Source organism: Streptococcus sp. 1643, assembly GCF_006228325.1.
Lineage (GTDB): Bacteria > Bacillota > Bacilli > Lactobacillales > Streptococcaceae > Streptococcus.
Genome location: NZ_CP040231.1, coordinates 1,805,635 through 1,863,305, shown reverse-complemented (window position 1 = coordinate 1,863,305; position 57,671 = coordinate 1,805,635). Strand labels below are relative to the sequence as shown.

At 41.1% G+C, this 57,671-nt stretch carries 57 protein-coding genes and 1 riboswitch (2 of these 58 only partly in view); of the genes, 49 read left to right on the top strand and 8 right to left on the bottom strand.

What is annotated here, in order from left to right; all coding sequences use genetic code 11:
* The 12 genes from FD735_RS09615 to FD735_RS09560 all read left to right on the top strand — a co-directional run.
* Window positions 1-1,962 carry the 3' portion of a DHH family phosphoesterase gene (locus FD735_RS09615; RefSeq protein ID WP_139659067.1) on the top strand. Its footprint begins 12 nt before the window's first position, so 1,962 of the gene's 1,974 nt are visible here — the last part of the coding sequence; its start codon lies off the left edge, out of view; it ends in the stop codon at window positions 1,960-1,962.
* Window positions 1,959-2,411, top strand: coding sequence for a 50S ribosomal protein L9 (gene rplI / locus FD735_RS09610; protein WP_000864208.1), 453 nt, complete (start codon window positions 1,959-1,961; stop codon window positions 2,409-2,411). Before FD735_RS09615 ends, rplI begins: the two co-directional genes overlap by 4 nt.
* 43 nt (window positions 2,412-2,454) lie before the next feature.
* Window positions 2,455-3,807, top strand: a complete 1,353-nt coding sequence (dnaB, locus tag FD735_RS09605) for a replicative DNA helicase (RefSeq protein ID WP_000852476.1) — start codon at window positions 2,455-2,457, stop codon at window positions 3,805-3,807.
* Window position 3,808: 1 nt separating this feature from the next.
* Complete coding sequence (locus FD735_RS09600) at window positions 3,809-4,075, top strand: Veg family protein (protein ID WP_001278165.1); 267 nt, start codon at window positions 3,809-3,811, stop codon at window positions 4,073-4,075.
* Window positions 4,076-4,174: 99 nt separating this feature from the next.
* Entirely contained in the window at window positions 4,175-5,296 is a 1,122-nt protein-coding gene (locus tag FD735_RS09595) for a CHAP domain-containing protein (RefSeq protein WP_139659066.1), read from the top strand.
* A 115-nt stretch (window positions 5,297-5,411) separates the two neighbouring features.
* Complete coding sequence (locus FD735_RS09590; RefSeq protein ID WP_139659065.1) at window positions 5,412-8,441, top strand: SIALI-17 repeat-containing surface protein; 3,030 nt, start codon at window positions 5,412-5,414, stop codon at window positions 8,439-8,441.
* Window positions 8,442-8,571: 130 nt separating this feature from the next.
* On the top strand, window positions 8,572-11,205 hold the full coding sequence (gene polA, locus FD735_RS09585) for a DNA polymerase I (RefSeq protein ID WP_139659064.1): 2,634 nt from the start codon (window positions 8,572-8,574) through the stop codon (window positions 11,203-11,205).
* 103 nt (window positions 11,206-11,308) lie between these two features.
* A riboswitch (TPP riboswitch) is annotated at window positions 11,309-11,411 on the top strand.
* Window positions 11,412-11,483: 72 nt separating this feature from the next.
* Complete coding sequence (locus FD735_RS09580) at window positions 11,484-11,774, top strand: thiamine-binding protein (RefSeq protein ID WP_139659063.1); 291 nt, start codon at window positions 11,484-11,486, stop codon at window positions 11,772-11,774.
* The gene (locus tag FD735_RS09575) at window positions 11,737-12,495 is read left to right on the top strand and encodes an ABC transporter permease (RefSeq protein ID WP_139659062.1); all 759 of its coding nucleotides are present in this window, start codon (window positions 11,737-11,739) and stop codon (window positions 12,493-12,495) included. The genes FD735_RS09580 and FD735_RS09575 overlap by 38 nt, the downstream gene beginning before the upstream one ends.
* 37 nt (window positions 12,496-12,532) lie before the next feature.
* Window positions 12,533-13,540 carry an ABC transporter substrate-binding protein gene (locus FD735_RS09570; RefSeq protein WP_139659061.1) on the top strand — a complete coding sequence of 336 codons (1,008 nt, stop codon included), beginning with the start codon at window positions 12,533-12,535 and terminating at the stop codon, window positions 13,538-13,540.
* On the top strand, window positions 13,540-14,268 hold the full coding sequence (locus tag FD735_RS09565) for an ABC transporter ATP-binding protein (protein WP_139659060.1): 729 nt from the start codon (window positions 13,540-13,542) through the stop codon (window positions 14,266-14,268). Before FD735_RS09570 ends, FD735_RS09565 begins: the two co-directional genes overlap by 1 nt.
* A gap of 205 nt (window positions 14,269-14,473) precedes the next feature.
* Complete coding sequence (locus FD735_RS09560; protein WP_139659059.1) at window positions 14,474-17,341, top strand: Spy0128 family protein; 2,868 nt, start codon at window positions 14,474-14,476, stop codon at window positions 17,339-17,341.
* A gap of 319 nt (window positions 17,342-17,660) precedes the next feature.
* Here the strand turns inward: FD735_RS09560 and FD735_RS09555 are convergent, their stop codons facing one another.
* The 5 genes from FD735_RS09555 to FD735_RS09530 form a co-directional block, all read right to left on the bottom strand.
* On the bottom strand, window positions 17,661-18,827 hold the full coding sequence (locus tag FD735_RS09555) for a site-specific integrase (protein WP_139659058.1): 1,167 nt from the start codon (window positions 18,825-18,827) through the stop codon (window positions 17,661-17,663).
* A 405-nt stretch (window positions 18,828-19,232) separates the two neighbouring features.
* A complete protein-coding gene (locus tag FD735_RS09545) occupies window positions 19,233-20,021 on the bottom strand; it encodes a DUF1828 domain-containing protein (RefSeq protein WP_049510244.1) in 789 nt (262 codons plus the stop codon).
* Complete coding sequence (locus FD735_RS09540; protein WP_049510243.1) at window positions 20,014-20,478, bottom strand: hypothetical protein; 465 nt, start codon at window positions 20,476-20,478, stop codon at window positions 20,014-20,016. Before FD735_RS09540 ends, FD735_RS09545 begins: the two co-directional genes overlap by 8 nt.
* A 260-nt stretch (window positions 20,479-20,738) precedes the next feature.
* Entirely contained in the window at window positions 20,739-21,008 is a 270-nt protein-coding gene (locus FD735_RS09535; protein WP_004261908.1) for a DUF4177 domain-containing protein, read from the bottom strand.
* A gap of 34 nt (window positions 21,009-21,042) precedes the next feature.
* On the bottom strand, window positions 21,043-21,627 hold the full coding sequence (locus tag FD735_RS09530) for a helix-turn-helix transcriptional regulator (protein WP_139659057.1): 585 nt from the start codon (window positions 21,625-21,627) through the stop codon (window positions 21,043-21,045).
* A gap of 155 nt (window positions 21,628-21,782) precedes the next feature.
* Between FD735_RS09530 and FD735_RS09525 the strand changes: the two genes are divergently transcribed.
* The 21 genes from FD735_RS09525 (at window position 21,783) to FD735_RS09430 (ending at window position 35,803) form a co-directional block, all read left to right on the top strand.
* Window positions 21,783-21,968: a hypothetical protein gene (locus FD735_RS09525; RefSeq protein WP_000909283.1), complete on the top strand. Its 186-nt coding sequence runs from the start codon at window positions 21,783-21,785 to the stop codon at window positions 21,966-21,968.
* A gap of 254 nt (window positions 21,969-22,222) precedes the next feature.
* Entirely contained in the window at window positions 22,223-22,477 is a 255-nt protein-coding gene (locus tag FD735_RS09520) for a hypothetical protein (protein ID WP_125391504.1), read from the top strand.
* 119 nt (window positions 22,478-22,596) lie between these two features.
* Complete coding sequence (locus tag FD735_RS09515; RefSeq protein ID WP_139659056.1) at window positions 22,597-23,025, top strand: hypothetical protein; 429 nt, start codon at window positions 22,597-22,599, stop codon at window positions 23,023-23,025.
* Between the two features lie 2 nt (window positions 23,026-23,027).
* Window positions 23,028-23,177, top strand: a complete 150-nt coding sequence (locus tag FD735_RS09835; protein ID WP_162837410.1) for a hypothetical protein — start codon at window positions 23,028-23,030, stop codon at window positions 23,175-23,177.
* A gap of 208 nt (window positions 23,178-23,385) precedes the next feature.
* Complete coding sequence (locus FD735_RS09985) at window positions 23,386-23,589, top strand: hypothetical protein (RefSeq protein WP_084930585.1); 204 nt, start codon at window positions 23,386-23,388, stop codon at window positions 23,587-23,589.
* Window position 23,590: 1 nt separating this feature from the next.
* On the top strand, window positions 23,591-23,800 hold the full coding sequence (locus FD735_RS09980) for a hypothetical protein (RefSeq protein ID WP_125391506.1): 210 nt from the start codon (window positions 23,591-23,593) through the stop codon (window positions 23,798-23,800).
* Window position 23,801: 1 nt separating this feature from the next.
* Complete coding sequence (locus tag FD735_RS09500; protein WP_125391507.1) at window positions 23,802-24,065, top strand: hypothetical protein; 264 nt, start codon at window positions 23,802-23,804, stop codon at window positions 24,063-24,065.
* A complete protein-coding gene (locus FD735_RS09495) occupies window positions 24,062-24,577 on the top strand; it encodes a hypothetical protein (RefSeq protein ID WP_125391508.1) in 516 nt (171 codons plus the stop codon). The genes FD735_RS09500 and FD735_RS09495 overlap by 4 nt, the downstream gene beginning before the upstream one ends.
* Entirely contained in the window at window positions 24,570-26,024 is a 1,455-nt protein-coding gene (locus tag FD735_RS09490) for a virulence-associated E family protein (protein WP_125391509.1), read from the top strand. Before FD735_RS09495 ends, FD735_RS09490 begins: the two co-directional genes overlap by 8 nt.
* A 519-nt stretch (window positions 26,025-26,543) precedes the next feature.
* Window positions 26,544-27,191: a hypothetical protein gene (locus tag FD735_RS09485; protein ID WP_139659055.1), complete on the top strand. Its 648-nt coding sequence runs from the start codon at window positions 26,544-26,546 to the stop codon at window positions 27,189-27,191.
* A 181-nt stretch (window positions 27,192-27,372) separates the two neighbouring features.
* Window positions 27,373-27,714, top strand: coding sequence for an HNH endonuclease (locus tag FD735_RS09480; protein WP_139659119.1), 342 nt, complete (start codon window positions 27,373-27,375; stop codon window positions 27,712-27,714).
* A gap of 268 nt (window positions 27,715-27,982) precedes the next feature.
* Window positions 27,983-28,195 carry a hypothetical protein gene (locus FD735_RS09475; protein WP_033630508.1) on the top strand — a complete coding sequence of 71 codons (213 nt, stop codon included), beginning with the start codon at window positions 27,983-27,985 and terminating at the stop codon, window positions 28,193-28,195.
* A 49-nt stretch (window positions 28,196-28,244) separates the two neighbouring features.
* On the top strand, window positions 28,245-28,535 hold the full coding sequence (locus FD735_RS09470; protein ID WP_139659054.1) for a hypothetical protein: 291 nt from the start codon (window positions 28,245-28,247) through the stop codon (window positions 28,533-28,535).
* 15 nt (window positions 28,536-28,550) lie between these two features.
* Window positions 28,551-28,901 (top strand): hypothetical protein, encoded by a 351-nt coding sequence (locus tag FD735_RS09975; RefSeq protein WP_255296286.1) that lies wholly within the window; start codon window positions 28,551-28,553, stop codon window positions 28,899-28,901.
* A 141-nt stretch (window positions 28,902-29,042) separates the two neighbouring features.
* Window positions 29,043-29,504 (top strand): Panacea domain-containing protein, encoded by a 462-nt coding sequence (locus tag FD735_RS09460; protein WP_125391512.1) that lies wholly within the window; start codon window positions 29,043-29,045, stop codon window positions 29,502-29,504.
* The gene (locus FD735_RS09455) at window positions 29,494-29,814 is read left to right on the top strand and encodes a hypothetical protein (RefSeq protein ID WP_125391513.1); all 321 of its coding nucleotides are present in this window, start codon (window positions 29,494-29,496) and stop codon (window positions 29,812-29,814) included. The genes FD735_RS09460 and FD735_RS09455 overlap by 11 nt, the downstream gene beginning before the upstream one ends.
* A 328-nt stretch (window positions 29,815-30,142) precedes the next feature.
* Window positions 30,143-30,601, top strand: a complete 459-nt coding sequence (locus tag FD735_RS09450; protein ID WP_001211258.1) for a CtsR family transcriptional regulator — start codon at window positions 30,143-30,145, stop codon at window positions 30,599-30,601.
* Between the two features lies 1 nt (window position 30,602).
* Window positions 30,603-33,035, top strand: a complete 2,433-nt coding sequence (locus FD735_RS09445) for an ATP-dependent Clp protease ATP-binding subunit (RefSeq protein ID WP_139659053.1) — start codon at window positions 30,603-30,605, stop codon at window positions 33,033-33,035.
* A 145-nt stretch (window positions 33,036-33,180) separates the two neighbouring features.
* Window positions 33,181-34,239, top strand: a complete 1,059-nt coding sequence (locus FD735_RS09440; protein ID WP_139659052.1) for an AAA family ATPase — start codon at window positions 33,181-33,183, stop codon at window positions 34,237-34,239.
* Window positions 34,240-34,248: 9 nt separating this feature from the next.
* The gene (gene pnuC, locus FD735_RS09435; protein ID WP_139659051.1) at window positions 34,249-35,028 is read left to right on the top strand and encodes a nicotinamide riboside transporter PnuC; all 780 of its coding nucleotides are present in this window, start codon (window positions 34,249-34,251) and stop codon (window positions 35,026-35,028) included.
* Window position 35,029: 1 nt separating this feature from the next.
* The gene (locus tag FD735_RS09430; RefSeq protein ID WP_139659050.1) at window positions 35,030-35,803 is read left to right on the top strand and encodes an NUDIX hydrolase; all 774 of its coding nucleotides are present in this window, start codon (window positions 35,030-35,032) and stop codon (window positions 35,801-35,803) included.
* A 49-nt stretch (window positions 35,804-35,852) separates the two neighbouring features.
* On the opposite strand, the gene FD735_RS09425 is transcribed toward FD735_RS09430, so the two are convergent.
* Entirely contained in the window at window positions 35,853-36,083 is a 231-nt protein-coding gene (locus FD735_RS09425) for a hypothetical protein (protein ID WP_049490535.1), read from the bottom strand.
* A gap of 265 nt (window positions 36,084-36,348) precedes the next feature.
* Here FD735_RS09425 and FD735_RS09420 point away from each other — a divergent pair, with 265 nt between their 5' ends.
* Window positions 36,349-37,032 (top strand): hypothetical protein, encoded by a 684-nt coding sequence (locus tag FD735_RS09420; protein ID WP_139659049.1) that lies wholly within the window; start codon window positions 36,349-36,351, stop codon window positions 37,030-37,032.
* 64 nt (window positions 37,033-37,096) lie between these two features.
* Here FD735_RS09420 and dusB read toward each other — a convergent pair whose 3' ends face one another.
* Window positions 37,097-38,077, bottom strand: a complete 981-nt coding sequence (dusB, locus tag FD735_RS09415) for a tRNA dihydrouridine synthase DusB (protein WP_000183317.1) — start codon at window positions 38,075-38,077, stop codon at window positions 37,097-37,099.
* Window positions 38,064-38,936 carry an Hsp33 family molecular chaperone HslO gene (gene hslO / locus FD735_RS09410; protein WP_139659048.1) on the bottom strand — a complete coding sequence of 291 codons (873 nt, stop codon included), beginning with the start codon at window positions 38,934-38,936 and terminating at the stop codon, window positions 38,064-38,066. Before hslO ends, dusB begins: the two co-directional genes overlap by 14 nt.
* A gap of 164 nt (window positions 38,937-39,100) precedes the next feature.
* Between hslO and FD735_RS09405 the strand changes: the two genes are divergently transcribed.
* The 15 genes from FD735_RS09405 to FD735_RS09335 all read left to right on the top strand — a co-directional run.
* The gene (locus tag FD735_RS09405) at window positions 39,101-40,528 is read left to right on the top strand and encodes a helix-turn-helix domain-containing protein (protein ID WP_139659047.1); all 1,428 of its coding nucleotides are present in this window, start codon (window positions 39,101-39,103) and stop codon (window positions 40,526-40,528) included.
* A gap of 156 nt (window positions 40,529-40,684) precedes the next feature.
* Window positions 40,685-42,193, top strand: coding sequence for a glycerol kinase GlpK (glpK, locus tag FD735_RS09400; RefSeq protein WP_061418654.1), 1,509 nt, complete (start codon window positions 40,685-40,687; stop codon window positions 42,191-42,193).
* 41 nt (window positions 42,194-42,234) lie between these two features.
* Window positions 42,235-44,061: a type 1 glycerol-3-phosphate oxidase gene (gene glpO, locus FD735_RS09395; RefSeq protein WP_139659046.1), complete on the top strand. Its 1,827-nt coding sequence runs from the start codon at window positions 42,235-42,237 to the stop codon at window positions 44,059-44,061.
* A 69-nt stretch (window positions 44,062-44,130) separates the two neighbouring features.
* A complete protein-coding gene (locus tag FD735_RS09390) occupies window positions 44,131-44,835 on the top strand; it encodes an MIP/aquaporin family protein (RefSeq protein WP_084945051.1) in 705 nt (234 codons plus the stop codon).
* Between the two features lie 226 nt (window positions 44,836-45,061).
* On the top strand, window positions 45,062-45,193 hold the full coding sequence (locus FD735_RS09385) for a teichoic acid D-Ala incorporation-associated protein DltX (protein WP_000730286.1): 132 nt from the start codon (window positions 45,062-45,064) through the stop codon (window positions 45,191-45,193).
* Window positions 45,194-45,213: 20 nt separating this feature from the next.
* Window positions 45,214-46,764, top strand: a complete 1,551-nt coding sequence (dltA, locus tag FD735_RS09380) for a D-alanine--poly(phosphoribitol) ligase subunit DltA (protein ID WP_139659045.1) — start codon at window positions 45,214-45,216, stop codon at window positions 46,762-46,764.
* Window positions 46,761-48,005, top strand: coding sequence for a D-alanyl-lipoteichoic acid biosynthesis protein DltB (gene dltB, locus FD735_RS09375; protein WP_139659044.1), 1,245 nt, complete (start codon window positions 46,761-46,763; stop codon window positions 48,003-48,005). Before dltA ends, dltB begins: the two co-directional genes overlap by 4 nt.
* A gap of 13 nt (window positions 48,006-48,018) precedes the next feature.
* Window positions 48,019-48,258 (top strand): D-alanine--poly(phosphoribitol) ligase subunit DltC, encoded by a 240-nt coding sequence (gene dltC / locus FD735_RS09370; protein ID WP_000351968.1) that lies wholly within the window; start codon window positions 48,019-48,021, stop codon window positions 48,256-48,258.
* Window positions 48,251-49,519, top strand: coding sequence for a D-alanyl-lipoteichoic acid biosynthesis protein DltD (gene dltD / locus FD735_RS09365; protein ID WP_139659043.1), 1,269 nt, complete (start codon window positions 48,251-48,253; stop codon window positions 49,517-49,519). The genes dltC and dltD overlap by 8 nt, the downstream gene beginning before the upstream one ends.
* A gap of 137 nt (window positions 49,520-49,656) precedes the next feature.
* Window positions 49,657-51,870, top strand: a complete 2,214-nt coding sequence (nt5e, locus tag FD735_RS09360) for a cell surface ecto-5'-nucleotidase Nt5e (RefSeq protein WP_139659042.1) — start codon at window positions 49,657-49,659, stop codon at window positions 51,868-51,870.
* A gap of 148 nt (window positions 51,871-52,018) precedes the next feature.
* Window positions 52,019-52,459, top strand: coding sequence for a zinc-dependent transcriptional regulator AdcR (gene adcR, locus FD735_RS09355; RefSeq protein WP_001249328.1), 441 nt, complete (start codon window positions 52,019-52,021; stop codon window positions 52,457-52,459).
* Window positions 52,459-53,163, top strand: a complete 705-nt coding sequence (locus tag FD735_RS09350) for a metal ABC transporter ATP-binding protein (protein ID WP_001269482.1) — start codon at window positions 52,459-52,461, stop codon at window positions 53,161-53,163. The genes adcR and FD735_RS09350 overlap by 1 nt, the downstream gene beginning before the upstream one ends.
* A complete protein-coding gene (locus FD735_RS09345; RefSeq protein ID WP_139659041.1) occupies window positions 53,156-53,962 on the top strand; it encodes a metal ABC transporter permease in 807 nt (268 codons plus the stop codon). The genes FD735_RS09350 and FD735_RS09345 overlap by 8 nt, the downstream gene beginning before the upstream one ends.
* Window positions 53,963-53,971: 9 nt before the next feature.
* A complete protein-coding gene (locus tag FD735_RS09340) occupies window positions 53,972-55,477 on the top strand; it encodes a zinc ABC transporter substrate-binding protein AdcA (protein ID WP_139659040.1) in 1,506 nt (501 codons plus the stop codon).
* A 524-nt stretch (window positions 55,478-56,001) separates the two neighbouring features.
* A protein-coding gene (locus FD735_RS09335) for an alpha-L-fucosidase (RefSeq protein WP_176553077.1) crosses the window boundary here: on the top strand, window positions 56,002-57,671 show its 5' portion. 10 nt of this gene lie beyond the right edge of the window; 1,670 of the gene's 1,680 nt are visible here — the first part of the coding sequence; it begins with the start codon at window positions 56,002-56,004; its stop codon lies off the right edge, out of view.

Genomic DNA, 57,671 nt, shown 5'->3' with positions numbered 1-57,671 from the left:
AATTTAATCCCGTTTTCTGCAGTCTTGCTAGGACTTGCAACTTTCGGAATCTTAACTTTGCTGATTATTTTTTCACATAATCTTGCTGTAACAATCACTGTTTTGTTTTTATTTGTACTGCTTTATTTGCTTTTATTCGTTTGGCAAAAAAAACAGTATGAAAAGAGCGAAATTGAACAAATCCAATATGTAAATCACCAAGCCGAAAATAGCTTGAGTACTTTGCTTGATCAAATGCCGGTGGGAGTCCTGAAATTAGACTTATCAAGCGGAGAAGTGGAATGGTTTAATCCCTATGCTGAGCTGATTTTAACTACTGAAGAAGGGGAAATTGATGTTGAGTTAATTCGAACCATCATCAAGGCTTCTGTTGGGAATCCAGGTTCGTATGCTACCTTGGGCGAAACACGATATGCTGTCCATATGGACAAGGCTTCAGGTGTTTTGTATTTCTTTGATGTTTCTGGAGAGTACGAAGCAACTGTCGAATTGGTAACTAGTCGTCCAGTCATTGGAGTCATCTCAGTAGATAACTATGATGATTTGGAGGATGCGACATCGGACTCCGATATCAGCCATATCAATAGCTTTGTAGCTAATTTTGTTTCAGAATTTGCTAGTAAGTATGCTATGTTTTCTCGCCGTGTGGGGATGGATCGTTTTTATGTATTCACAGATTACACGGTACTAGAGGAATTGATGAATGATAAATTCTCTGTTATTGATACTTTCCGAGAAGAATCAAAACAAAGGCAGCTACCCCTAACTTTAAGTATGGGATTTTCTTATGGTGATGGAAACCATGAAGAAATAGGGAAAATTGCCTTGCTCAACTTGAACTTAGCAGAAGTTCGCGGTGGTGACCAGGTGGTGGTCAAGGAAAATAACGAAACCAAGAATCCAGTCTACTTTGGTGGAGGAACTGCTGCATCTATCAAACGTACTCGTACACGTACCAGAGCCATGATGACAGCCATTTCTGATAAGATTCGAAGTGTTGACCAGGTTTTTGTAGTCGGTCATAAAAATCTAGATATGGATGCTTTGGGCTCTGCTGTCGGTATGCAGTTGTTTGCAAGTAATATTATCGAGAACAGTTATGCTGTCTACGATGCAGACCATATGCCAGCAGATATCGAACGTGCTATTCAGTTCTTGAAGAAAGAAGATATCACGAAACTTTTATCTCTTACAGATGCGATGAAGCTAGTTACAAACCGTTCATTATTGATTCTGGTGGATCATTCCAAGACGGCTTTGACTTTGTCAAAAGATTTTTATGATTTGTTCACTCAAACTATTGTTATTGACCATCATAGACGTGATCAGGATTTCCCTGAGAATGCAGTCATCACCTATATTGAAAGTGGGGCAAGTAGTGCCAGTGAGTTGGTCACAGAATTGATTCAGTTCCAAAATTCTAAGAAAAATCGTTTGAGTCGTATGCAGGCCAGTGTTTTGATGGCTGGTATGATGCTGGATACCAAGAATTTCACATCTCGCGTGACGAGCCGAACCTTTGATGTGGCTAGCTATCTGAGAACACGGGGAAGTGACAGTATTGCTATCCAGGAGATTGCTGCGACAGATTTTGAAGAGTACCGTGAGGTAAATGAACTCATTTTACAAGGTCGTAAGTTAGGTTCAGATATCTTGATTGCCCGAGCTAAGGACTCAATGTCTTATGACACAGTTGTTATCAGTAAGGCTGCCGATGCTATGCTGGCTATGTCAGGTATTGAAGCCAGCTTCGTTCTAGCAAAAAATACACAAGGATTTATCTCTATCTCGGCTCGAAGTCGTAGTAAAATCAATGTGCAACGCATTATGGAAGAGTTGGGTGGCGGTGGTCACTTTAATCTAGCTGCCGCGCAAATCGAGAATATGAGTCTAACAGAAGCAGGAGAAAAATTGACTCAACTAATCTTGGAAGAAGTAAAGGAAAAGGAGAAAGAAGAATGAAAGTAATCTTTTTAGCAGATGTCAAAGGAAAAGGGAAAAAAGGCGAAATCAAGGAAGTGCCAACTGGCTACGCTCAAAACTTCCTGATTAAAAAGAATTTGGCTAAGGAAGCGACTGCTCAAGCAGTGGGTGAGTTGCGTGGAAAACAAAAATCTGAAGAAAAAGCTCATGCAGAGATGATTGCTGAAGCAAAGGCTATCAAGGCCAAGCTAGAAGCAGAAGAAACGGTTGTAGAGTTTGTTGAAAAGGTTGGACCAGATGGTCGTACATTTGGATCCATCACCAACAAGAAGATTGCAGAAGAATTGCTTAAGCAATTTGGTATTAAGATTGACAAACGCAATATTCAAGTGCAAGCACCAATTCGAGCAGTAGGTTTGATTGATGTACCAGTGAAGATCTACCAAGATGTTACAAGTATCATCAATCTTCGTGTAAAAGAAGGTTAAGTTTACAACTTCTTGACAAGATTGTAAAAGGAAGGAAAGTCAGATGGCAGAAGTAGAGGAACTGCGAGTTCAACCTCAGGATATTTTAGCAGAACAATCTGTTCTGGGGGCTATTTTTATAGATGAGAGTAAGCTCGTTTTTGTCCGAGAATACATTGATTCTCGTGACTTCTTTAAGTATGCTCATCGGTTGATTTTCCAAGCGATGGTAGATTTGTCGGATCGTGGGGAAGCGATTGATGCGACGACGGTTCGGACGATTTTGGATAGTCAAGGGGATCTCCAAAATATTGGTGGCTTGTCTTACCTTGTTGAAATTGTCAACTCTGTACCAACTTCAGCTAATGCAGAATATTATGCTAAAATCGTAGCTGAAAAGGCTATGCTACGTCGCTTGATTTCCAAGTTGACAGAGTCTGTCAACCAAGCTTATGAGGCTTCTAAGCCTGCAGATGAAATCATTGCTCAGGCTGAAAAGGGGCTCATTGATGTTAGCGAAAATGCCAATCGTAGTGGGTTCAAGAACATCCGTGATATTCTAAATATCAACTTTGGGAACCTAGAAGTTCGGTCACAACAAACAACGGATATCACAGGTATTGCAACGGGCTACCGTGATTTGGACCATATGACGACAGGTCTTCATGAGGAGGAGTTAATTATCCTAGCGGCGCGACCAGCGGTTGGTAAGACGGCCTTTGCCTTGAACATTGCTCAGAACATCGGGACTAAGTTGGACAAGACGGTTGCTATCTTTTCGCTAGAAATGGGTGCAGAAAGCCTAGTAGACCGTATGCTGGCAGCAGAAGGTTTGGTGGAGTCTCATTCTATCCGTACTGGTCAATTGACTGATGAGGAGTGGCAAAAATATACCATTGCTCAAGGGAATCTAGCCAACGCGAGTATCTATATTGATGATACGCCAGGGATTCGGATCACGGAAATTCGCTCTCGCTCACGTAAACTGGCTCAAGAAACAGGCAATCTAGGCTTGATTTTGATCGACTACCTACAGCTTATCACAGGTACTGGTCGTGAGAACCGCCAACAAGAAGTCTCTGAAATTTCTCGTCAGTTGAAAATTCTAGCCAAGGAATTAAAGGTTCCAGTCATTGCTCTTAGTCAGCTATCTCGTGGAGTGGAACAGCGTCAAGATAAGAGACCAGTCTTGTCTGATATTCGTGAATCGGGTTCTATCGAGCAGGATGCGGATATTGTAGCCTTTCTATACCGTGACGACTACTACGATCGTGCGGGTGAAGAAGAGGAAGGAATTCCAAATAACAAGGTTGAGGTTATTATTGAGAAAAATCGTAGTGGAGCTCGTGGAACGGTGGAATTGATTTTCCAAAAAGAATACAATAAATTTTCAAGTATCTCAAAGAGGGAGGCATAAAATGTCAGATGCATTTACAGATGTAGCCAAGATGAAAAAAATCAAAGAAGAGATCAAGGCACATGAGGGACAAGTCGTTGAAATGACTTTGGAGAATGGCCGTAAGCGCCAAAAAAATAGATTGGGTAAGCTAATTGAGGTTTATCCATCTCTATTTATCGTTGAATTTGGGGATGTTGAAGGAGACAAACAAGCCAATGTCTATGTTGAATCCTTCACCTACTCAGATATCTTGACAGAAAAGAACTTGATTCGCTATCTAGACTAAGAATCCTAAAATGAAGTGAGCTTTGCTCACTTTTTTCTTTTTCTCCCGAATAGTATAAACGAGGGTAACCTCGGAAATTTATATTATTAAGGAGAATGAATGACGTTTTTTAAATCAGGAGTTAAGAAGAGTAGATATACTCAGTTGGGTTTAGGGCTGGCTACTTTGTTTGTTACAAGTACCTTTTTGTTTGGTGGAGAATCGGTTCAGGCCGATAGTGTAGCGCGTGGAGATGACTATCCGCTTCACTACAAAAATGGTAGTGTTGAAATCGATCAGTGGCGGATGTATTCTCGCCAGTGTACCTCTTTTGCGGCCTTTCGTTTGAGTAGTGTAAATGGCTTTGAGATTCCTCCTGCCTACGGAAATGCGAATGAATGGGGACATCGTGCAAGGCGAGAAGGCTACCGTGTGGATACTAAGCCAGAAGTTGGGGCTATTGCTTGGTCGACAGAAGGATATTATGGGCACGTGGCCTGGGTATCAAATGTATCAGGGGATACGATTGAAATCGAAGAGTATAACTATGGGGTTCGAGAAAAGTATAACCGTCGAAAAGTCAAGGCTAGTTCGATGACAGGTTTTATTCATTTCAAGGATTTATCTACTAGCCATAGTGCGGGTGAGAATACTCGTAACTCAGAGCTTCCGTCCAGTGGGACAATAGTATTCGCGGGGGAATCGCCGATTATGGACCAACCGTCGAGTACAGGACAGGTTATTGACTACTATTATGCTGGTGAGAGTGTGAGTTATGATCAAGTTCTTGAAAAGGACGGTTATAAGTGGCTCGGTTATTTGTCTTATAGCGGTTCTAGAAGATATGTGCAGTATGCAGAGTTAAGCAATACAGAGAATGGATGGAAAAAAGAAGGAGGGAGTTGGTATTACAGAGAGAATGGTAAGCTAGCGACAGGATGGAAAAAAGTTAACGGCAATTGGTATCATTTAAAAGAAAATGGGGCCATGTCAACTGGATGGATTAAGGATGGCTCTCATTGGTATTATCTAAAGGCTTCGGGTGAGATGCAGACGGGATGGCTTAAAGACAAGGGAACTTGGTATTACTTAGAGGAATCTGGCCAGATGAAAGCTAGTCAATGGTTCCAAGTCTCGGGCAAACATTACTATGTCAATGCTTCGGGAGCCTTAGCTGTTAATACGATTATTGATGGCTACAGACTAGACAGTGATGGGGTAAGGATAGGAAGTGTCTCTTAAACATCATACAGGCTTTCTTCTTGTTGATAAAATTTTAAAATGGATATCGAATTAGTTGACGTTCTTTGAATAGTATAATATAATAATATTAAAAACTATAAAGGGGCATTGTCTAATGGACAAGAGGAAAGTTATTTTAACAAGTTTAGCAAGTGCAGCTGTATTGGGTGCTAGTGTACTCGTTTCACAGCCTTCAGTAGTTAAGGCAGATGAAGGGAAAGCAGAAGAGCAGGCGGTTGCTCCTGCACAACCACAAGCTGGAACAGAAGTGGAGAGCGATGCTCAAACTGAAAAGGGATCAGAAAACGCTAGTCCAGCTAATCCTGGTGCGACAAATCCAGCTAAGATGACCAAAGAAGAGTTGATGAAGGCTTTGGATGAACTTGAGGAACAGGCTATTAGTGATATTAAGGATAAGGAAGCAATTGAGGACAAAGAGGATGCAGCTGAAGCTGTGAAGGAATATATCGGTAAGATGTATATTTCAGATACTCTTGAGTCTGGAGAGCTCAGCTTAGATAATATCATCGCTGAATTGCCAGAAGGTGCAGAAGATAAGGCTGTGGTAACAGGTCCTGAAGTTCAAACTAATAAAAAATTATCTACTGAGGAGAAAACCCTACTAGACCAAGCTGAAAAAGATGCCAAAGAACAAGTTTCTCAAGCGACGGATGCTCTGGTTCAAGCCCTAGAATCTCTTGAAAATGCTGTAATTGAAGATATTAAAAAAGACGCTTCAATCATCGATAAAGAAGCGGCTATCAAAGAAGCCAAAGAAGAGATTGGTAAAGAAAATCTTTTGAAGGCTATCGCAGATGAGGATTTGGAGATTGGTGATGTTATTGTAGACTGGCCAGCAGATACGAGCGAGCACAAAACAGTAGCTGAACCTGTATCAGAATTCACAGATGAAGACCAAGCTAAGTTAGATGAAGCTGATAAAGAGGCTCAGGTTGATGCAGCTAAAGTTCGCTCAGATTTAATCGCTACCCTAGAAAAAATTGAAAGAGAGACAATCGACGACATCAACAAAGATGCCACTATCACTGATAAGGAAGCAGCGATCAAGGCAGCTAAAGAAGTGATTGGCAAGGATGCTATCTTGAAAGCTATCGAAGATGGCGATATCGAAGCGTCCGACTTACTGGCAGATTTCTTGGCAGAAGACAGCGATCAGGTGACACCGGCCGAAGCGATGAGCCAAGACGATTTCTCAAGTCAAGACCAAGCTAAACTTGCTGCGGCCGACAAGGAAGCAGCGGAAGAAGCAGCAAAAGTTCGAACAGAATTGCTTTCAACGCTTGAAGGTATTGAAAAATCAACAATCGACGACATCAACAAAGATGCTACTATCACTGATAAGGAAGCAGCGATTAAGGCAGCTAAAGAAGTGATTGGCAAGGATGCTATCTTGAAAGCTATCGAAGAAGGTGACATTGAAGCGTCTGACTTGTTGGCAGATTTCTTAGCAGAAGACAGTGATCAGGTAACACCAGCCGAATCAAAAACTCAATCTCAACTTTCAAGCCAAGACCAAGCTAAACTCACTGCAGCAGATAAGGAAGCAGCCGAGGAGGCTAAGAAAGAGGAAGAAGCTAAGCAAGCTGCAGAAGCTAAGGCTCACAGCGAATTGTTGACTGCTCTTGAAGGTATCGAAAAATCAACCATTGATGACATCAACAAGGATGCCACTATCACTGATAAGGAAGCAGCCATCAAGGCAGCTAAAGAAGTGATTGGCAAGGATGCTATCTTGAAAGCTATCGAAGATGGCGATATCGAAGCGTCCGACTTGCTGGCAGATTTCTTGACAGAAGACAGTGATCAAGTAACACCAGCTGAAGCAAAAACTCAATCTCAACTTTCAAGCCAAGACCAAGCCAAACTTGCTGCAGCAGATAAGGAAGCAGCGGAAGCAACAGCAAAAGTTCGCTCAGATTTAATCACTACCCTAGAAAAAATTGAAAAAGAGACAATCGACGACATCAACAAAGATGTCACTATCACTGATAAGGAAGCAGCGATTAAGGCAGCTAAAGAAGTGATTGGCAAGGATGCTATCTTGAAAGCTATCGAAGATGGCGATATCGAAGCGTCCGACTTACTGGCAGATTTCTTGGCAGAAGACAGCGATCAGGTGACACCGGCCGAAGCGATGAGCCAAGAAGATTTCTCAATCCAAGACCAAGCTAAACTTGCTGCAGCGGACAAGGAAGCTGCGGAAGAAAATAGTAATGTGAAAAAACTTGAGCTAAGTAAATTAGAAGAGCAAGTTGCTAAGATTAAAGCACAATTATCAAGTTTACAAGTTTCTGGTGACAAGAATAGTCAAGTAAAAGACTTGCAACAAGCTTTAGTCGACTATGAGGATGCTATTAAGGCTCTAAGTAGTGTTATGTCAGCTGTTCTTGAAATTGAAGACTTTAAAGGTGGGGTGAACGCAGTAGAAGCTGCAACTGCAGAGTTGCCAGAATACAACAAAGGTGTAAATGCGGTAGAAGCTGCTGTAAATGAACTCCCAGCCTATGGCGAAAGTGGCACTCCAGCCGTAGCGAATGTCCCAGTCTATGCAGAAAGTGGTACCCCAATAGTAAACAATGCTCTGCCTTATGCAGAAAGTGGCACCCCAGCTGTAGCGAATATCCCAGCCTATGGAGAAAATGGCACTCCAGCCGTAGTGAATGTTCCAGCTTATGCAGAAAGCGGAACCCCATCCGTAGCGAATGTCCCAGCTTATGCAGAAAGCGGAGCTCCAGCCGTAAATGAAGTTCCAGTTTATGGCGAAAGTGGCGTCCCAGCCCTAGCAAATGTTCCAGTTTATGCAGAAAGTGGCGTCCCAGCCCTAGCAAATGTTCCAGTTTATGCAGAAAGTGGTGCTCCGGCAGTGGCTACTATTCCAGCCTATGCTGAAAAGATTGAACCTGCAGTAAATGAAGTTCCAGAATACACTGGCAGTGTAGCTCCTTTGGCTACAAACCCTACTCTTGGAACTGAACAAGATCGTACCTACAAAGCGCCTGCAGCAACAGATGAGCAACTCCTTCCAAATACAGGAAGCCAAGATGCTTCAGCAGTTGCATCGCTAGGATTTATTGGTCTCCTTCTTGGTTTGCTACCATTTGCAAAGAGAAAATTGAACAAATAAATCGCATGAAATCAATAAAAGAAAAGGATTTGAATGGTCCTTTTCTTTTTTTATGGTGAAATAGGGATAAGTCCAAGTTTTTCAGCTCTTTCCGATGGTATTTTTCCTTGCTTTCCTTTATAATGGGTGTATGGACAAGAAAAAATTATTATTAATTGATGGATCTTCTGTTGCTTTTCGAGCTTTTTTTGCGCTTTATCAGCAGTTGGATCGGTTTAAAAATGCTAATGGCCTTCATACCAATGCAATCTACGGTTTTCAACTCATGTTGAATCATGTCTTAGAGCGGGTTGAGCCTAGTCATGTTTTGGTAGCCTTTGATGCAGGTAAGACGACTTTCCGAACAGAGATGTATGCAGACTACAAGGGGGGCCGTGCTAAAACTCCAGATGAGTTTCGTGAGCAATTTCCCTTCATTCGTGAGTTGTTAGACCATCTTGGGATTCGCCATTATGAGTTGGCCCAGTATGAAGCTGATGATATCATCGGGACCCTAGGTCGTTTGGCTGAGAAGGATTCTTTTGATGTGACAATCGTTAGCGGAGACAAGGACTTGATCCAGTTGACGGATGAGCATACGGTTGTCGAGATTTCTAAGAAAGGTGTGGCTGAGTTTGAGGCCTTTACGCCAGACTATCTTATGGAAAAAATGGGCCTCACACCAGCTCAGTTTATAGATCTCAAGGCTCTTATGGGGGATAAGTCTGATAATATCCCTGGCGTCACTAAGATCGGTGAAAAGACGGGTATCAAGCTCTTGCTAGAACACGGTTCGTTAGAGGGTATTTATGAAAATATCGATGGGATGAAGGCTTCTAAGATGAAGGAAAATCTCATCAATGACAAGGAACAAGCCTTTTTGTCTAAAACCTTGGCGACCATTGAGACAAATGCACCGATTGAGATTGGCCTTGATGATTTGCTTTATAGTGGACCAGATGTGGAAAATCTCGGGAAATTCTACGATGAGATGGGCTTCAAACAGCTCAAGCAAGCTTTAAATGTGTCATCAACGGATGCGCCTGAAAGTTTGGATTTCACTATCGTTGACCAAGTCAGTCAAGACATGCTGAGCGCCAACTCTATCTTCCACTTTGAGCTTTTTGGTGAGAATTACCATACAGATGACTTGGTTGGTTTTGCCTGGTCCTGTGGGGATAAACTTTACGCTACAGACAAACTTGAGCTCTTGCAGGAGCCGATTCTCAAGGATTTTCTAGAAAAAACACCTCTGAAAGTGTATGATTTTAAGAAAGCGAAGGTTCTTTTAAATCGTTTGGGCTTGAGTTTGCAGGCCCCTGCTTTTGACAGCCGTTTGGCCAAATACCTCCTCTCTACTGTCGAGAACAATGAAATTTCAACCATTGCGAATCTCTATGGCCAAACTTATTTGGCTGATGATGAGATTTTCTACGGTAAGGGGGTCAAGAAAGCTATCCCTGAGAGAGAGAAATTCTTGGAACACCTAGCTCGCAAGGTTGCTGTATTAGTTGAAACCGAGCCTGTTTTACTTGAAAAACTCGGTGAACATGGGCAGTTAGACCTTCTCTATGACATGGAGCAACCTCTGGCTTTTGTCCTTGCCAAGATGGAAATTGCTGGGATTACAGTCAAGAAAGAGACCTTGCTTGAGATGCAGGCTGAAAATGAGCTTGTCATTGAAAAGCTAACTCAGGAGATTTATGAACTGGCTGGTGAGGAGTTTAATATCAACTCGCCTAAACAGTTGGGCGTACTTCTCTTTGAAAAACTGGGCCTTCCTCTAGAATACACCAAGAAAACCAAGACAGGTTACTCGACAGCCGTGGATGTGCTAGAGCGTCTGGCTCCTATTGCGCCAATTGTTAAGAAAATTCTAGACTACCGTCAGATTGCTAAGATTCAATCGACTTACGTGGTTGGCTTGCAGGATTGGATTTTAGATGATGGCAAGATTCACACGCGCTATGTGCAGGATTTGACTCAGACAGGGCGTTTGTCTAGTGTGGATCCAAACTTGCAAAATATTCCTGTTCGTTTGGAACAAGGTCGCCTCATTCGTAAGGCTTTTGTGCCAGAGTGGGAGGATAGTGTACTACTCAGTTCGGACTATTCACAGATTGAGTTGCGAGTTTTGGCGCATATCTCTAAGGATGAGCACTTAATCAAAGCCTTCCAAGAGGGAGCAGATATCCATACTTCGACAGCTATGCGTGTCTTTGAAATTGAACATCCTGAGGATGTGACGCCAAACGACCGTCGCAATGCCAAGGCTGTCAACTTTGGAGTGGTTTACGGGATTTCAGATTTTGGTTTGGCGAACAATCTTGGTATTAGTCGTAAGAAGGCCAAAGCCTACATTGATACCTACTTTGAGCGTTTTCCTGGGATTAAAAACTATATGGAAGAAGTGGTGCGTGAAGCGCGTGATAAGGGATATGTAGAGACCCTCTTCAAACGTCGTCGAGAGCTACCAGATATCAATTCGCGCAACTTTAACATTCGTGGTTTTGCAGAGCGAACTGCCATTAACTCCCCTATTCAGGGTTCGGCAGCAGATATCCTCAAGATTGCTATGATTCAGCTAGACAAAGCTCTAGTTGAGGGTGGTTATCAGACCAAGATGCTCTTGCAAGTGCATGATGAAATCGTCCTTGAAGTTCCGAAATCAGAACTAGCAGCTGTCAAAGTACTAGTGAAACAAACCATGGAAGAAGCCATCCAACTCAGTGTTCCCCTTATCGCAGATGAAAATGAAGGGGCAACCTGGTACGAGGCTAAATAAGAAAGCTATGATAGAGTTTGAAGCGCGTGCCTTCAAGCTCTTTTTCATGGTTTTCTGTAAGCAGTTTCCTTGACTTTTCCTTGTATTTGCGTTACTATATGTCCATATAAGATATGGGAGTCTGTGTACAGTCTGAGAGGAAGTGTTAAACTTCGACCGCACCTGATCTGGGTAATGCCAGCGTAGGGAACGATACTTAGCCGAATTCTGCACCTTTTCCATATATGGCAAAGGTTTTTCTTTTTGTCAAAAAGAAAAACTGAGAAGAGGAGGTTTTTATGAAAGCAAGCATTGCCTTGCAAGTCTTGCCCCTATCACAGGGGATTGATCGAATTGCTATTATCGATCAAGTGATTGCTTATCTGCAAGCTCAGTCCGTGACCATGGTGGTGACACCCTTTGAAACGGTCTTGGAAGGGGAGTTGGATGAGCTCATGCGTATTCTTAAAGAAGCGCTAGAAGTGGCAGGGCAGGAGGCAGATAATGTCTTTGCCAATGTCAAAATAAATGTAGGAGAGATTTTAAGCATCGATGAGAAACTTGAAAAGTATGATGAGACGACACACTAGTCTATTGGGTTTTCTAGGAGTCTTGTCAATCTGGCAGTTAGCAGGAATATTCAAACTTTTACCCAAGTTTATCCTGCCAACTCCTTTTGAAATTCTCCAGGCCTTTGCTCGTGACAGAGAATTTCTCTGGCACCATAGCTGGGCGACCTTGAGAGTGGCTTTGCTAGGTCTAGTCTTGGGAGTCTTGATTGCCTGTATGATGGCGGTGCTTATGGACAGTCTGACTTGGCTCAATGATCTTATCTACCCTATGATGGTGGTTGTTCAGACCATTCCGACCATTGCTATAGCCCCTATCCTGGTCTTGTGGCTAGGCTATGGAATTTTGCCCAAGATTGTCTTGATTATCCTGACGACAACCTTCCCTATCATCGTCAGCATTTTGGATGGTTTTAGGCATTGTGACAAGGATATGCTGACCTTGTTTAGTCTGATGCGGGCCAAACCTTGGCAAATCCTGTGGCATTTTAAAATCCCGGTTAGCCTGCCTTACTTTTATGCAGGTCTGAGAGTCAGTGTCTCCTACGCCTTTATCACAACAGTGGTATCTGAGTGGTTGGGAGGCTTTGAAGGACTAGGTGTCTACATGATTCAGTCCAAGAAACTGTTTCAGTATGATACCATGTTTGCCATTATTATTCTGGTGTCGATTATCAGCCTTTTGGGTATGAAATTGGTCGATGTTAGTGAAAAATATGTGATTAAATGGAAACGTTCATAGAATAAGAATGTTTCAAAAAAGAAAAGAGGAAATGAAAATGAAGAAAACATGGAAAGTGTTTTTAACGCTTGTAACAGCTCTTGTAGCTGTCGTGATGGTAGCTTGTGGTCAAGGAAATGCTTCTAAGGACAACAAAGAAGCAGAACTCAAGAAGATTGACTTTATCCTAGACTGGACGCCAAATACTAACCACACAGGGCTTTATGTTGCCAAGGAAAAAGGTTATTTCAAAGAAGCTGGAGTGGATGTTGATTTGAAATTGCCACCTGAAGAAAGTTCTTCTGACCTGGTTATCAATGGCAAGGCGCCGTTTGCTATCTATTTCCAAGACTACATGGCTAAGAAATTGGAAAAAGGGGCAGGAATCACTGCCGTTGCCGCTATCGTTGAGCACAATACATCTGGAATCATCTCACGTAAATCTGACAATGTCAGCAGTCCAAAGGACTTAGTTGGGAAGAAATACGGAACCTGGAATGACCCAACGGAGCTTGCTATGTTGAAAACCTTGGTAGAATCACAAGGCGGAGACTTTGAGAAGGTTGAAAAAGTACCAAACAACGACTCAAACTCTATCACACCAATTGCCAATGGCGTTTTTGACACTGCTTGGATTTACTACGGTTGGGATGGTATCCTTGCCAAATCGCAAGGTGTAGACGCCAACTTCATGTACTTGAAAGACTATGTCAAGGAGTTTGACTACTACTCACCAGTTATCATCGCAAACAACGACTATCTAAAAGACAACAAAGAAGAAGCTCGCAAAGTCATCCAAGCTATTAAAAAAGGCTACCAATATGCTATGGAACACCCAGAAGAAGCTGCAGATATTCTCATCAAGAATGCACCTGAACTCAAGGAAAAACGTGACTTTGTCATCGAATCTCAAAAATACTTGTCAAAAGAATATGCAAGCGACAAGGAAAAATGGGGACAATTTGATGCTGCTCGCTGGAATGCCTTCTACAAATGGGACAAAGAAAATGGTATCCTTAAAGAAGACTTGACAGACAAAGGCTTCACTAATGAATTTGTAAAATAATGACAGAAATTAGACTTGAACATGTAAGTTATGCCTATGGCGATGAAAAGATTTTAGAGGACATCAACCTGCAGGTGACGTCAGGTGAAGTAGTTTCTATCCTGGGACCTAGTGGTGTTGGAAAAACCACTCTCTTTAACCTAATCGCTGGGATTTTAGAAGTTCAGTCAGGGAGAATTGTCCTTGATGGCGAGGAGAATCCCAAGGGGCGCGTGAGTTATATGTTGCAAAAGGATCTACTCTTGGAGCACAAGACAGTGCTTGGCAATATCATCTTACCCCTCTTGATTCAAAAGGTGGATAAAGCAGAGGCTATTGCCCGAGCGGACGACATTCTTGCGACCTTCCAGCTGACTGCTATACGGGATAAGTATCCTCATGAACTTAGTGGTGGAATGCGCCAACGTGTAGCCTTGCTCCGGACCTACCTTTTCGGGCACAAGCTCTTTCTTCTTGACGAAGCCTTTAGTGCCTTGGATGAGATGACCAAGATGGAACTCCACGCTTGGTATCTGGAGATTCACAAACAGCTGCAGCTGACGACCTTGATCATCACGCATAGCATCGAAGAGGCCCTCAATCTCAGCGACCGCATCTATATCTTGAAAAATCGTCCTGGGCAAATTGTTTCAGAAATTAAACTAGATTGGTCTGGAGACGAGGACAAGGAAGTCCAAAAGATTGCCTACAAACGGCAAATATTAGCAGAATTGGGATTAAATACGTAGCTTTTTTGGGAAATTTGTATATATTAAATACAAGCGAAATCCTTGCTTGGATTTAATTGTTTCAAAGCTGATGAACATGCATGATTAGGCTTAATATTTAAATAAATAGTAAGTTAATATAAAAATAAATAAATTTTAGTTGACATTCTGTCATGAATCTGTATAATATAATTGAACCATTATAGACAATAAGGAGGATAATGTGGTGAAAAAGAGAACTAGTAAACTCTTTCATGGCTTGATGGCCTTGCTACTGGTTGTGTCAGTCTTTTTGCCTGCGCTAAGACTTAATGGCGTTGTTAGTGCTGCCGAAAAAACTGAGTCAGAGTACACTTTGACTACAGAACCGACGATTAATACGAACCGATTAGTCGATCATGCCAAATATGGTGAAGGTAAGTTCTATCTTAAAACAACTTACGCATTCCCAGATAATGTAACTCTGAAAAACGGTGATTTCATGGTTTATCACGTTCCAAATGAGTTTAAAATCGAAGTAGATTCTACTACAGATTTAAAAGCTCCGAACGGTGAAACGATTGCAACACTGACAACAGAGAAGGCAACGAATACTGCTAAGATTACAGTAACAAACGAAGAGTACTTTAAGAAGTTTAATGAGAACAAACAAATTGTTGCATCATTTACTGTGGTATGGGCAGACCATGTTGAAAAGAATAAGGAATATGAAATCAACATTCCTGGTGCAGGAGTTTATCATCTGACTCGTATCGTTCCAGACGTTGACCCAACTGGATTTACTAAATGGGGAGTTCAAGACTCAGACGATCCTAACTATGTAAACTGGCGTATCCGTGTTAACCGCTATGCAAAATCTTACACTGGTGTAAATATCCAAGATACTATTCCTGATGGACAAGTTCTTGCAAGTGAAATCACTGGTTACTACTTCCCAGACTGGGAAAATGGTTACGGAAGAACAAAATTGGATAGTGCTCATGTCCAAGTAACAGATAAGAACCATTTCTCAATTACACCTAATGGTGATGGAACCTTAGATCATAAAGGGCTTTATATCATGTATCGTACTCGTTTGACTAAACCAGTCAATCCAGTTACTAAACGTGTATTGAACAATGTAACTGTCACTACAAACGAGGAAGCCCAACCAATAGAATTTGAAGGTTTTGCACCAATTACAACTACTGACGGTATTGGTGTAGGTGCCAAATCGGATGAGGTTGCTCTAGAAGTGACTAAGAAACTTAATGGTAAAACTCTTGAAAAAGATGCATTTAGTTTCCAACTTCTAGATGACAAAGGTAATATTTTACAAACTGTCAAAAATGATGAGAATGGTAAAGTGAAGTTCGAGGCAATCAAATACAAAGAAGCAGGAACTTTTAAATATACCATTAAAGAAGTTAATGATAACAAACCTGGATACACTTATGATGCGAACGTCCTTAAAGCGACTGTAACAGTAGAAGATGTTTTGGGTGAAAAATTAGCGAGCGTCAAATTTGAAGATTCTAAGAAAGAATTTACAAACTCATACGCGGCTAAAGAAGCAAAACTTCAACTTGAAGCTAAGAAAGTCTTGAACGGTAAAGCCCTTGAAGCTGGAAAATTTGAATTTGAGTTGAAAGAAAAAGAAAGTGACAAAGTCGTTGCGACAGCTAAAAACGCTGCAGACGGTAAGATTCAATTCCCAGAACTTACACTCACAGAAGAAAAAACTTATACATACACTATCTCTGAAAAAGCAGGTGATGTAGCCGGAGTTGAATACGATCCGAATGCTTATGAAGTAAATGTAGTCGTTAAAGATAACGGCCAAGGTCAACTTGTTGCAACACCAGATGCAGAGAACATTACTTTCACCAACACTTATAAAGCAGCTGAAACAAGCGCTACTATCAAAGCTAAGAAAGTCTTGAATGGTAAAGAACTTGTAGCTGATGCTTATACTTTCGAATTGAAAGAAAAAGATACAGATAAAGTTGTAGCTACTGCTAAGAACGCTGCTTCAGGCGAAGTTGTCTTCAACGTCAACTACACAGAAGCAGGCGAGCACACTTACACTATCACTGAAAAAGCAGGAACAGAGTCAGGTGTGACTTACTCAACTGAATCTTACACAGTTAAAGTGAATGTAGTAGATAACGGTCAAGGTCAATTGGTTGCGACTGTAGAAAATCCGGATGCAGAACGTGTCTTCACTAACACTTATAAAGCACCAGTTCCACCGGCTCCAACAGCTACATCAGCAACACTTGAGTTTACGAAAGAATTGACTGGTCGTGCTTTGGTTGATGGTGAATTCCAATTTGAATTGTATGAAGATACAAACAAACTGGATACAAAAACAAACCAAGCTGGAAAAGTAACGTTTAATGTAATCAACTATGATGCAGAAGGTGTTCATACTTATACTGTAAAAGAAGTGAATGCTGGAGCAACTGGTATTACTTACGATACAGAAAAGACTGTAAAAGTAACAGTAACCAAAGATGCAGCAACAAACGCCTTGAAGGCGGCTGTTGAATACCCAGCAGGTAGTGTCTTTAAGAACACCTACACGCCAGACCCAGCACCAACGCCAGATCCACAACCAACACCGGATCCAACACCAACACCGGATCCAACACCAACGCCAGATCCACAACCAACACCGGATCCAACACCAACACCGGATCCAACACCAACTCCAGATCCAACACCAACTCCAGATCCAGCACCAACTCCAGATCCAGCACCAACTCCAGATCCAGCACCAACTCCAGATCCAGCACCAACTCCAGATCCAGCACCAACGCCAGATCCAACACCAACGCCAGATCCAACACCAACACCGGATCCAACACCAACGCCAGATCCAACACCAACACCGGATCCAACACCAACGCCAGATCCAACACCAACACCGGATCCAGCACCAACGCCAGATCCAGCACCAACGCCAGATCCACAACCAACACCTCCAGTAACTGAGGAAAAAGGTCAAGCTGAACTTCCAAACACAGGTGAAGCAACCTCTATCCTTTCTGCAATTGGATTTGTAGTATTGGCATTGAGCGGATTGGTATTCTTCGTAAAACGTAAAGCTTAGGCTTTCGTAGGAGAAACATGAAACTTGGTAAGTGAGAATATTTCTTCTCTCTTAAACTTGATAGAGAAAGTCTCTAGAAAATTCGTTTTCTAGGGGCTTTTTTTGTTTTGAGACTATTAGTTTATATCACTCCACAAGACGTAAACTGTCTAATGAAGGTGGTTAAAGTTGAAGATCTCACAATATTTTATTTTACCCGTTCCCTTTTCCTTTAAAAAAATTAAAAATTTCGGTATAATAGTCAATTATACCGAAATCATTCTATAATCGTTGATACATAAGGGTTTTATGTATCACTTTTTTAATTTTGTGGACTTTTTTAAGAACTTTTTATTTTTTCGAGGGCAGTTTCAAAGAATGAGACTGCTCTTTTTTGGTTTTCTTTTGATAAATGGCTGTAAGTATCCATAGTTACAGATATTTTTGCATGGCCAAGCCGTGTCTGTATTTCCTTGTATGGCAGGCCAGCATTAAGCAAGATACTAGCGTGAGTATGGCGGAAAGCATGAAAGCCTAAATCAGTACAGTTAGCGTTTTTTAAGTGCTTATGTAGGCGATAATCAACCTTTCGAGTATTGACATAGTTGTCAAAGCTATCAGAGAATACTTTCTCATAGGTTAAGCCAATGTTTCTACCGTTTTCTGCTTGTCTTGCTCGGTAGAGACGAAGCATGAGTACTGTTTTATGATCGATATCTAAAACTCTATAGCTTGATTTTGTCTTAGGACTGTTTACCTGATTTAAAATATTGAGTGTTTTGTTAATATCAATCGTTCCGTTCTGCAGGTCAATATCAGACCATTCCAGGGCCAGACATTCACGGATGCGCAGTCCAGTAGCTAGGAGCGTTTTATAAAGCACAGTATCATAGAAATTGACAAAGGTATTCTCCAGGTTATCGAGATAGGAGAGGAAGTTTTTAAGTTCCTGATCTTGAAAGTATTTAATTTCTTGTTTATCTCTAGTTATCTTTCTAGGAATGACAACATCACGAGCAGGGTTATTATCCAATGTCTGGATAGAAACTCCATACTGTAGAATACGTTTATTTAAGGCGTGAAGGTGATTGTATTCTTTATATCCCGTTCCGTCCTGATTGTACTCATCTGCCCACTTATTTACCTGAGTTTGGATAATAACAGGGGTAAGTTTATCTAGTTTGTAAGTACCAAATGAGGGTAAGAGGTAGTTATTTAAGCAGCCTTTTATCTTTATCTGCGTATTAGTCTTTATGGTATGCTGGTAGGTTTGCCAAAACAAGTCCACAAGTTCGCTATAGGTTGTTATATGTGAGCGTTGTTTTCGTGTAGAGCCGTTTTTCTCAAATTCTACCTTAGCCTGGGTGGCTTTGTTTTTGAGTTCTTTTTTTGTTCGTGCTGATATGGTAGTCTTGACCTTTTTTCCAGTCACAGAATCAATGCCAAGATAGATACTAGAGCGGTAGACTGCTGATCCGTCTTTTTTCGTGTGTTGTGTAATTTTCATGGTTTTAACTCCTTTTCCATCAGCAGGCAAGCAATTAGAAAAGATTTTGAGTTTATACCATGCGAGGAGCTATGAGAATGCCCCTATTTTCGATTTTAAGCAGTCAGAAGATATTAATATACCAGAGTAGGAAACAAGGCTATATAGAGCTTGTAGAGGCGTTAAACTTAATTAGTGAAAATTCCTAATCAAAGTATTTATCAATTTTTAATATTTGTAAAAAGGCTCATTGATTACATCTCGAGACAAAGCACAAAAGGAGCTTCGTTAGAGGCTCCTTTTGGTAGGTCGCTACTGCAACCATTCATAAGATTAAATTAAGCTTAATCCATTTGAAGCCATTTGTCAACTTTAAATTGATATTTAAAGTAAGAAGACTGGAGTAACTTTAGAATTTAAAACTATTTAAGCGAAGTTTGTCAATATGTCTTCTTCTTCTAAAAATTTAGTATGAGGCAACAGTAAAATTTTTGCTTTGGTATTTTCTTCAAAGATTGCCTTTGTTTCTACCATTTTTTCAAACTTATGACTTGTGTCATCAATAAGTGCAACATATTCTGCATTATGTTTATGATTTTGGAGAATTCTAGTATCCATTGCAAGTAATTTTGCTCTGTTAAGATCATTACCATTTGAAATAGTTCTAATCAATTTTTCATTTTTTCGTGTAGGGATTGTAAAATCAAATTGAACTGTAATTCCTTCTTTACCAGAAAACGAAGTTCTGCTTGTAAAAAATACTTCTCTTTTTCTTAAAATTTCCTCGACTTCATCATGGAAAATATTCTTTACATTTTTATCTTTTAATACAATCATATCATTTACTTGCATGATTGTTTGAAGAAGACGTTGTTTAGCTAGAGGAAATTTTTCCAAGCTAGTAGTTATACAAAGTTCATTATTATTTAACTCAGTGCCTAGACTACTCACAATTGTGTTTAGAATATTGTTTTTATGTAAGGTTCGGCCGTTTAAATTTACGCCGTGACTTTTTAGGTTGTTGATAGTCCAGCCGTCATCTGTTAAGGTAACTCGACCATTGTTCAAGAATTCAGCATATAGAATAATATGGTCAAAATCGTTATCTAAAAAAGGAGTACTGATTTCAACAGTATGATTGTCAAGGTCAGCGAAGCGATACTCTTTCATAAGCCAGTCGAAGTATACTTTTTTCAATGTGTTGGACTTATTCATTATCTTTCTCCTTTCTTATATTTGTGTATGATATAAATTCCGTAAATACATCTATTATCTGATTTACATTAGGGAAGTTAGAATCTTTCAAAGGTATTGCAATGGAATCTCTCTTGTCGTGTTTATTGGAATAGATATGTATATGACTACCAATAATAACTTTTCCATCAGGATTAATGTGTCTGTTCGATGGATGAATGTCAACTCTAACTATGTGGTCGTGAAAATCTTTTAGTCGAAGATGTATGCTGAAACGTTCATTGTTTAATCTACCTCGAAAGATATGAAGAATATATTGGATATCATCATCGTCAATTATAGTCTCGTCCACTTCTATTTTACCAAACATTGCGGAAATGGTGTTGTAAATCTGATCAAAAGTTAGCTGATTTTTAGGATGTTTTAATCTATTTATAATTTCTTGCACTTGTGCATCATCTAAGTTTGAATAATTCATTTTATCTTTCTTTATAAATACTTATGTTTTTCTTGTTGTACAAAATAAATTCTGGAATTACTATTTTAGCTAGTAAAGTATATTTTTAATTTTTATCTTTGTTCCGACTTGTCACTTTGAGGGTATAGTCATTGTATTCTTCTTGTAATTCACTAAAGTAATTTGGCTATATTTCAGCAAATGAAGAGAACTCATTATTAAATGTTAGGTGACTATTCTAATTATCTAAACAGAGAAAAGCTTAGAAATCAGGAAAGGTTTTAGATAATCTTCTCAAAAACCATTGTGGCTTGAATACGGTCACCACCGCCTAGTCCTTTGCTTCCACCATTGGCGGTTGTGATGGTATGCAGGCGATAACCTTTTGAAGCTTGTTTATTGATAACATCTTCTAATTCTGTAAGGTTTCCTGATCCAGTACCGAAAAACTTTTCTTTCAAAGTTACCTGGAGGACAACGTAGTGTAGTCCATTTACTCCAGATGCAGTAGAAAAACTACCTTCTTGTTTTACAGTGTCAAAAAATCCCATGGGGCTTACTCCTTGTTATACATATTTTTATTTGTTATTTATCTGACAACGATTTTAATAGGTTTAACACAATCTGTTTATCTTCTTCAGATAGAAAGATGAAGTTTACCAATAATTGAACCTCTTGAGGGTTTAATGTTCCAAGAGTAAATAGAAAATCATTAAGTTTTTGCTCGGCTTCATTAATAATCTTATCATCTGATAAGTATTCTTCTATGTCATGCTTGTTTAACTCATTAAAATTTGGAATGAGGCTTTTTAAAATTTCTTCACGATACCTATTTAGAAAATCTTCCCCTTTTAAAGTTAATAGATTTTCAGTACCATCAGCCATTTTTAATTCATAGTATGCTCTAAAAGCTTTTAAAAAGGCTTCATCTGAACCATCTTTTTGACTAAGCTCTTTTACTGATTCAACAAAATTATCTTCATAGCCTAATAAATAAGAAACACTTACTCCAAATATATCTGCTAATTGTTGAGCTTTATCTTGCTTCAGAGAAACATTTTCAGCATTTTCCCATCTAGATATTGTTAATTTTTTTACTCCGATTTCGTTAGCTAATTGTTCTTGTGTTTTTCCGTGCTCTTGTCTAAGAGTCTTAATGCGATTTTTCATAAATGCTACTACCTCAGTGTAATTATAGCATAAAATAAAAAAATATCAAAAAAGATAACAAATAAAATTATTTTCTGTTGACAAGTATCATTTATGATGCTATACTCTAACTATAAGTTATCAAAAATGATAACAAAAAGAAGGGAGAAATATCATTGCTTATTACCTCAACACAAGCAAAAGCGATTCGCCGAAAGCAGGCAGACAAGAAATTGACTGCAAAGCAAGCAGGCGAGGAAATCGGAGTTACACAAGTTACCTATCGAAAAATTCGAGACGGTGGTGAAGTAAAGCCGAGCATTTACCAAAAAGCCATGCAGTGGCTTGCAGAAGACTATTAGAAAGGAGCGAACCAATCACGATTTTAGTTCATATTTACAGATTTCTTGTATGGTGCTTTACCACTGGAGATTGATTGATCAGACTAGCTAACTATTCGCTAGATTAAGATGCTTGCTACCTATGGCAGTATCAAGGATTTATAACGGTTTTGTCTCCTATCTCAATTAGTAAATTCATATGGTACTGTCTTAAGTGGCAAGCATGAGCAAAAAGAGGAAAGTAAACTTATTATTTAAGTGTAGAAATTTTAAGAATGGATAATAAAGTAGAATTTGAAACAATTACTAATAGCAAGGGATTTCCGATTCCCAAGCGTTTCAAGGATTTTAAAAAGCTAGTTGAGAAAGACAGACAACTAGCCGAATATCTTTGCATGAACTATGAGGACTTAGAAAGTGAAGACCTGGGCGCATTACTTGAAACAGTAGAGCAGGGCTTCAGCTGGATTCTGGATCTTATCGAAAGTAAAGACTTGCTTTATAAGCCCAAGTCAGGGAAAAAAGCATGAAACAAGACAACAAAAAAAGTCACTTGCTCAAATTTTGGTCGAGGAGAGCAAGCAACTAGATGAATGGTATAGATATTTTTTCTATACCTTGATTATAGCATAGAAAGACAAGGTACACAATGAGAAAACAACATCAAGCAGTAAAATTCAAGGATATTGCTGAAAAATTGCCTGAACTTGAGGGCAAAAACTTAGAAGAAATCGCAGGAGTGTTAGGCTACCGTAACCTAGACAGTTGCAAGGTTAATCTTTACAATCTCAGACAAAATAAGCGACTAGGTTTCAAAGTAGAAAAAGAAGTTTACACTAAGTTTGAACTCTTGGACGATACTGTAAAAGAAGAACTGGAAGACAAGGAACTTGGGGAACGTGGTCGCTATTTGAAGAGTGTAGACCGCTACAAGGCTATGTTAAATGCCTTTTCTATTGCCTTTGATAGCACGGTTAAGGCAGAAACTAGACAAAAAGCAGAACATGACGGACTGAAAGCCTTGGATAGGATTCCAGATAAATACTACGCCCTACTTTATGACATGATGGAGAGCTAGGGATGGAAGAAAAGACACATTTTGCTAGATTCATGCGTAGAGGTATGGAATTAGCAAGGCAATTACATAGCAAAGAAATTCAACGTAAAGAATTTGATAGAGCCTGGAAAAGATTAGGCGATCAAATCGAAAACGAAACAAAGACAAACTAAGAAAACCGAAGAGCAGGCAAGCAATTAGAAAAGGTTTTGAAAAATGAGTGCTGACACGGCGACTCTAAGCACTTGTTTAGTAAAAATGTGGGTGATTACCCACGAAACATCACTAAATGCGTCCGCCAACTAGGGGCAATCGCCCAGCGTTTGGAGTGGTGTAAATACTGTATAGGAAACGGCAAGAAAAAGGATAACAAAGCAAAAGATGACAATAACAAACTTAGAAATAAATACACAAGCAGACCTTGACAATCTAATGTCTGAGGTCAAAGCAGAAAGTCCAAACCTATTCCAATTCATAAGTGATTTTATCAATAAAAAAGTATCCATAGAAGAAGTGGAAGCATTTCTAAAAATGGAACATGAAATACAACAGTTATACATCAAGAATTACAAAGCGAGGACATAAGATGAATGAGTTAAATTTAACCAACACACAGGCACTTATCTTTGTGGTGGTACTGATTGGCTTTCTTATTTACCTAAACCACCGAGACCGCAAAAAAAGCGCCCAAATTGAGCGAGAAAATAGACAGATGAAAGAAACACCTAGCGAGGATTTAAGTCCTTGCTACGGGCGATATATTCAGCTTGCAGGGATTAAACCGTGGGGGTGCTAGTATGTTTGAAAAGATGATTGAGGATCTAAAGTCGAATATTCTGGAATCAGTGGAACGGTATCTAAAGAACCATGAAAAAATTCCTCCAAAAAAGTTGAATTTGATTAGTAAAACGGAACTTAAGGAAGAGTTAAATATAGGAGATAAAACCCTGAGTAGTTGGGAACATGCAGGCTTACGACAATATATCCCACCAATCGAGGATACTAGAAAGGCTTATTATAAAATTTCCGATGTTCTTAAGTTCTTGGGGGTAGAGGAATGAGAGTACTCGAGTTAATTTTATCCGCTGATAAACTATCATTATTCGCCTTTCTAAAGTCTACCCCTACTCAAGTTTGGAAGAATGGAAATCACTATAAGTTTGTATACTACGAGCCAATAGGTGAGGGACTGACGGATTTTCGTTACAAAGGCTTATATGTAGCTATCCGAGACGAAAAGAGTGATAGGGAAGGATGGGAACTAGCTAGACCATTAGAAATTACCTTGGCTAGTCCTGAATTGCTGATGATCCTGAAAGATTTAGAGGTAAATAAATTGACAGAGCAACGGCAGGGGCTTGGAGTGGAGTTAAAAGGCTGGGTTTTTGACCTGATTTGTAATGGCATTTATACCAGGTATGAGACTTCACTTTTTGTCCGATTGCTATTTGTGAATGGTTACAGTTTTAGTCAGTTAGTGGATTTGTTTTCTACTATCGTCAAACGGAAAGAATTGGCCAGTTATTTCCTTGAAGTAGCGACAAAATTCTATAAGGAGGTGGCTTTTGAATAGTGAAGAAATTGTAACTAAAATTATCGAAGAGAATCAGCAACAAATACCGCCTACCGTGGTGGACTTGACCCAAGCAAGAGAGACCAACGAGGATAATAATAGTCTGAATCTAACACCGAAAACCAAAGGGAAAGGCTTTGCGGTTACCTTGGACAATCTTAAGAAGATTTTAAGTGGAGATAGCAAACTGAAGGGGGCGATACAGTACAATACATTCACTTATGAAATTGACGTGACAAAAGCAACAAAATTGAACGGTAGAACCTTAAGCGGAACCATTGACGACCTAATTATTAGAGAGATTAGGGCTTATATTGCTACAAAGTACAAGATAGATTATAAAAAAGGGGATATCGCTGATATTTTGGAGGTGGTGGCTGGTGAACATAGCTACAACCCTTTAAAAGACTATCTGGAATCATGCGAAAGCGAATATAGAGAGTTAGTGAATCAGCGTGATCCCTTTGCTATTTTAAGGCATTATCTCAATATCAAAGATGATGAATATAACCGTATTATCATGGATTTGTTTTTCCGTGGGGCGGTTGCTAAGGTATTTGACCCCTCTATTAAGTTTGACTTTGTGCTGGACTTGACTGGAAGGCAGGGAGTAGGAAAGACCCAATTTTTTGAGGGACTATTCACTCATAAGTATTTTACAACCGTTGAAACTTTCACAGACAAAGACGATAAGGCTAGAATGGTTAGAAATTGGTGTGTATTTGATGATGAAATGGTGGCCAGTAAAAAGGCTAGTTTTTCAGAGTTGAAGAAGTTCATCACCGAAACCAAACTAGAGTATAGACCGCCTTATGCTTCCAGTGATAGACGACTACCCAAGAGTTTTATCATCGTGAGGGCAACTAATGATCATGATTATTTGAACGACTTAACAGGGGAAAGGCGCTTTCTTGTTGCTGAAGTACATAAGGATACCACTTATAAGGGCAGGAAGTGGACGGAAAAAGACCGCAGAGCCTTTTGGGGCGCTATGGTAGTAGCTTGGAAGTCTAACCAGTCTTTGACGCTGACAGACGAGCAGGAGAACCTGGTAAATGAGGTAAGAAGTAGGTACAAATTTGCTGATGAAACTCTTGAGGATTTGGAGCGTTATTTGGCTTTACCTTTTCCAAAAAACATGTACCATTACCCAGTTACAGATAGAACCAGGTATTACTATATTTATGACATGATGAACGAGGGCTATTTTAGAAATAGCGAGAGTGGAACGGTGGAACTTGATACAGATAAATATGGCGAATTGGTAGAACGTGACAAGATGACTATAAATCTATTTTTCCAAGAAGTCTATCTAACTGACAAAGCACCACCAAAGGATAAAGCAAAGGTTAAAAAGTATATGCAAAATAAAGAGGGATGGGAACACAAACGATCTTTGAAATTTGGAAAAAGCGTTAAACCTGGTTACTCAAAACATAAAAGGTAGTTAGGGTAGTCACTAACCCAGAAAATGACTACCATTTAGAGGGTAGCTAGAACCTTTAAACAAAAAGGATTTAGAAAAAGGGTAGTTTTTAAGATTTTACTGACTACCCCCCTAAACCCTTGATATTATTGACTTTTATATTTAAAAGTAGTTATTTTATATTATTTATAAAGTAAATAGAATGAATAGATTAAAACGTTTATTATTTATTTTTTTTGGAGCGAGGTGACTACCTGACTACGCATTTTATAAACCCTTGTGGCTGTAAGGTGCAAGTGGTAGTCACTAGATATTCAAAAATGACTACCTTTTTGAAACTGATTATTTTTCAGTGATTGAATTTGATTTTTGGAGGTTGTTTTAGCTATAAAATTCATGTGTATTTAACATAATGAAAAAATGTAAATTAAAAAACGCAAAATAGACCTATCCCCTTGATACAAAAGGGATTGAGAAAACGGCTTGAATTTAACAGAATAGAAGATATGTTAAATATAACAGTTGTGAAATGAGGTAAAAATGTTAGAAAAACCAAGGATAAGAAACGAGCCAGATAAAATTAACGACGGATACAAAAAAATATTTAACAAAGAATTGGAGAAGAAGATGAATGTAATTGAAAAAAATAAAAAGAAACTGGAAGAAGTACGGAACAAACAAGCGGAAGAATTAGCTGAAATCAGTGATCATTTACCAATAATTGAATCTGAAATTAGTTCACAATATGAAGAATTGGCTGCTGCTGAAGCCAACTTGGATGCTGAATCTTACACCAAAATTGAAGAAAAGATTTCCGTATTAAATAAAAAACGAGAAATGTACAAAAATCGTCGTAGTAGCATTGAAAATAAAAATTATATTTCTAAAGAACAGACGCAAAGTATTGAGGATGAAATCCGTGATTTTATGAAAAAAGAAGATGATAGATTCTTTAAAAATGCTAGTAGTCTTCTTAAAGAACTTGAAGATCTTTATACAGAATGCAATAATTTAAGAAATGAAGCTGAGAACATAATCCGTGACTTAAAAACAAACTTTACCACTAAAGGTACTACAGGATTTAATTTTCATTCCTACGAAATCAGAGGCGAAAATCTTCGTGATGCAATGAATTGCTTTAAGGAGTTTGAAGCGTATAAATTGATTTTAAACTACAATAAAAAATAATACAATCTTCAATAGAAATATAAATGTATAAGAAACTCACAGCTGAGAGTAGGGGGGTGGGTGCACTAAAAACACCCCTGTTTTGAAAGATACCGAGGGGGTATATTTGAGAATACCAATCCCCTCCCCTAAAAAGAAAGGATCCCCTCCCCTAAAAAGAAAGGACCCCCTCCCTAGATGAATACCCCCCCAGGATAGACCGGACCGGAGTGGTCCTCACAGAGTCGCTTTTGAAAAGAATAAAAAGATTATTCTAAAGACCAGAAATACTTGTGGGATTTGTGGACTACCAGTGGATAAGTCATTGAAGTATCCACATCCTTTGTCACCAGTTATCGATCACATTATTCCAATCAATCGAAACGGTCATCCATCAGACATCAACAACCTACAGCTAGCGCACTGGCAATGCAACAGACAGAAGTCTGATAAGTTATATGCTGACGATAGGTCAGCCAATGCTACTGTTGTAGGCAATCGCAACCTGCCACAATCTAGAGACTGGACAAAGTACAGAGCTTGAAGAAGGCAAAAAAGAAAAATTATATTATTTTTTAAAAATGTCAAAAATAATTTTGAATACTTAAATCTTGAAAAAAATAACAGATATGTGTGAAGTAAGTCCTAGCTAAAGTATAGGGGGGTATCCCCCTCCCTCTAGGCGCTCAAGAGCTTCACGCCGTCACTGTACATTTTTTCTCGCGCCAAATCACAGAATTAAGTAATAATGAAATAAAATGTTAGGGCTTAGAAATATAAAAAATGATATAATCGAGGTGTGGTAATTATGTATGAAAAAAGATGAAATTAAAAAATATTTAGAGACCGATCTTGAATTTAATGTTAATGGCCGAGGTGCTTGTTTCTTATCTAGCGTTTGTGTAGTTGGTTATGATTATGAAGGTCAGCAGTTTAATACGATTGATGAAGCTATGGAAGCTAAAGTTTTTGATGGTAAAAGTTTAGTGGATATATGGGATGAAGTTTTTCCACAAGTATCGTAAAATAAAAATATGGTCACATTATTTGACTAAGATGATAGAAAGAGCCTGAATGATGTTAAATAACGACTTAACGGAATGCGATAAACCAAGTTCATCCGATGGAATGGCTAAAGTTTTTATTTCAGAGTCTAATATTGAAGGATACAGTGATTTTTACAAAAATAATGAAGAATCAAAAATTTGGTGGATTGATAAGATAGATGTTAGAGGAGAGCTGTTGTTCAGTTTTGATCAGCAAAAAATTTATAACTTATTTCTTGATTATCCCCACAATATGACGGAAGAAGAAGTTAGAATTTTTGATAGTGAAAATCCTTTCTGGAGAGAATTTTTTCAATGAGTTGGGTAGTATGAAATGGACGTAGACAACACAGAAACAGCAAAAAGAGCATATCATTTTTTGAAAAGTTACAAGTCGCTGAAGAAGTTAGCCAATCTTAGAGATACTCCAGGCGCATTTGAAACCAAAGCTATCGAGATTGTCAAAATGATAGACTCTTATAGTAGTGGCCTAGACGAAAAGAAACGTGGTATATTTTATAATTTATTTATTGTTTCCCAAAAACAAAAGCATACTTTAAAAGAACTATATAGCTTACTGGATATTGATAAAACAGAGTATGACCGTCTCAACAGTGAAATCTTACTAGATTTTGCTCGTAGTTATCGAGAAGGAGCATTACTGATATATAAAGATAAAAACTAATGACGAAATAAAGGCCCTTAGAAAAGAAACTAGGGGCTTTTATGGTGTTATAAAAGGAGCTTAAAAAAACGTGTTATCTATTAATAATTGTGCTATAATGAGTATATAAAAAGATATTTTGTAAGTAAGGGAGGGATAAATATGATTACTGCTTTAGATGTGGCAAATACATTCTTAGATAGAGCAAAAAAAGAAAAGATTGATATTTCTCCAATGAAATTACAAAAATTGATATATATCTTATACAAGGTATATCTACAAGAAAACGGTTTAAAATTGTTTGAGAATAGATTTGAAGTATGGCAATACGGCCCAGTTATCTCATCTGTTTATCAAGCTTTTAAAAAATTCAGATCTAATAGAATAACTGAATTTTATCTTAATGAAGATGGTTCTTATAATACGGTCCGATTCAATAACAATCCTCGTTTCGATCGAGCTTTTGAATTAGTATGGGAAAAATATAAACAACTTGACGGTGTATATCTTTCGCTCCTTACACATCAGCCTGGAACAGCATGGTCAAAGGCTGACGAGCGTCAAGATATTTATTTAAATGACGAAGATATATATGCAGAAGAGGAGTATCAGATTGCCAGCTAAGAAAGAAAATACGAATAATATTCCTATAGAAGAAGATATCCCTAAAAATACTACTAGTCAGTTTGCTAATGATATTGAAAATGATACTAAACAAAATAATTTTAAAAGAGATGTTTTTAATACGATAAAAGGGCATAATTTACTAGGCTGGTGTGTAGCTTTGCTTGTTTTTGTTTACGCAGTTGAAACATGGAATAACAAAGGTGGGATTAGCCCTGTTGGGGAGAACTTCATAGAAATTATTAAATTACTTATTTTTTCACTTACCGGATATCTTTTTGGGACTAATTCAAATAATAAAGAGCAGTGAAATTTTACCTGATTAGCAGTATTCATTATGTTCAAATAACTGAGAGTGTTTCCTAGGTATGGTATATCTAATACCAGGTAATGAAAAAAGCACGTTTGATCGTGCTAGATTCTTGCCTGCTGAACTCGTCAATATTACGCCCTTTTTAGGGCTTTTTTTGTGGACTTTTTTAGGAACTTTCAAGAAAAACTAAGGCGAATTAATGCCAAAGTGTTTTTAAAGAAAGTCAGTATTTTCAAGGGCTGAGCCCTAAAAATTTGACTTATAGAGTGTTAAATGATAGTATAGTCAAAGATAGTCAAGGTTCAAAGAAGGAGTTTGATTTACTATGAGATTTAAAAATACATCAGATCATATCGAAGCCTATATCAAGGCGATTTTAGACCAGTCTGGTATCGTGGAATTGCAACGGAGCCAGTTGGCAGATACCTTTCAGGTTGTACCTAGTCAGATCAACTATGTCATCAAGACCCGCTTTACGGAAAGCAGAGGTTACTTGGTTGAGAGCAAGCGTGGTGGTGGAGGCTACATTCGCATAGGGCGGATTGAGTTTTCCAATCATCATGAGATGCTCCGCGATTTGCTTTACTCGATTGGTGAGAGAGTTAGTCAGGAGATCTATGAGGATATTCTCCAGCTTTTGGTGGAGCAGGACTTGATGACCAAACAGGAGATGACCTTGCTAACTTCAGTAGCAACGGATCGTGTCCTAGGGGAAGAATCCTCAGTTGTCCGTGCCAATATGCTCCGACAGCTATTACAAGAGGTAGATAGAAAAGAGAAGTAAGATGAACTATTCAAAAGCATTGAATGAATGTATCGAAAGTGCCTATATGGTTGCGAGCCATTTTGGAGCTCGTTACCTAGAGTCATGGCATTTGTTGATTGCCATGTCTAATCACAGTTACAGTGTGGCAGGTGCGACTCTAAATGATTACCCATATGAGATGGACCGTTTAGAAGAGGTTGCGTTGGAACTGACTGAAACGGACTATAGCCAAGATGAAACTTTTACGGAATTACCCTTTTCCCATCGTTTGGAGGTTCTCTTTGCAGAAGCAGAGTATGTAGCCTCAGTGGTCCACGCAAAGGTGCTAGGGACAGAGCATGTCCTCTATGCGATTTTGCATGACGGCAATGCCTTGGCAACTCGCATCTTGGAGAGAGCAGGCTTTTCTTATGAAGACCAGAAAGATCAGGTCAGAATTGCTGCTCTTCGTCGCAATTTAGAGGAACGTGCAGGTTGGACAAGAGAAGATCTTAAGGCTTTGCGTCAACGCCATCGCACAGTAACTGACAAGCAAAATTCCATGGCCAATATGATGGGCATGCCTCAAGCTCAAAGTGGCGGCTTAGAGGATTATACTCATGACCTGACGGAGCAAGCGCGTTCTGGCAAGTTAGAGCCAGTTATCGGTCGAGACAAGGAAATCTCACGTATGATTCAAATCTTGAGCCGTAAAACCAAGAACAATCCTGTCTTGGTTGGTGATGCGGGTGTCGGGAAAACAGCTCTAGCACTTGGACTTGCCCAGCGTATTGCTAGTGGGGATGTACCAGCTGAGATGGCAAAGATGCGTGTTCTAGAGCTTGATTTGATGAATGTCGTTGCAGGGACACGTTTTCGTGGTGACTTTGAAGAGCGCATGAACAACATCATCAAGGATATCGAGGAAGATGGCAAAGTGATCCTCTTTATCGATGAACTCCACACCATCATGGGTTCTGGTAGCGGTATTGATTCGACTCTGGATGCAGCCAATATCTTGAAGCCAGCCTTAGCTCGTGGAACTCTGAGAACAGTTGGTGCAACCACTCAGGAAGAATACCAAAAACACATCGAAAAAGATGCAGCTCTTTCTCGTCGTTTTGCAAAAGTGACGATTGAAGAGCCAAGTCTAGCTGACAGTATGACTATTTTGCAAGGTTTGAAAGCTACCTATGAGAAACACCACCGTGTGCAAATCACAGATGAAGCCGTTGAAACAGCTGTCAAGATGGCGCATCGTTACTTGACCAGTCGTCACTTGCCAGACTCTGCTATCGACCTCTTAGATGAAGCAGCAGCAACAGTGCAAAACAAATCCAAGCAAGTGAAAGCAGACGAATCCGACTTGAGTCCAGCTGACAAGGCTTTGATGGATGGCAAGTGGAAACAAGCTGCTCAGTTAATCGCAAAAGAGCAGGAAGTCCCTGTCTATAAAGACTTGGTAACAGAATCCGATATTTTGACTACCTTGAGTCGCTTGTCAGGGATTCCAGTCCAAAAACTGACTCAGACTGATGCTAAGAAATACCTGAACTTGGAAGCGGAGTTGCACAAACGTGTCATCGGTCAAGATCAAGCTGTTTCAAGTATTAGCCGTGCGATTCGCCGCAACCAGTCAGGTATTCGCAGTCACAAGCGTCCGATTGGTTCCTTTATGTTCCTAGGACCGACAGGAGTCGGTAAGACCGAATTGGCAAAGGCTCTGGCAGAAGTCCTCTTTGATGACGAATCAGCCCTTATCCGCTTTGATATGAGTGAGTATATGGAGAAATTCGCAGCCAGCCGTCTCAATGGAGCTCCTCCGGGCTATGTGGGTTACGAAGAAGGTGGGGAGTTAACCGAGAAGGTTCGCAACAAACCATACTCCGTACTCCTCTTTGACGAGGTAGAAAAGGCCCACCCAGACATCTTTAATGTCCTCTTGCAAGTCTTGGATGACGGTGTCTTGACAGATAGCAAGGGGCGCAAGGTTGACTTTTCAAATACCATTATCATCATGACGTCAAACCTTGGTGCGACGGCTCTTCGTGATGACAAGACGGTCGGCTTTGGCGCTAAAGACATTCGTTTTGACCAGGAAAATATGGAGAAACGAATCTTTGAAGAGCTGAAAAAAACTTATCGACCAGAGTTTATCAACCGTATTGATGAAAAGGTGGTCTTCCATAGCTTAGATAGCAAGCACATGCAAAAAATTGTCAAGATTATGGTCAAACCATTGATTGCTAGCCTGGCAGAGAAAGGTATCGACTTGAAACTGCAAGCTTCGGCACTGAAGTTGCTAGCTAGTCACGGTTACAATCCAGAAATGGGAGCTCGCCCACTTCGCAGAACCCTGCAAACAGAGGTGGAAGACAAGTTGGCAGAACTCCTCCTTAAGGGAGAACTGGTAGCAGGCAAGACACTTAAGATTGGTGTCAAAGCAGGCCAGTTAAAATTTGATATTGCTTAAAAATAGAGAGTCAGGAGCAATCCTGATTCTTTTTTGCTACTTTTTTATAAAAAATGATAAAAAAGTATTGACAAAACAAAAATATAGTATATAATAAAAACATAGAAAATAAAAATATCAAAAAGTATAAAAAGGTAAAACGTTTATGAAAAAGAAAACAGCAGTGGTGTTTGGGACCTTTGCCCCCCTCCATCAGGGACATATCGATCTGATCCAGCGAGCGAAGCGTCAGTGTGACCAGGTCTGGGTAGTCGTTTCAGGCTACGAGGGAGACCGAGGTGAGCAGGTAGGTTTAAGTCTTCAAAAACGATTTCGCTATATTCGAGAGGCTTTTCGTGATGATGAGTTGACCTTTGTCTGCAAGTTAGATGAGACCAACCTTCCCCGTTACCCTATGGGCTGGCAGGAGTGGTTGGACCAGATGTTAGCGGAGATTTCCTATGATGAAACCCAGCAAGAACTGACTTTTTTTGTAGGAGAAGAAGACTACCAGCAAGAACTAGCTAAGCGTGGCTTTGAGACCGTTTTGCAAGAAAGAAAGTTTGGTATCTCAGCGACTATGATTCGAGAAAATCCAAGCAAATATTGGAAATACATCGCACAACCCTTCCGTCGTCAGTTTACCAAGAAAGTCTTGATCATGGGAAGTGCCAGTAATGGGAAGACTACTCTAGCCAAGGATTTGGCTAGGTATTACGATGCGCCCGTTAGTCTGGAATACGCGCGTGAGTACCAGATCAAAAACAATGTTCGCGACGATGAATTGACTCCAAAAGATTACTACTATCTCCTGTTGGGACAGTATGACCAGACCTCTAAGTTAATCGATAGTAATGCCAATCGAGGCCTTGTGATAGCCGATACCAACTCCTTGGTAACCAAGGGCTACTATGACTATTATATGGAGACTGAGGACCAAGGGGACTTATCAGGAGAAACCTTTGACAATCTCTTTGTTTCAATCTTGGCCAAGGAAAAATGGGATTTGATTCTCTTTGTGCAACCTGTCGGCTCCTATGTCAATGACGGATTTAGAGATATGACCATGGCAGAGGACCATATTCGCTACAGTTTTTCCCAGCATTTGGACCAGATGAGGGAGCGATACTTAACCACCATTCCACTAGTTTATCTAGCAGAGGATTATCTAGGCAATTATGAAGCAGCCAAAGTGGCTATTGATGCCATTTACCAAGCAGATTAGGAGAAAATTATGAAAACAGTAACTAAAAAAATCACACAATTTATCGAAAATTTTAAAAATGTCCATGCAGAAGCCCGCAAGATTGGTTTTGCAGGAATCATGCGTTTGCTCTGGAAAGATCTCTTTGTCGGCCGTAGCCTTTTCCAGTGGTTGTATCTCATCGCCTTATCAAGTGTTCCCTTGATCTTAGAGTTCACACAAAATACGGAGAGTCATGACTGGTTGAGCTTGTTTGCATCCTGGACTGGGATTGTCTGTGTTATTTTAGTAGCAGAAGGTCGTGCAAGCAATTATCTCTTTGGGGCCATTAACTCAGCAATCTACTTGATCTTGGCTATGAATGCGACTTTTTATGGCGAAGTCTTGACGACTGTTTACTTCTTTGTCATGCAGCCGATTGGTCTCTATGCTTGGCTATCCAATCGTATCAATGAACAGGAAAAACCAGAAGAATCTCACTTTGAAGCTAAGAAATTATCTGTTCTTGACTGGCTCAAGTACTTGGCCTTGACTGCTATTATCTGGATTGGTATGGGCTTGGCTTACCAAAGTATCAATAGCGCTCGCCCTTTCCGTGATAGTGTTACCGATGCGACCAATGGTGTTGGTCAGCTCTTGATGACACGTCTCTACCGTGAGCAATGGATTTTCTGGATTGCAACCAATCTCTTTAGTATTTATCTCTGGTGGGGTGAAAATATCCACATCCAAGGGATGTACTGGGTTTATACACTCAATAGTCTAGTGGGATGGTACCAATGGACCAAGGCAGTTCGAAAGGAGGCATAAGATGGCAGACATAAAGATTCCAGAAGGAATGACGGAAAAAGAATATTATGAAATCCATGCCAGTCAGGAGGAGTTTTTAGACTGGTACTACAAGCAGGAACTCCCTCAATATGAAAAACCAAGTGTGACAGTGGATATGGTAGCCTACTGCTTTGTCGAAGGAAAGATCAAGCTCCTGCTAATCCGTCGCAAGGCTCACCCTTATCAAAACTGTTTGGCTTTGGTTGGAGGCTTTATGGACAAGGGAGAAGATGCTGCACATGCCTGTCAGCGCGAGGTGAGAGAAGAAGTCAATCTCGATCTACATTTGGAAAAAATCGAGCAATTGATGACCGTATCGACTCCCGGGCGTGACCCACGGGGCTGGACAGTGACCATTGCTCACTTAGTGTACCTACCTAGTCGTGCCTTAGACCTCGTTCAGGCAGGTGACGATGCCAAGGATGTCGTTTTCGTAGATGTCGACTTTCAGACAGGAAAATGTTTCCTAGAGGGGGTCGAGCTGGACGAGCAAGCCTTCGCCTTTGACCATTATGCCATTATCCAAGAATCCATCAAACGAATCCAAGGCCGTCTCGACTGGAATCCGACCTTCCTCTATCTGCTGGAGGAGGCGTTCACTGTCTACGAGGGGACTGAACTGGTCAATCTCATCAACCCTGGTCGCCCCATCGTCAGCAATAACTTTCTCGTAAAATACGGCGAATATGTAGAAGAAGTCGGACTCAAACGAGTACCCAAAAAGAAACCAAGAAAAACCTATCGATTGAAATAAAAAGTGAGGTCGGGACAAAGTTCCCGACCTCTTTATTTATCATCATTTTTTATGAATGGCTATCTTTCTTAGAATTGCTTAATAGGTGAGTAAAAAAGTCTTTGTATCGATACTTGAGATAGTTCTCGTGCAAAAATAACAAAGCGATATAAACAATCAAAAAGATTGTAGTCAGATAGAAGACATCAAATGCAGTTCGCGCATAGTAAGTGGCTGATTGATAAGAGCCAATAGCTCCCAAAATCAACCAAGGAAGATACTTGTAATACTTATTTAGCATAAGAGTGCACCTCCTATATTCTATTTCAATGTTATTATATTCCTTTATCTAATGCGATGCAAGCGATTACACAAGAGCGATGCAAAAAATAGGATTCTAATCTAAGAAATTGTCTATTTTTTCGTTTCAATTACGAATAGAAATAGTAGAGAGAAATTTTTTAAAATAGTTTCTCTAAATAGTTGACAGATTCAAGGCTCAATGTTACAATTATATTACAAAAAGATTTCTTAACATTTCAAAAATGTTACAAAGGAGTAGAAAAATGAAAAAGAAAACCTATATCAAATTGATGGCAGCGACTGTATTGGCTTCTACCTTGCTACTAGGAGCTTGTGGAAATAAAAACGAATCCACTCAAACCAGTAGCTCTGCAAAAACAAGTCAATCATCAAGTTCTAAAGCAGCTTCTTCTAGCAAAGAAAGCAAGACCCAAAAATCTTCAAGCTCAGCTTCATCTGAAAAGGCTCAGGCATCTTCTGGTCAGTCTTCTACAACGGCAGATCAGTCACAAGCGAAACCGGCACCTGAATCAAGACAAGAACAAGCAGCTCCTAGTCAACAAGCCCCTTCTCAGGCTCCATCAACTCAGCAAGACTCTCAAGCCCAGTCTAACCAGTCAGGCTATGATCCAACAACTGACCGCAAACTTCAAGACAAGCAAGCAGAACACAACAAACGCTACAAGGGTGTTTTAACCATGGTCGATGGTGACTTCTCAGCAGCTGCAGGCAACTGGAAGGGAGCAAATGGCGAAACTATTACGGTTTCATCAGGGGGCCAATTTACAGTAGAAACTGCAGATGGAAAGAAAGAAAACTATTCTATCAGAGGCTACTCTTACACCCTTGATGATGGCAAGTATAATGCCAAAATCGGTGGAGGAAAAATCATCCAAATTACAACAGGTGCGGATGGTAAAGTTTCGAGCGTTGCCTTGATTCAATAATAGTACCTAGGTTTTCCTAGGATCTAAAAAACCGTAAACTCCAAGTGAGTTACGGTTTTTTCTATTATGCTTTGTCTAATTGCAAGAGGGCTTCAATCTCTGCTAGGGTGCTAGCTTGTGAAATGGCTCCACGAAGTTTGGCAGCGCCAGATGTCCCCCGGAGGTAGTGAGGAGCGAGGCCGCGGAATTCACGAACGGCTACGTTTTCTCCTTTGAGGTTAATCAAGCGTTTCAAATGTTCGTAGGCGATTTTCATCTTGTCTTCAAAAGTCAAATCAGGGAGAATTTCTCCTGTTTCAAAGTAGTGATTGATCTGGTTGAAGAGGTAGGGATTTCCCATGGCTGCGCGACCAATCATGACAGCGTCAGCACCGACTTCTTCGATACGCTGTTTAGCTTCTTGTACCGTACGGATATCACCATTTGCGATAAATGGAATCTTGGTCAGAGCTTGAGCGACCTTGTGAAGAGTCTCAAGGTCTGCGTGACCTGTGTACATTTGTTCACGGGTACGGCCGTGCATAGCGAGGGCAGAGACACCTGCAGCCTCAGCTGCGAGGGCATTCTCCACGGCTAGGGATGGATCAGACCAGCCAGTGCGCATTTTGACAGTGAGGGGGATATCAAGGACAGATTGGACCTTGTTGATAATAGAGTAGATCTTGTCTGGATCCTTGAGCCACATAGCACCAGCTTCGTTTTTCACGATTTTGTTGACAGGGCAGCCCATGTTGATATCAACGATATCAGTTTTGGTATTTTCTTGGATGAATTCTGCTGCGCGTGCGAGGCTGTCTTCATCACTACCAAAAAGTTGGATAGAAACCGGGTTTTCTCCTTCATCGATATGAAGCATGTGCAGGGTTTTTTCGTTGTTGTATTGGATTCCCTTGTCAGAGACCATTTCCATGACAACGAGTCCAGCTCCGAGCTCTTTTGCGATGGTACGAAAGGCTGAGTTGGTGACACCAGCCATGGGTGCTAAAACAGTACGATTGGGAATCTCAACATTGCCAATCATAAAAGGTGTATTAAGATTTGTCACGAATGAGTTCCTCCAGGTCGTTTTCATCAAAGTTATAAGTTGTTTGGCAGAATTGGCAAGTGATTTCTGCCCCGTGGTCTTCCTCTTTCATTTCCTCAAGGTCTGAATTTGGAAGGCTGGCAAGAGCGTTCAAAAAGCGGTCTTTGCTGCAGTCACACTGGAAACGAATTTCTTCTTCAGATAGGCGTTTGTAGGATTCGTCACCATAGATAGCCTTGAGGAGGGCTTCGATATGGTCATCGCTTTCTAGAAGGGTTGAGATGGCTGGCATTTCTTGGATGCGTTTCTCAAAGCGGGCAATCTCTTCTTCCTTGGCCCCTGGCAATACTTGGAGAAGGAAACCTCCGGCAACTTTGACCTTGTCGTCTTTATCCAAAAGAACATTGAGGCCGACTGCTGAAGGGGTTTGTTGACTTTCTGTCAGGTAATAGGCCAAGTCTTCACCGATTTCCCCAGAGATGAGAGGAGTCATGGAGTTGTAAGGATTTCCAGTACCGTAGTCTGTGATAACGAGAAATTGGCCATTGCCGACAAAAGGTCCAACAAGGACTTCACCCGTTGCAGTCTTTTTGATGTCAACACCTGGATTTTGAACGTAGCCCTTGACGTTGCCTTTGGTATCTGCGACCGTGATGATGGCACCGAGAGAGCTTGTTCCAAGAACTTTAACCGTTAGCTTGGTATTTCCTTTTTCATTGGCTGCGAGAATTTGGCTAGCGATAAGGGTGCGACCAAGTGCAACGGTTGAACTGGCTTGAGTTTGATGTTTTTCTTGAGCAGTGCGGACGGTTTCCGTGCTATCAAGGACAAAAGCACGAAAGGCCCCGCTTTCTGATATAGTTTTAATAATTTTATCCATAGCTACTATTTTAGCATAAAAATGCCCAAAGGGGGAGTCGTGTGTTTGCTGTTTCTGTGGAATAATAACGAGGAAATCAACTTTAAAATAAAATGAGAAACAGATTATTTCAGCATTTGAAAGATTTATGCTATGCTTGTAGGAGAAAATGAAAGGGGTAACAAATGTATTTAGGTGATTTGATGGAAAAAGCCGAATCTGGCCAATTTTTAGTCCTCTCCTTTCTATTACAAGATTCGCAGACAACAGTCAAGAAAGCCATGGAAGAAACAGGTTTTTCAAAGGCGACCTTAACCAAGTACATTTCTCTGATTAACGAAAATGCCTTGGGAAGAGGTTTAGAGCTGACCATCCACTTGGAAGATGAAAATCTGCGTTTGTCGATTGGTGCGGCTATCAAGGGGAGAGAGATTCGGAGCTTGTTTTTAGACAATGCCATTAAGTACCAAATTTTGGTTTACCTTCTCTATCACCAACAGTTTCTAGCTCATCAGTTGGCTCAAGAATTGATGATTAGCGAGGCCACGCTTGGTCGCCACTTAGCTAGTCTAAATCAGATTTTGTCAGAGTTTGACTTATCCATCCAAAATGGCCGTTGGCGAGGTCCGGAGCATCAGATTCGCTATTTTTATTTCTGTCTTTTCCGCAAGGTTTGGTCCAGTCAGGAGTGGGAAGGTCACATGCAGAAAGCTGAGAGAAAGCAGGATATTGCTACTCTAGAAGAAATCTGCGGTGCCAGCTTGTCTTCGGGTCAGAAATTAGACTTGGTTCTCTGGAATCATATCAGTCAACAGCGCCTTCGGGTTAACGCCTGTCAGTTTCAAGTCATAGAAGAAAAAATGCAGGGGTATTTTGACAATATTTTCTATCTTCGTTTGCTTAGAAAGACTCCTTCTTTTTTTGGTGGCCAGCACATTCCTCTAGGAACTGAGGATGGGGAGATGATGATTTTCTTCTCTTTCCTCCTTTCTCATCGCATTTTGCCCCTTCATACTATGGAGTATATTCTTGGTTTTGGAGGGCAATTAGCCGATTTGCTGACGCAATTGATTCAAGAAATGAAGAAGGAGGAGCTGCTGGGGGACTACACAGAGGACCATGTCACCTATGAACTGAGTCAGCTTTGTGGTCAAGTTTATCTCTACAAGGGCTATATCTTGCAAGATCGCTACAAGTATCAGATAGAGCATCGGCACCCTTATTTGCTGATGGAACATGATTTTAGAGGAATTGCAGAGAGAATTTTTCATATTTTGCCTACCTTTCAACAGGGGACGGATTTGGATAAGAAAATTCTCTGGGAATGGCTCCAGTTGATAGAGTATATGGCAGAAAATGGTGGCCAACATATGAGGATTGGTTTGGATTTGACATCTGGTTTCCTTGTCTTTTCTAGGATGGCTGCCCTTTTGAAACGGTATTTGGAATACAATCGTTTCATTACTATTGAAGCCTATGACCCCAGTCGACATTATGATTTGTTAATTACCAACAACCCGATTCATAAGAAAGAACAGACTCCGGTTTATTATTTAAAAAATGATTTGGATATGGAGGATTTGGCGAAGATTCGTCAGATGCTATTTGCTTAAAAGGCCTGAATTTTCAGGTCTTTTTTGTGAAATTCGCACAATCTCCTCACATTTTTTTAAAATTTTAAAAAAATTGATAAACAAGAAAGCGCTTTATTTTGTATACTAGTTACTGTAAAGAGGAACCCCCTCAAGATTTTATCAGGAGGACAGCACATGTCACAAGAAAAATACATCATGGCTATTGACCAAGGAACGACTAGTTCTCGTGCCATCATTTTTAACAAAAAAGGAGAAAAGGTCAGCTCCAGTCAAAAAGAGTTTACTCAGATTTTCCCTCAAGCAGGTTGGGTAGAGCACAATGCCAATGAAATTTGGAACTCTGTTCAGTCAGTTATCGCAGGTGCTTTCATCGAAAGTGGTGTGAAACCAAGTCAAATCGAAGCAATCGGGATTACCAACCAGCGTGAAACAACTGTCGTCTGGGATAAGAAAACAGGACTTCCTATCTACAATGCTATCGTTTGGCAATCACGCCAGACAGCACCTCTGGCTGAACAACTAAAAAGCCAAGGTTATGTGGAAAAATTCCATGAAAAGACTGGTTTGATCATCGATGCTTACTTCTCTGCTACCAAGGTTCGTTGGATTTTGGACCATGTAGAGGGAGCGCAAGAAAGAGCTGAAAAGGGTGAATTGCTCTTTGGTACCATTGATACTTGGTTAGTTTGGAAATTGACTGACGGTGCGGCTCACGTGACGGACTACTCCAATGCAGCTCGTACCATGCTCTATAACATTAAAGAACTCAAATGGGATGATGAAATTTTGGAAATCCTCAACATTCCTAAGGCTATGCTCCCAGAAGTTCGTTCTAACTCTGAAATCTACGGCAAGACTGCTCCATTCCATTTCTACGGTGGAGAAGTGCCAATTTCAGGTATGGCTGGTGACCAACAGGCAGCCCTCTTCGGACAGTTGGCCTTTGAACCAGGGATGGTCAAGAATACTTATGGAACAGGTTCTTTCATCATCATGAACACTGGTGAAGAGATGCAGTTGTCTGAAAACAACCTTTTGACAACGATTGGTTACGGAATCAACGGCAAGGTTTACTATGCCTTGGAAGGTTCTATCTTCATTGCTGGAAGTGCCATTCAGTGGCTTCGTGATGGACTTCGCATGGTTGAAAATTCACCAGAGTCTGAAAAATATGCTCTCAATTCTCACAACAATGACGAAGTCTATGTCGTACCTGCCTTTACAGGTCTAGGGGCACCATACTGGAACCAAAACGCTCGAGGCTCTGTCTTTGGCTTGACTCGTGGAACAACTAAAGAAGACTTTATCAAGGCGACTTTGCAATCTATCGCTTATCAAGTACGTGACATCATTGACACCATGCAAGTGGATGCTCAGACAGCTATCCAGGTCTTGAAGGTGGATGGTGGTGCAGCCATGAACAACTTCCTCATGCAGTTCCAAGCTGACATCTTGGGAATTGATATCGCACGCGCTAAAAACTTGGAAACAACTGCCCTCGGTGCAGCCTTCCTAGCTGGTTTGGCAGTGGGTTACTGGAAGGATTTGGACGAGTTGAAACTCTTGAACGAGACAGGAGAACTCTTTGAGCCATCCATGAACGAATCGCGCAAGGAACAACTCTACAAGGGCTGGAAGAAGGCTGTGAAAGCAACGCAAGTCTTTGCGGAAATCGACGACTAATACTGAAAGAATAAAGTGACTCAGTTAGAAAGTGTGTAAATATGGAATTTTCAAAGAAAACACGTGAATTATCAATTAAAAAAATGCAGGAACGCACTCTGGACCTTTTGATTATCGGTGGAGGGATTACAGGGGCTGGTGTAGCCTTGCAGGCGGCAGCTAGTGGACTTGACACTGGATTGATTGAAATGCAGGACTTCGCAGAAGGGACATCCAGCCGTTCAACAAAATTGGTCCACGGAGGTCTGCGTTACCTCAAACAATTTGACGTGGAAGTGGTATCAGATACAGTTTCTGAGCGCGCGGTGGTTCAACAAATCGCTCCACACATTCCAAAACCAGATCCAATGCTCTTGCCAGTTTACGATGAGGATGGAGCGACCTTTAGCCTTTTCCGTCTCAAAGTAGCCATGGACTTGTACGACCTTTTGGCAGGTGTTAGCAACACGCCAGCTGCTAACAAGGTCTTGAGTAAGGAAGAAGTCTTGGAACGCCAGCCAAACTTGAAGAAAGAAGGCTTGGTAGGAGGTGGAGTTTATCTTGACTTCCGTAACAACGATGCGCGTCTCGTGATTGAAAACATTAAACGTGCCAACCAAGACGGTGCCCTCATTGCCAACCACGTTAAGGCAGAAGGCTTCCTCTTTGATGAAAGTGGCAAGATTACAGGTGTTGTAGCTCGTGATTTGTTGACAGACCAAGTCTTTGAAATCAAGGCTCGCCTAGTTATTAACACAACTGGACCTTGGAGCGATAAGGTACGTAATTTGTCCAATAAGGGAACCCAATTCTCACAAATGCGCCCAACTAAGGGAGTTCACTTGGTAGTGGATTCAAGCAAGATCAAGGTTTCACAGCCAGTTTACTTTGATACAGGTTTGGGAGACGGCCGGATGGTCTTTGTCCTCCCACGTGAAAACAAGACTTACTTTGGTACAACGGATACAGACTACACAGGCGATTTGGAACATCCAAAAGTGACGCAGGAAGATGTAGATTATCTACTTGGTATTGTCAACAACCGCTTCCCAGAAGCCAATATCACCATTGATGATATCGAAAGCAGCTGGGCTGGTCTTCGTCCATTGATTGCAGGCAATAGCGCTTCTGACTACAATGGCGGAAATAACGGAACCATTAGTGATGAGAGCTTCAATAGCTTGATTGCGACTGTCGAAGCTTATCTCTCGAAAGAAAAAACGCGTGAAGATGTTGAATCTGCTGTTAGCAAGCTTGAAAGCAGCACTTCTGAAAAACACTTGGACCCATCTGCAGTTTCTCGTGGCTCTAGCTTGGATCGTGATGACAATGGCTTGTTGACCCTTGCTGGTGGTAAAATCACAGACTACCGTAAGATGGCTGAAGGAGCTATGGAGCGTGTGGTTGACATCCTCAAAGCCGAATTTGACCGTAGCTTTAAACTCATCAACTCGAAGACTTACCCTGTTTCAGGTGGAGAATTGAACCCAGCAAATGTGGACTCAGAAATTGAAGCCTTTGCGCAACTTGGAGTTTCACGTGGTTTGGATAGCAAGGAAGCTCACTATCTAGCAAATCTTTACGGTTCAAATGCACCGAAGGTCTTTGCCCTTGCTCACAGCTTGGAACAAGCGCCAGGACTCAGCTTGGCAGATACCTTGTCCCTTCACTATGCAATGCGCAATGAGTTGGCTCTTAGCCCAGTTGACTTCCTCCTTCGTCGTACCAACCACATGCTCTTCATGCGTGATAGTTTGGATAGCATCGTTGAGCCAGTTTTGGATGAAATGGGACGATTCTATGATTGGACAGAAGAAGAAAAAGCAGCCTACCGTGTGGATGTCGAGGCAGCTCTTGCTCAAAACGATTTGGCAGAACTAAAAAATTAAGAAAAATTAGAAGAGAGGGAGGGTAGCATTCCTTGTCGCCCGCCCCTTCTTTTAAATGGAGACAAAGATATGATGAAAGAATTATTTGGAGAATTTTTGGGGACCTTAATCCTGATCCTCCTAGGAAATGGTGTTGTTGCAGGTGTGGTTCTTCCCAAAACCAAGAGCAACAATTCAGGATGGATCGTGATTACTATGGGATGGGGAATTGCTGTAGCCGTTGCGGCCTTTGTATCTGGCACGCTCAGTCCAGCCCACCTAAATCCAGCTGTGACGTTTGCGATGGCCTTAAAAGGAACGCTCTCTTGGGCTTCTGTTTTCCCTTATATCCTAGCCCAATTTGCAGGAGCGATGGTGGCTCAGATTTTGGTTTGGTTGCAATTCAAACCACATTATGAGGCAGAAGAAAACGCAGGAAATATCCTAGCAACCTTCAGTACTGGCCCTGCCATCAAGAACACAGTATCCAACTTGGTTAGCGAAATCCTTGGAACCTTTGTTTTGCTCTTGACAATCTTTGCCTTGGGGCTCTATGACCTTCAGGCAGGATTAGGGACCTTTGCAGTGGGGACCTTGATTGTCGGTATCGGTCTTTCACTAGGTGGGACAACTGGTTATGCCTTGAACCCAGCTCGTGACCTTGGCCCTCGCATCATGCACAGCATCTTACCAATTCCAAATAAGGGAGACGGAGACTGGTCTTATGCTTGGATTCCTGTTGTAGGACCTATCCTCGGTGCAGCCCTAGCAGTTCTCGTATTTTCACTTTTCTAAGATAAAAGAGTTATTGGCAATAGAGTTTGAGATGGAAATCTCAGGCTCTTTTTTGATGGCCAAAACATTAATATTTTAACTTATCTTAAAATAAGCTAAAACCAATTTTTAAGTTATGGTAAACAGTTGAAAAAAAGGCTGATAAAGTGGTAAAATGTTAGGAAGATAAGGCAGTAATTGCTGATTTGCATAGCTTTTCTGAAAATTTACAAAAAAGAAGTCGAATATGAAAAAAAAGAGAACATTTTATATTTTTTGTGCTCAAACATTTCTGTATTTCGTTATTTTGCTTGGTTTGCTTTATTTTTTTAGTTACCTTGGACAGGGGCAAGGTGGCTTTATCTATAACGAATTTTAACTCAAAGGAGAAAACCTATTGTGTCAAATAAACCCATAGTTGATATGATTGAAACGATTGAGCACTTTGCTCAGACACAAGCTAGTTATCCTGTTTACAACGTTTTGGGGCGAGAGCATACTTATGGAGATTTGAAGGTTGATTCGGATAGTTTGGCTGCAGCCATTGATCAGTTGAATTTGCCAGAAAAATCTCCAGTCGTCGTTTTTGGTGGTCAGGAATATGAGATGTTGGCTACCTTTGTAGCGCTAACTAAGTCAGGTCATGCCTATATCCCCATCGATAGCCATTCAGCCTTGGAACGAGTTTCCGCTATCGTAGAAGTAGCAGAACCGAGCTTGATTATTGCCATCTCGAATTTTTCATTAGAGCAAACTAGCATACCGATGCTGAATTTAGAGCAAGTCCATGAAGCTTTTGCTCAAGCTTCTAGCTACGAGATGAACCATCCAGTCAAGGGAGATGATAATTACTACATTATCTTTACTTCTGGTACGACCGGTAAGCCTAAGGGAGTGCAGATTTCCCATGACAATCTCCTCAGCTTTACCAACTGGATGATTACAGATAAGGAATTTGCGACACCAAGTCGTCCACAAATGCTGGCCCAACCACCCTACTCTTTTGACCTATCTGTCATGTACTGGGCACCGACCTTGGCACTTGGTGGCACGCTTTTCGCTCTTCCTTCAGCCATTACTCAGGACTTCAAAAAACTCTTTGCGACCATCTTTTCCTTGCCAATCGCTATCTGGACCTCGACGCCTTCCTTTGCAGATATGGCCATGTTGTCAGAAGACTTTAATAGTGAGAAAATGCCAGGAATCACGCATTTCTACTTTGATGGTGAAGAATTGACGGTCAAAACAGCTCAAAAACTGCGCGAGCGATTCCCAAATGCTCGTATTATCAATGCCTACGGACCAACAGAAGCGACAGTAGCCCTATCAGCAGTTGCCGTAACAGACGAAATGTTGAAGACTCTCAAACGCCTACCAATCGGCTATACCAAGGCGGATTCTCCAACCTTTATCATTGATGAGGAAGGGAAGAAAGTTCCAAATGGTGAACAGGGAGAAATCATCGTTTCTGGGCCAGCTGTTTCAAAAGGTTATATGAATAATCCTGAAAAAACAGCAGAAGCTTTCTTTGAATTCGAAGGTCTGCCGGCCTACCACACAGGGGATGTAGGAACTATGACAGATGAGGGCTTGCTTCTCTACGGTGGACGGATGGACTTCCAGATTAAGTTTAATGGTTATCGTATTGAGCTTGAAGATGTTTCGCAAAATCTTAATAAGTCTCGCTTTATAGAATCAGCTGTTGCTGTCCCACGCTATAACAAGGATCACAAGGTACAAAATTTACTGGCCTATGTCATCTTAAAAGATGGTGTTCATGAGCAGTTTGAACGGGATATCGATATAACCAAGGCTATCAAGGGAGACTTGGCTGATATCATGATGTCCTATATGATGCCGTCTAAATTCCTATACCGAGACAGCTTACCGCTGACTCCTAATGGTAAGATTGACATCAAGGGCTTGATTAACGAGGTAAACAGCCGATGATGGAATTTTTCAAACAGTTTCCTCATTTGGAACCTTATGGGAATCCACAGTATTTTCTATACATCATCGGTGCGACCTTGCCCATCTTTATCGGCCTCTTTTTCAAGAAACGTTTTGCCTTGTACGAGGTGCTTGTTAGTCTTTTCTTTATCCTAGCCATGTTGACAGGTGGGAAGACGGATCAAATCAGTGCTCTCCTCCTTTATGTCGTTTGGCAGTTACTACTTGTTTTTTTCTACAAAAGGTACAGGAAAAAGCGGGATAGTCAGTGGGTGTTTTATCTGGTTAGCTTTTTATCTTTATTGCCAATTATCTTTGTGAAAGTAGCTCCTTCTATTCATGCTCCCCAGTCCTTGCTTGGCTTTTTGGGAATCTCATACTTGACTTTTCGTTCTGTTGGGATGATCATCGAGCTGAGAGATGGGGTGATTAGGGATTTCACCTTGTGGGAATTTCTCCGTTTTCTTCTCTTTATGCCGACCTTCTCAAGTGGTCCCATTGATCGTTTTAAACGCTTCAATGAAAATTATCAGACTATTCCTGAGCGGGATGAGTTGATGGATATGCTGGAAGAGGCTGTCAAGTATACCATGCTTGGCTTTCTATATAAGTTTATCTTGGCCCATATTCTAGGAGAGATTTTGCTACCTCCTTTAAAGAACTTGGCCCTGCAGACTGGTGGCTTCTTTAACCATTATGCCCTAGCGGTCATGTACACTTTTGGTTTGGAATTGTTCTTTGATTTTGCAGGCTACTCTATGTTTGCCTTAGCCATTTCAAACTTAATGGGGATTCGTAGTCCTATAAACTTCAACAAGCCTTTTTTATCAAGGGATTTAAAGGAATTTTGGAATCGTTGGCACATGAGCCTGTCTTTTTGGTTCCGTGACTTTGTCTTTATGCGGATGGTCATGGTGTTGACTAGAAAGAAGGTCTTTAAGAATCGCAATGTGACTTCAAGTGTCGCCTATATTGTAAATATGCTGATTATGGGATTTTGGCACGGAGTGACCTGGTACTACATCGCCTACGGACTCTTTCATGGGATTGGACTGGTCATCAATGACGCTTGGGTTCGCAAGAAAAAAGCACTCAATAAAGAACGCAAAAAAGCTGGGAAGGCTGCTTTACCTGAGAATCGCTGGATTCAGTTGCTTGGCATGGTTGTCACCTTCCATGTCGTCATGTTTTCATTCTTGATCTTTTCTGGATTCTTGAATGATTTGTGGTTTAAAAAATAAAAGGAAATAAAATATGGATATCAAATCAGAAGTTATCGAAATTATTGATGAGTTGTTTATGGAAGATGTTTCTGACATGATGGATGAGGACCTCTTTGATGCAGGTGTCTTGGATAGCATGGGAACGGTTGAATTGATTGTTGAGATTGAAAATCGTTTTGACATTCGTGTTCCAGTGACGGAGTTCGGTCGTGATGACTGGAATACGGCTAATAAAATCGTAGCAGGTATCACGGAGTTAAAGAATGCTTAAGCGTTTGTGGTTAATCTTTGGTCCACTGCTTCTTGCTAGTTTTCTTGTTTTCTTACTAATCTTTTTCTATCCAAGCAATCTAAGTCATAATTTGACTGAAGAAAAATATTCTGCAGCAGCGATTAGTTCGGAGAGCTTTAAAGAGAGAAGCCAAAAAGTGAGAGCCTTTACAGAACCCAATATGCGCTTTATCCCTTTTCTAGGGTCAAGTGAGTGGATCCGTTTTGATAGTATGCATCCAGCGGTCTTGGCAGAGAAGTATAGCCGTCCCTATCGTCCTTATTTTTTGGGTCAGGCAGGAGCAGCCTCTCTCAATCAGTATTTTGGTTTGCAGCAAATCTTGCCAGAAATTGAGGGAAAGCAGGCGGTGTTTGTCATCTCTCCTCAGTGGTTTACAGAGGAGGACTATGAGCCAGCATTCTTCCAAAACTACTTTAACAACGATCAGTTGACATCCTTTCTAGAAAATCAATCGGGAGATATAGGAGCCAAACATGCGGCTAAACGTCTCTTAAAGCAAAATCCAGGAGTCTCTATGAAGGGCATCGTTGAGAAGCTGTCAAAGGGTGAGGAATTATCAGAGATCGACCATGCTATTATCAAGGCTTTTGCACGTTTTAATGAGCGTCAGGCCTCTCTATTTGGGCAATTTTCCATTCGAGGAAAACTCAAGTACAAGGAACACGTGGAGAACTATTTAAAAGATCTTCCAGATCAATTTTCTTATGAAGAGTTAGAAAAAATTGCTCGAAAGGATGCAGAAGCCAATACCAATAATAACGATATGGGAATTGAAAATCAATTTTATAAGACTCAGGTGAAAGACTACCTAGAGAAGTATAAGGGCTATCAAAAAAATTACAATTTCCTCAAGTCGTCTGAATATAATGATTTGCAGTTGGTTCTCAATCAATTTGCAAAATCAAAGGTCAATGTCCTTTTTGTGATCCAGCCTGTCAATAAAAAATGGATGGCCCATACAGGGCTCAGCGAGGAAATGTACCAACATGCTGTGGAAAAAATTCGTTACCAGTTAGAAAGTCAAGGCTTTACCAACATTGCTGACTTTTCTAAAAAAGGCGGAGATCCCTACTTTGTTAAGGATACTATTCATATTGGCTGGTTGGGCTGGCTGGCTTTTGATAAGGTTGTCAATCCCTTCTTGACGGATCCAACTCCAGCTCCAGACTACCAGATGAATGACCGCTTCTTTAGCACGGACTGGGCGACCTATGATGGGAACATCAAAGATTTCCAATAAAATGAGTTAAAAGTTTGGGATTTGAATCCAAGCTTTTTTGTTTAAATGGCGAATATTTAAGATGCAAATAGGTCAAAAGTTTCAAAATTTTTAGAAATAGCGTATAATATAAAAGAGAAAAAGAAAGGGATTTTAAAATGAACAAACGTTCTTTGTTACCTGTCTTATCGACAGCCCTGTTAGCTCCAGCCTTCTTAGCTGGACAAGTATACGCTGAAGAAGCGACAACTCCTGCAGAAAGTTCAGCTGTCGTAGCGACTCCAGCTACGTCGGCGACTCCAGCTCCTGTTGAGAGCCCTGCGGTACCGGAAACTTCAGCAACTTCAGAAGCGGTTGCACCTGCAGAAACTCCGTCAGCTCCTGCTGAATCTACTAAAAGCGAAGAAAAGGACACCGTTATCTTACACACTAATGATGTCCATGGTCGTATTGTAGAGGAAAAGGGAGTAATTGGTGATGCTAAGTTAGCGACTGTCATTGAGCAGGAACGCGCGAAATCAAATCAAAATACTCTGGTTGTTGATGCGGGAGACGCTTTCCAAGGTTTACCGATTTCCAACTCTACAAAGGGTGAAGCACGCGCCGAAATTCTCAATCAGATGCAGTATGATGCCATGGCAGTAGGAAACCATGAGTTTGACTTTGGTTTAGACGAAGCTAAAAAATACAAGGAAATCTTGAAATTCCCATTACTTAGCTCAAATACCTATGTCAATGGTGCTCGTCTCTTTGAAGCTTCCACAATCGTTGATAAAGATAAGACTGTGGAAGGTGATGAGTTTGTTGTAATCGGTGTAACAACACCTGAAACAGCTACCAAAACTCACCCTAAAAATGTCAAAGGGGTAACCTTTACAGATCCAATCTCCGAGGTGAATAAGGTTATCGAAGAAGTTCAAGCCAAGGCACGTACAGAAGGCAAGGACTACAAACACTATGTTGTGCTGGCTCATTTGGGTGTGGATACCACAACTCCAGTCGAGTGGCGTGGTTCAACCTTGGCAGAAGCTCTATCTAAAAATCCTCGTTTGAAAGGGAAACGTGTAACAGTAATCGATGGTCACTCTCATACAGTAGAATCAACGACCTATGGAGATAATGTTACCTATAACCAGACGGGAAGCTACCTTCATAATGTAGGAAAAATCACCTACAAATCACGTCAGCTTTTGGGCAATCCAACTCAGATTCCGGCTGCTGATGCTAAAAAATTACCAGCCAATCCAACAGTTGAAAAACTAGTCAAAGACATTAAACAAAAATACGATGCTGAAAATGCTGTTGAAGTCGTTTCAAACAGCCCTGTAGAACTCAACGGAGATCGTGAAAATGTTCGGGTTCGTGAAACTAACCTCGGAAACGTCGTAGCAGACTCGCTCTATCAGTATGGTCAAACAGGATTTAGCCATCTGACTGACATCGCTGTGACAAATGGTGGTGGCTTGCGTGAAACTATTGCAAAAGGCAAACCGATTACGAAAGGAAATGTCATTGCGGTTCTTCCATTTGGAAATACCATCTCACAAATCCAAGTGACTGGGCAACAAGTATTGGATATGTTTGAAAAATCACTCGGATCTATCTTGCAGGTCGATAAGGATGGCAAGAAGGTCTTGGATGAGAACGGCCAACCATTGTTAGAGCCAAGTGGAGGCTTCTTACAAGTTTCAGGTGTGAAGGTCTACTATGATACCAACCTACCATCAGGCAAACGTGTCTTGGCTATCCAGGTTAAAAACCGTGCGACTGGTCGTTATGAACTACTGGACCTCGCCAAAACTTACTATCTTGCAACCAATGATTTCCTAGCTGCGGGTGGTGATGGCTACACTATGTTGGGTGGCGCGCGTGAAGAAGGTCCATCTATGGATGCAGCCTTTGAAGAGTATCTGAAAACCGCTGATTTGACCCAGTATGAAAAGATTAATCCGAACTCACGGACGATTTCTGTGGATTCTACAACTTTTATCTTACCTAGGAAAGACAATGATCAGATCAGTTCTGCTAACAAACAAGATTACAAGGATTTAGTGTCTTACTTGTTAGATGGGAAAATAAATTCTGATAAAAAACATCAACATATAGTAGAAGATGATACACAAATAGACCTTCGAACTAATCAAGGTCAAGAGATATCCGTGATAAAAGATGAAGTACAATCACATTCAACAGTTGGAGGAGAAACTGTTCAAGTATCGGATCAGACTACTAATGACTATACAAAGAAGGCAGTTGTCTCAGAAAAAGCTCTTCCAAATACAGGAAGTGAACAGTCCATCTTCTTGCTCTTGATGGGAATGGTAGCTGGTTTGGCAGGTATCTTATCGAGTCGAAAACCAAAGCAAAAATAGGTTAAATTTTACATCTAGAAGCGTCTAGGGAAACGTTTTTACGCCTTTTTCCCTTGACTCTTTTTTGGTTTATGATATAATTAACCAGTAAAGAATCGGTGGCTATCTCTATTTTTTACGAAAAAGATAGCTAGGGAAGGAGTAACACATGAGACAGCTTGCGCAGGAAATCGATAACTTTTTAAACGAGGTGATCTTGAGATCTGAGAACCAGCATGAAATTTTGATCGGGCATTGTACCAGTGATGTTGCCTTGACCAATACTCAGGAACACATCCTCATGCTCTTGTCAGAAGAATCCCTAACCAACTCGGAGTTGGCCCGTCGTCTTAACGTCAGTCAGGCGGCAGTGACCAAGGCTATCAAGTCTTTGGTCAAAGAGGGCATGTTAGAGACATCCAGAGATCCAAAGGATGCGCGTGTGATCTTTTATCAACTGACAGAGCTAGCTCGACCGGTGGCAGAGGAACACCACCATCATCATGAACACACGCTCTTAGCCTATGAACAAGTGGCAAGTCAGTTTACTCCAAATGAACAAGAAGTGATCCAGCGGTTTTTAACTGCTTTAGTAGGAGAAATCAAATAATGCGGTATATTACAGTAGAGGACTTGTCTTTCTATTATGACAAGGAACCTGTCCTCGAGCATATCAACTATAGTGTTGATAGTGGGGAGTTTGTCACCCTGACTGGTGAAAATGGAGCTGCCAAGACGACGCTGATCAAGGCTAGTCTAGGCATCTTGCAGCCAAGATTTGGCAAGGTAACCATCTCAAAGACAAATACTCATGGGAAAAAACTTAGGATAGCTTATCTCCCGCAGCAGATAGCTAGTTTTAATGCTGGCTTTCCGAGTACGGTTTATGAATTTGTCAAGTCGGGTCGCTATCCTCGAAAGGGTTGGTTCCGTCGTTTGAATGCCCATGATGAGGAGCATATCAAGGCTAGTCTAGACTCAGTTGGTATGTGGGAACACCGTGATAAACGGATTGGTTCCCTCTCTGGTGGGCAAAAACAACGGGCGGTTATTGCACGGATGTTTGCTTCTGACCCAGATATCTTTGTCCTAGATGAGCCGACGACAGGGATGGATGCGGGGAGCAAAAATGAATTTTACGAACTCATGCACCACAGTGCCCACCATCATGGTAAGGCCGTTTTGATGATTACCCATGATCCTGAGGAGGTCAAGGACTATGCGGATCGCAATATCCATCTAGTGCGCAATCAAGACTCGCCGTGGCGTTGTTTCAACGTTCACGAAAGTGACCAGGAGGTGGACCATGCTTAGTTTGTTATCTTATGACTTCATGCAGCGTGCCTTCTTGGCGGTCATTGCCATGAGTCTCTTTTCTCCAGTTCTTGGGACTTTCCTTATCTTACGTCGTCAGAGTTTGATGAGTGATACCCTCAGTCACGTTTCTCTATCAGGAGTAGCCTTTGGTCTGGTTTTGGGGATTTCTCCAACCATTTCAACCATTGTTATCGTCTTGATCGCAGCGGTCTTTTTGGAGTATCTCCGGACAGTCTATAAGAACTTTATGGAAATCGGAACTGCCATCCTCATGTCAACAGGACTTGCGGTGTCACTTATTGTCATGAGTAAGGGGAAAAGTTCGAGTTCCATGAGTTTGGACCAATATCTCTTTGGTTCGATTGTGACCATTAGCCAGGAGCAGGTGATTTTCCTCTTTGCCATTGCGGCGGTCGTTTTACTCTTGACTTTCTTATTCTTGCGACCAATGTATATCCTGACCTTTGATGAGGACACGGCCTTTGTGGATGGCTTACCCGTTCGTACCATGTCTATCCTCTTTAACATGGTGACAGGGGTGGCCATTGCCCTTATGATTCCAGCTGCAGGAGCCCTTTTGGTGTCGACCATTATGGTCTTGCCAGCTAGCATTGCCCTTCGTCTGGGGAAAAACTTCAAATCCGTTATGTTACTAGCCAGCGCTATTGGCTTTTTGGGAATGGTGGCAGGACTTTATATTTCCTACTATGCGGAAACACCTGCTAGCGCTAGTATCACCATTATCTTTGTAGCTGTCTTTTTGTTAGTCAGTCTACTGAAACGTTTTATCAAATAGGAGAATGAAATGAAAAAAATTAGCTTACTACTGGCTAGTCTATGTGCTCTGTTTTTAGTGGCTTGTTCCAATCAAAAACAGGCAGATGGGAAACTCAATATCGTGACAACCTTTTACCCTGTCTACGAATTTACCAAACAAGTCGCAGGAGATACTGCTAATGTAGAACTTCTCATCGGTGCTGGTACAGAACCCCATGAGTATGAACCGTCTGCCAAGGCAGTTGCCAAAATCCAAGACGCAGATACCTTTGTCTATGAAAATGAAAATATGGAAACTTGGGTTCCAAAATTGCTAGAATCCTTGGATAAGAAAAAGGTGAAAACCATCAAGGCGACAGGCGATATGCTCCTCTTGCCAGGTGGTGAGGAAGAAGAGGAAGGGCATGATCATGGTGGTGAAGGTCACCATCACGACTACGATCCCCACGTTTGGCTTTCACCAGCACGCGCCATCAAACTGGTAGAGCATATCCGTGACAGCTTGTCAGCAGATTATCCTGATAAAAAAGAGACTTTTGAGAAGAATGCGGCTGCCTATATCGTAAAATTGCAAGCATTGGATAAGGCCTACACAGATGGCTTGTCTCAAGCCAAACAAAAGAGCTTTGTGACCCAGCACGCTGCCTTTAACTACCTTGCCTTGGACTACGGTCTCAAGCAAGTATCCATCTCAGGTCTCTCACCAGATGCAGAGCCATCAGCAGCACGTTTGGCAGAGTTGACAGAGTATATCAAGAAAAACAAGATTTCTTATATCTACTTTGAGGAAAATGCCTCACAAGCCCTAGCTAATACACTCTCAAAAGAAACAGGTGTCAAACTAGACGTGCTCAATCCGCTAGAAAGTCTGACAGAAGAAGCAACCAAGGCTGGTGAGGACTATATCTCCGTGATGGAGAAAAACCTCAAAGCTTTGAAACAGACAACGGACCAAGAAGGACCAGAAATCGAGCCAGAGAAGGAAGAAAACACCAAGACAGTTCACAATGGTTACTTTGAGGATGCAGATGTCAAAGATCGTACCTTGAGTGACTATGTTGGCAACTGGCAGTCGGTCTATCCTTTCCTTGAGGATGGAAATTTTGATCAAGTCTTTGACTACAAGGCTAAGTTGACTGGCAAGATGACCAAGGATGAGTACAAGGCCTACTATAGAAAAGGCTATCAGACAGATGTGACCAAAATCAACATCACGGACAACACTATGGAATTTGTTCAAGGTGGCCAAAGCAAGAAATTCACCTACAAGTATGTCGGCAAGAAAATCTTGACATATAAGAAAGGCAATCGTGGTGTGCGCTTCCTCTTTGAAGCGACAGATGCGGACGCTGGACAGTTCAAGTATGTTCAGTTTAGTGACCACAATATCGCTCCAGTTAAGGCAGAACATTTCCATATCTTCTTTGGAGGTACTAGCCAAGAAGCCCTCTTTGAAGAGATGGATAACTGGCCAACCTACTATCCAGATAACCTATCTGGCCAAGAAATCGCCCAAGAAATGTTGGCGCATTGATGCAAGAGAGAATCCCGCAAATCTGCGGGATTTTTTGCTAGAAACGATTAGGTTGTTAGGTATTATAGTATCACAGATGTACTGTTCACAATGTGATAAAGAAGTCATTTTCTATTGGCTGATTCTCACTAGCTGAAGAATGTAAAAGCTACGATTGTACAAATTATAGAATCTTTTCAGGGGATTTAGGAAGGAATCTTAGTCATATTGACGCTGCTATCGCTTTTTGTTATAGTCAAAGAGAGAGCAGTCTGGAAGCATAGTTTATTCACAGTCTGTGGATAAGTCTAGAAGGAAATGATATACAACTCAGGGAGTTGAAGTATCCTGATAATAGTTCCGTATATTAGCAACTTGCTAGAGAGATAGTAGAAATCCTAGTACAGAGCCATTTGACAAAGGTGTGTTTAGCGTGAAGGCTTCCAAGTCTAAGAGCTGGATTCTGGAGAAACTAGTTTTTAGGAATGTTTTCTTATCCACAAGTTGTGGATAACTTTGTAAACAAGAGAAAGAGATACGAGATGATGACGAAAATAAAACCGCATGGACCATTACCAAGTCAGGCCCAGCTGGATTATTTAGAGGATGAACTAGCTGCTTTTATCCATTTTGGCCCCAATACCTTTTATGACCAGGAATGGGGAAGTGGGCAAGAGGATCCCAAGCGTTTTAACCCGGCCAAGTTGGATGCGCGTGAATGGGTTCGAGTGCTCAAAGAAACAGGTTTTAAAAAGCTGATTTTGGTGGTGAAGCACCACGATGGCTTTGTCCTCTACCCGACAGCACATACAGATTATTCGGTCAAGGCTAGCTCTTGGAGGGATGGAAAGGGGGACTTGCTCCTTGAGGTTTCCCAAGCTGTGACTGAGTTTGATATGGATATGGGAGTGTATTTGTCTCCTTGGGATGCTCACAGTCCCCTCTATCACGTGGACCGAGAAGCGGATTACAATGCCTACTATCTGGCTCAATTGAAGGAAATTTTATCAAATCCTGCCTATGGGAATGTCGGTAAGTTCACTGAGGTGTGGATGGATGGTGCTCGAGGCGAAGGGGCCCAGAAAGTCAACTATGAGTTTGAGACTTGGTTTGAAACCATTCGTGACTTGCAGGGCGATTGTTTGATTTTCTCAACTGAAGGGACCAGTATTCGCTGGATTGGAAATGAACGAGGCTATGCAGGGGATCCCTTGTGGCAAAAAGTCAAGCCAGACCAGTTGGGGACAGAGGCGGAATTAGATTATCTACAGCACGGAGACCCCTTTGGGACGCTATTTTCAATCGGTGAGGCAGATGTTTCTCTTCGGCCGGGCTGGTTTTACCATGAGGATCAGGATCCCAAGTCTCTCGAGGAGTTGGTCGAAATCTACTTTCACTCAGTAGGGCGGGGTACACCTCTCTTACTCAATATTCCGCCAAACCAAGATGGACTCTTTGACGAAAAGGATATCCAGCGTCTCTATGAATTTGCTGCCTACCGTGACACACTCTATAGGGAAGATTTAGCTCTGGGAGCCAAGGTATCTGGCCCTGCTCTATCACCAGACTTTGCTTGTCATCATCTGACAGATGGACTGGAGGCTAGTTCTTGGGCAAGTGATGCAGAGTTGCCAATCCAGTTAGAGCTCGATTTAGAGTCACCTAAAACTTTTGATGTGATCGAGCTGAGGGAAGATTTGAATCTAGGACAACGCATCGCTGCTTTCCATGTTCAGGTAGAGTTGGATGGTGTCTGGCAGGAGTTTGGATCAGGATTTACAGTGGGCTATAAACGCCTTTTGCGAGGATCCATGGTAGAGGCTCAGAAGGTGCGTGTAATCATCACAGAGGCACAGGATTTGCCAGTATTAACTAAGATTTCACTCTATAAAACACCTAGCTTGTCAAAAAAAGAAGCTGTTCAGCAACTAGAGTTTTCAGAAAAAAGTCTAGTTGTGATTAAGGGAGAAAATGTCCACTTTACAGTTAAGCGGAGAGAATCTAGCAGTCCTTTAGAAGCTAAGATTTCGATTCAACCAGGGACAGGTGTGCATGGTGTCGCCTATCGGGACGAGATTCAAGTCCTTACGTTTCAAGCTGGTGAGACTGAAAAAAGGCTAACACTACCAACCTTGTATTTTGCAGGAGATAAAAGCTTAGATTTTTATCTGAATTTGACAGTAGATGGTCAGCTGGTTGACCAGCTTCAGGTCCA

Excerpts from the sequence above, each read along its gene's own strand:
- rplI (WP_000864208.1), top strand. The coding sequence starts at position 1,959 with ATGAAAGTAATCTTTTTAGCAGATGTCAAAGGAAAAGGGAAAAAAGGC.
- dnaB (WP_000852476.1), top strand. The coding sequence starts at position 2,455 with ATGGCAGAAGTAGAGGAACTGCGAGTTCAACCTCAGGATATTTTAGCA.
- FD735_RS09600 (WP_001278165.1), top strand. The coding sequence starts at position 3,809 with ATGTCAGATGCATTTACAGATGTAGCCAAGATGAAAAAAATCAAAGAA.
- FD735_RS09595 (WP_139659066.1), top strand. The coding sequence starts at position 4,175 with ATGACGTTTTTTAAATCAGGAGTTAAGAAGAGTAGATATACTCAGTTG.
- FD735_RS09590 (WP_139659065.1), top strand. The coding sequence starts at position 5,412 with ATGGACAAGAGGAAAGTTATTTTAACAAGTTTAGCAAGTGCAGCTGTA.
- polA (WP_139659064.1), top strand. The coding sequence starts at position 8,572 with ATGGACAAGAAAAAATTATTATTAATTGATGGATCTTCTGTTGCTTTT.
- FD735_RS09580 (WP_139659063.1), top strand. The coding sequence starts at position 11,484 with ATGAAAGCAAGCATTGCCTTGCAAGTCTTGCCCCTATCACAGGGGATT.
- FD735_RS09575 (WP_139659062.1), top strand. The coding sequence starts at position 11,737 with ATGAGAAACTTGAAAAGTATGATGAGACGACACACTAGTCTATTGGGT.
- FD735_RS09570 (WP_139659061.1), top strand. The coding sequence starts at position 12,533 with ATGAAGAAAACATGGAAAGTGTTTTTAACGCTTGTAACAGCTCTTGTA.
- FD735_RS09565 (WP_139659060.1), top strand. The coding sequence starts at position 13,540 with ATGACAGAAATTAGACTTGAACATGTAAGTTATGCCTATGGCGATGAA.
- FD735_RS09555 (WP_139659058.1), bottom strand. The coding sequence starts at position 18,827 with ATGAAAATTACACAACACACGAAAAAAGACGGATCAGCAGTCTACCGC.
- FD735_RS09545 (WP_049510244.1), bottom strand. The coding sequence starts at position 20,021 with ATGAATAAGTCCAACACATTGAAAAAAGTATACTTCGACTGGCTTATG.
- FD735_RS09540 (WP_049510243.1), bottom strand. The coding sequence starts at position 20,478 with ATGAATTATTCAAACTTAGATGATGCACAAGTGCAAGAAATTATAAAT.
- FD735_RS09535 (WP_004261908.1), bottom strand. The coding sequence starts at position 21,008 with ATGGGATTTTTTGACACTGTAAAACAAGAAGGTAGTTTTTCTACTGCA.
- FD735_RS09530 (WP_139659057.1), bottom strand. The coding sequence starts at position 21,627 with ATGAAAAATCGCATTAAGACTCTTAGACAAGAGCACGGAAAAACACAA.
- FD735_RS09520 (WP_125391504.1), top strand. The coding sequence starts at position 22,223 with ATGGATAATAAAGTAGAATTTGAAACAATTACTAATAGCAAGGGATTT.
- FD735_RS09515 (WP_139659056.1), top strand. The coding sequence starts at position 22,597 with ATGAGAAAACAACATCAAGCAGTAAAATTCAAGGATATTGCTGAAAAA.
- FD735_RS09835 (WP_162837410.1), top strand. The coding sequence starts at position 23,028 with ATGGAAGAAAAGACACATTTTGCTAGATTCATGCGTAGAGGTATGGAA.
- FD735_RS09985 (WP_084930585.1), top strand. The coding sequence starts at position 23,386 with ATGACAATAACAAACTTAGAAATAAATACACAAGCAGACCTTGACAAT.
- FD735_RS09980 (WP_125391506.1), top strand. The coding sequence starts at position 23,591 with ATGAATGAGTTAAATTTAACCAACACACAGGCACTTATCTTTGTGGTG.
- FD735_RS09500 (WP_125391507.1), top strand. The coding sequence starts at position 23,802 with ATGTTTGAAAAGATGATTGAGGATCTAAAGTCGAATATTCTGGAATCA.
- FD735_RS09495 (WP_125391508.1), top strand. The coding sequence starts at position 24,062 with ATGAGAGTACTCGAGTTAATTTTATCCGCTGATAAACTATCATTATTC.
- FD735_RS09485 (WP_139659055.1), top strand. The coding sequence starts at position 26,544 with ATGTTAGAAAAACCAAGGATAAGAAACGAGCCAGATAAAATTAACGAC.
- FD735_RS09475 (WP_033630508.1), top strand. The coding sequence starts at position 27,983 with ATGAAAAAAGATGAAATTAAAAAATATTTAGAGACCGATCTTGAATTT.
- FD735_RS09470 (WP_139659054.1), top strand. The coding sequence starts at position 28,245 with ATGATGTTAAATAACGACTTAACGGAATGCGATAAACCAAGTTCATCC.
- FD735_RS09975 (WP_255296286.1), top strand. The coding sequence starts at position 28,551 with ATGGACGTAGACAACACAGAAACAGCAAAAAGAGCATATCATTTTTTG.
- FD735_RS09460 (WP_125391512.1), top strand. The coding sequence starts at position 29,043 with ATGATTACTGCTTTAGATGTGGCAAATACATTCTTAGATAGAGCAAAA.
- FD735_RS09450 (WP_001211258.1), top strand. The coding sequence starts at position 30,143 with ATGAGATTTAAAAATACATCAGATCATATCGAAGCCTATATCAAGGCG.
- FD735_RS09445 (WP_139659053.1), top strand. The coding sequence starts at position 30,603 with ATGAACTATTCAAAAGCATTGAATGAATGTATCGAAAGTGCCTATATG.
- FD735_RS09440 (WP_139659052.1), top strand. The coding sequence starts at position 33,181 with ATGAAAAAGAAAACAGCAGTGGTGTTTGGGACCTTTGCCCCCCTCCAT.
- pnuC (WP_139659051.1), top strand. The coding sequence starts at position 34,249 with ATGAAAACAGTAACTAAAAAAATCACACAATTTATCGAAAATTTTAAA.
- FD735_RS09430 (WP_139659050.1), top strand. The coding sequence starts at position 35,030 with ATGGCAGACATAAAGATTCCAGAAGGAATGACGGAAAAAGAATATTAT.
- FD735_RS09425 (WP_049490535.1), bottom strand. The coding sequence starts at position 36,083 with ATGCTAAATAAGTATTACAAGTATCTTCCTTGGTTGATTTTGGGAGCT.
- FD735_RS09420 (WP_139659049.1), top strand. The coding sequence starts at position 36,349 with ATGAAAAAGAAAACCTATATCAAATTGATGGCAGCGACTGTATTGGCT.
- hslO (WP_139659048.1), bottom strand. The coding sequence starts at position 38,936 with ATGGATAAAATTATTAAAACTATATCAGAAAGCGGGGCCTTTCGTGCT.
- FD735_RS09405 (WP_139659047.1), top strand. The coding sequence starts at position 39,101 with ATGTATTTAGGTGATTTGATGGAAAAAGCCGAATCTGGCCAATTTTTA.
- glpK (WP_061418654.1), top strand. The coding sequence starts at position 40,685 with ATGTCACAAGAAAAATACATCATGGCTATTGACCAAGGAACGACTAGT.
- glpO (WP_139659046.1), top strand. The coding sequence starts at position 42,235 with ATGGAATTTTCAAAGAAAACACGTGAATTATCAATTAAAAAAATGCAG.
- FD735_RS09390 (WP_084945051.1), top strand. The coding sequence starts at position 44,131 with ATGATGAAAGAATTATTTGGAGAATTTTTGGGGACCTTAATCCTGATC.
- FD735_RS09385 (WP_000730286.1), top strand. The coding sequence starts at position 45,062 with ATGAAAAAAAAGAGAACATTTTATATTTTTTGTGCTCAAACATTTCTG.
- dltB (WP_139659044.1), top strand. The coding sequence starts at position 46,761 with ATGATGGAATTTTTCAAACAGTTTCCTCATTTGGAACCTTATGGGAAT.
- dltC (WP_000351968.1), top strand. The coding sequence starts at position 48,019 with ATGGATATCAAATCAGAAGTTATCGAAATTATTGATGAGTTGTTTATG.
- dltD (WP_139659043.1), top strand. The coding sequence starts at position 48,251 with ATGCTTAAGCGTTTGTGGTTAATCTTTGGTCCACTGCTTCTTGCTAGT.
- nt5e (WP_139659042.1), top strand. The coding sequence starts at position 49,657 with ATGAACAAACGTTCTTTGTTACCTGTCTTATCGACAGCCCTGTTAGCT.
- adcR (WP_001249328.1), top strand. The coding sequence starts at position 52,019 with ATGAGACAGCTTGCGCAGGAAATCGATAACTTTTTAAACGAGGTGATC.
- FD735_RS09350 (WP_001269482.1), top strand. The coding sequence starts at position 52,459 with ATGCGGTATATTACAGTAGAGGACTTGTCTTTCTATTATGACAAGGAA.
- FD735_RS09345 (WP_139659041.1), top strand. The coding sequence starts at position 53,156 with ATGCTTAGTTTGTTATCTTATGACTTCATGCAGCGTGCCTTCTTGGCG.
- FD735_RS09340 (WP_139659040.1), top strand. The coding sequence starts at position 53,972 with ATGAAAAAAATTAGCTTACTACTGGCTAGTCTATGTGCTCTGTTTTTA.